This is a genomic window from Pantanalinema rosaneae CENA516, assembly GCF_050753385.1.
GTDB lineage: Bacteria > Cyanobacteriota > Cyanobacteriia > Leptolyngbyales > Leptolyngbyaceae > Pantanalinema > Pantanalinema rosaneae.
The window spans coordinates 1-57,671 of sequence record NZ_JBLZFZ010000007.1 but is presented as its reverse complement, the minus strand read 5'-3'; the positions used below and the strand labels follow the sequence as shown (position 1 = coordinate 57,671).

The 57,671-nt window shown below is 47.7% G+C and carries 51 protein-coding genes and 2 pseudogenes (1 of these 53 running past the window's edge); 39 read left to right on the top strand and 14 right to left on the bottom strand.

Going from position 1 to position 57,671, the window contains the following annotated elements; translation table 11 throughout:
• The 3 genes in view from ACN4EK_RS05575 to ACN4EK_RS05565 are tightly spaced (each overlapping or abutting the next) and all read right to left on the bottom strand, a layout consistent with a single transcriptional unit that may run on beyond the window.
• A protein-coding gene (locus ACN4EK_RS05575) for a hypothetical protein (protein WP_431656507.1) crosses the window boundary here: on the bottom strand, positions 1-498 show its 5' portion. Its footprint begins 447 nt before the window's first position; 498 of the gene's 945 nt are visible here — the first part of the coding sequence; its start codon is at positions 496-498; its stop codon lies beyond the left edge, outside the window.
• Positions 434-1,327 carry an HlyD family secretion protein gene (locus ACN4EK_RS05570; protein ID WP_431656506.1) on the bottom strand — a complete coding sequence of 298 codons (894 nt, stop codon included), beginning with the start codon at positions 1,325-1,327 and terminating at the stop codon, positions 434-436. Before ACN4EK_RS05570 ends, ACN4EK_RS05575 begins: the two co-directional genes overlap by 65 nt.
• Positions 1,324-1,719 carry an ATP-binding protein gene (locus tag ACN4EK_RS05565; protein ID WP_431656505.1) on the bottom strand — a complete coding sequence of 132 codons (396 nt, stop codon included), beginning with the start codon at positions 1,717-1,719 and terminating at the stop codon, positions 1,324-1,326. Before ACN4EK_RS05565 ends, ACN4EK_RS05570 begins: the two co-directional genes overlap by 4 nt.
• A gap of 633 nt (positions 1,720-2,352) precedes the next feature.
• Between ACN4EK_RS05565 and ACN4EK_RS05560 the strand changes: the two genes are divergently transcribed.
• On the top strand, positions 2,353-5,622 hold the full coding sequence (locus tag ACN4EK_RS05560) for a recombinase family protein (protein ID WP_431656504.1): 3,270 nt from the start codon (positions 2,353-2,355) through the stop codon (positions 5,620-5,622).
• A gap of 122 nt (positions 5,623-5,744) precedes the next feature.
• Here the strand turns inward: ACN4EK_RS05560 and ACN4EK_RS05555 are convergent.
• Both ACN4EK_RS05555 and ACN4EK_RS05550 read right to left on the bottom strand, forming a co-directional pair.
• A pseudogene (locus ACN4EK_RS05555) lies at positions 5,745-6,122 on the bottom strand (transposase); the annotation flags it as partial.
• 97 nt (positions 6,123-6,219) lie between these two features.
• Positions 6,220-6,462 carry a hypothetical protein gene (locus ACN4EK_RS05550; RefSeq protein WP_431656503.1) on the bottom strand — a complete coding sequence of 81 codons (243 nt, stop codon included), beginning with the start codon at positions 6,460-6,462 and terminating at the stop codon, positions 6,220-6,222.
• A gap of 133 nt (positions 6,463-6,595) precedes the next feature.
• Between ACN4EK_RS05550 and ACN4EK_RS05545 the strand changes: the two genes are divergently transcribed.
• The 7 genes from ACN4EK_RS05545 to ACN4EK_RS05515 all read left to right on the top strand — a co-directional run bounded on the left by ACN4EK_RS05545 (position 6,596) and on the right by ACN4EK_RS05515 (position 9,935).
• Positions 6,596-6,895, top strand: coding sequence for a hypothetical protein (locus tag ACN4EK_RS05545; RefSeq protein ID WP_431656502.1), 300 nt, complete (start codon positions 6,596-6,598; stop codon positions 6,893-6,895).
• On the top strand, positions 6,882-7,151 hold the full coding sequence (locus tag ACN4EK_RS05540) for a hypothetical protein (protein ID WP_431656501.1): 270 nt from the start codon (positions 6,882-6,884) through the stop codon (positions 7,149-7,151). The genes ACN4EK_RS05545 and ACN4EK_RS05540 overlap by 14 nt, the downstream gene beginning before the upstream one ends.
• 131 nt (positions 7,152-7,282) lie before the next feature.
• Entirely contained in the window at positions 7,283-7,630 is a 348-nt protein-coding gene (locus tag ACN4EK_RS05535) for a hypothetical protein (RefSeq protein ID WP_431656500.1), read from the top strand.
• A 10-nt stretch (positions 7,631-7,640) separates the two neighbouring features.
• Positions 7,641-7,940: a hypothetical protein gene (locus ACN4EK_RS05530; RefSeq protein WP_431656499.1), complete on the top strand. Its 300-nt coding sequence runs from the start codon at positions 7,641-7,643 to the stop codon at positions 7,938-7,940.
• Positions 7,941-8,218: 278 nt separating this feature from the next.
• Positions 8,219-8,434, top strand: coding sequence for a hypothetical protein (locus tag ACN4EK_RS05525; RefSeq protein ID WP_431656498.1), 216 nt, complete (start codon positions 8,219-8,221; stop codon positions 8,432-8,434).
• 192 nt (positions 8,435-8,626) lie between these two features.
• Positions 8,627-9,517 (top strand): hypothetical protein, encoded by an 891-nt coding sequence (locus tag ACN4EK_RS05520; RefSeq protein WP_431656497.1) that lies wholly within the window; start codon positions 8,627-8,629, stop codon positions 9,515-9,517.
• Positions 9,518-9,572: 55 nt separating this feature from the next.
• Entirely contained in the window at positions 9,573-9,935 is a 363-nt protein-coding gene (locus ACN4EK_RS05515; protein WP_431656496.1) for a hypothetical protein, read from the top strand.
• Positions 9,936-10,457: 522 nt separating this feature from the next.
• Here the strand turns inward: ACN4EK_RS05515 and ACN4EK_RS05510 are convergent.
• Positions 10,458-10,772, bottom strand: a complete 315-nt coding sequence (locus ACN4EK_RS05510; protein ID WP_431656495.1) for a hypothetical protein — start codon at positions 10,770-10,772, stop codon at positions 10,458-10,460.
• 679 nt (positions 10,773-11,451) lie between these two features.
• Here ACN4EK_RS05510 and ACN4EK_RS05505 point away from each other — a divergent pair.
• Entirely contained in the window at positions 11,452-12,054 is a 603-nt protein-coding gene (locus ACN4EK_RS05505) for an IS630 family transposase (protein ID WP_431656617.1), read from the top strand.
• 16 nt (positions 12,055-12,070) lie between these two features.
• Here the strand turns inward: ACN4EK_RS05505 and ACN4EK_RS05500 are convergent, their stop codons facing one another.
• The 7 genes from ACN4EK_RS05500 to ACN4EK_RS05470 form a co-directional block, all read right to left on the bottom strand.
• Entirely contained in the window at positions 12,071-12,418 is a 348-nt protein-coding gene (locus tag ACN4EK_RS05500; RefSeq protein WP_431656494.1) for a transposase, read from the bottom strand.
• Between the two features lie 413 nt (positions 12,419-12,831).
• Positions 12,832-13,596, bottom strand: a complete 765-nt coding sequence (gene istB, locus ACN4EK_RS05495) for an IS21-like element helper ATPase IstB (RefSeq protein WP_431656493.1) — start codon at positions 13,594-13,596, stop codon at positions 12,832-12,834.
• Positions 13,597-13,620: 24 nt separating this feature from the next.
• A complete protein-coding gene (gene istA / locus ACN4EK_RS05490) occupies positions 13,621-15,168 on the bottom strand; it encodes an IS21 family transposase (protein WP_431656492.1) in 1,548 nt (515 codons plus the stop codon).
• Positions 15,169-15,302: 134 nt separating this feature from the next.
• Positions 15,303-16,580, bottom strand: coding sequence for a DUF4158 domain-containing protein (locus ACN4EK_RS05485; protein WP_431656491.1), 1,278 nt, complete (start codon positions 16,578-16,580; stop codon positions 15,303-15,305).
• 353 nt (positions 16,581-16,933) lie between these two features.
• Positions 16,934-17,476 carry a TniQ family protein gene (locus tag ACN4EK_RS05480; protein WP_431656490.1) on the bottom strand — a complete coding sequence of 181 codons (543 nt, stop codon included), beginning with the start codon at positions 17,474-17,476 and terminating at the stop codon, positions 16,934-16,936.
• The gene (locus ACN4EK_RS05475; RefSeq protein ID WP_431656489.1) at positions 17,466-18,602 is read right to left on the bottom strand and encodes an AAA family ATPase; all 1,137 of its coding nucleotides are present in this window, start codon (positions 18,600-18,602) and stop codon (positions 17,466-17,468) included. Before ACN4EK_RS05475 ends, ACN4EK_RS05480 begins: the two co-directional genes overlap by 11 nt.
• A complete protein-coding gene (locus tag ACN4EK_RS05470) occupies positions 18,596-21,310 on the bottom strand; it encodes a TnsA endonuclease N-terminal domain-containing protein (protein ID WP_431656488.1) in 2,715 nt (904 codons plus the stop codon). The genes ACN4EK_RS05475 and ACN4EK_RS05470 overlap by 7 nt, the downstream gene beginning before the upstream one ends.
• 315 nt (positions 21,311-21,625) lie before the next feature.
• On the opposite strand from ACN4EK_RS05470, the gene ACN4EK_RS05465 reads away from it, so the two are divergent.
• A complete protein-coding gene (locus tag ACN4EK_RS05465) occupies positions 21,626-22,156 on the top strand; it encodes a hypothetical protein (RefSeq protein WP_431656487.1) in 531 nt (176 codons plus the stop codon).
• Positions 22,157-22,165: 9 nt separating this feature from the next.
• Positions 22,166-22,864 (top strand): hypothetical protein, encoded by a 699-nt coding sequence (locus ACN4EK_RS05460; RefSeq protein WP_431656486.1) that lies wholly within the window; start codon positions 22,166-22,168, stop codon positions 22,862-22,864.
• A 9-nt stretch (positions 22,865-22,873) separates the two neighbouring features.
• Here ACN4EK_RS05460 and ACN4EK_RS05455 read toward each other — a convergent pair whose 3' ends face one another.
• Entirely contained in the window at positions 22,874-24,097 is a 1,224-nt protein-coding gene (locus tag ACN4EK_RS05455; protein ID WP_431656485.1) for an ISAzo13 family transposase, read from the bottom strand.
• 458 nt (positions 24,098-24,555) lie between these two features.
• Between ACN4EK_RS05455 and ACN4EK_RS05450 the strand changes: the two genes are divergently transcribed.
• From ACN4EK_RS05450 to ACN4EK_RS05315, 28 genes and pseudogenes are all read left to right on the top strand, one after another.
• Positions 24,556-24,918, top strand: a complete 363-nt coding sequence (locus tag ACN4EK_RS05450; protein ID WP_431656484.1) for a TnsD family Tn7-like transposition protein — start codon at positions 24,556-24,558, stop codon at positions 24,916-24,918.
• A 507-nt stretch (positions 24,919-25,425) separates the two neighbouring features.
• Complete coding sequence (locus tag ACN4EK_RS05445; RefSeq protein WP_431656482.1) at positions 25,426-26,463, top strand: CHAT domain-containing protein; 1,038 nt, start codon at positions 25,426-25,428, stop codon at positions 26,461-26,463.
• Between the two features lie 10 nt (positions 26,464-26,473).
• A complete protein-coding gene (locus ACN4EK_RS05440) occupies positions 26,474-30,205 on the top strand; it encodes a WD40 repeat domain-containing protein (RefSeq protein WP_431656481.1) in 3,732 nt (1,243 codons plus the stop codon).
• 48 nt (positions 30,206-30,253) lie between these two features.
• Entirely contained in the window at positions 30,254-32,533 is a 2,280-nt protein-coding gene (locus ACN4EK_RS05435; RefSeq protein ID WP_431656480.1) for a tetratricopeptide repeat protein, read from the top strand.
• Between the two features lie 101 nt (positions 32,534-32,634).
• Positions 32,635-33,141 (top strand): tetratricopeptide repeat protein, encoded by a 507-nt coding sequence (locus ACN4EK_RS05430; RefSeq protein WP_431656478.1) that lies wholly within the window; start codon positions 32,635-32,637, stop codon positions 33,139-33,141.
• A 514-nt stretch (positions 33,142-33,655) separates the two neighbouring features.
• Positions 33,656-33,883, top strand: coding sequence for a hypothetical protein (locus ACN4EK_RS05425; RefSeq protein WP_431656476.1), 228 nt, complete (start codon positions 33,656-33,658; stop codon positions 33,881-33,883).
• Positions 33,852-36,080, top strand: a complete 2,229-nt coding sequence (locus ACN4EK_RS05420; protein ID WP_431656475.1) for an AAA family ATPase — start codon at positions 33,852-33,854, stop codon at positions 36,078-36,080. The genes ACN4EK_RS05425 and ACN4EK_RS05420 overlap by 32 nt, the downstream gene beginning before the upstream one ends.
• Positions 36,081-36,106: 26 nt before the next feature.
• Positions 36,107-36,781, top strand: coding sequence for a YkgJ family cysteine cluster protein (locus tag ACN4EK_RS05415; RefSeq protein ID WP_431656473.1), 675 nt, complete (start codon positions 36,107-36,109; stop codon positions 36,779-36,781).
• On the top strand, positions 36,765-37,355 hold the full coding sequence (locus tag ACN4EK_RS05410; protein WP_431656472.1) for a DUF4255 domain-containing protein: 591 nt from the start codon (positions 36,765-36,767) through the stop codon (positions 37,353-37,355). The genes ACN4EK_RS05415 and ACN4EK_RS05410 overlap by 17 nt, the downstream gene beginning before the upstream one ends.
• A gap of 103 nt (positions 37,356-37,458) precedes the next feature.
• Positions 37,459-39,126 (top strand): eCIS core domain-containing protein, encoded by a 1,668-nt coding sequence (locus tag ACN4EK_RS05405; protein ID WP_431656471.1) that lies wholly within the window; start codon positions 37,459-37,461, stop codon positions 39,124-39,126.
• A gap of 136 nt (positions 39,127-39,262) precedes the next feature.
• Positions 39,263-39,529: a hypothetical protein gene (locus tag ACN4EK_RS05400; RefSeq protein WP_431656470.1), complete on the top strand. Its 267-nt coding sequence runs from the start codon at positions 39,263-39,265 to the stop codon at positions 39,527-39,529.
• 588 nt (positions 39,530-40,117) lie between these two features.
• The gene (locus tag ACN4EK_RS05395; RefSeq protein ID WP_431656469.1) at positions 40,118-40,714 is read left to right on the top strand and encodes a carboxypeptidase regulatory-like domain-containing protein; all 597 of its coding nucleotides are present in this window, start codon (positions 40,118-40,120) and stop codon (positions 40,712-40,714) included.
• 73 nt (positions 40,715-40,787) lie between these two features.
• Positions 40,788-42,470: a phage tail sheath family protein gene (locus tag ACN4EK_RS05390; protein ID WP_431656468.1), complete on the top strand. Its 1,683-nt coding sequence runs from the start codon at positions 40,788-40,790 to the stop codon at positions 42,468-42,470.
• 77 nt (positions 42,471-42,547) lie between these two features.
• Entirely contained in the window at positions 42,548-43,747 is a 1,200-nt protein-coding gene (locus ACN4EK_RS05385) for a phage tail sheath family protein (RefSeq protein WP_431656467.1), read from the top strand.
• A 32-nt stretch (positions 43,748-43,779) separates the two neighbouring features.
• Complete coding sequence (locus ACN4EK_RS05380) at positions 43,780-44,205, top strand: phage tail protein (protein ID WP_431656466.1); 426 nt, start codon at positions 43,780-43,782, stop codon at positions 44,203-44,205.
• Positions 44,206-44,211: 6 nt separating this feature from the next.
• The gene (locus tag ACN4EK_RS05375; RefSeq protein WP_431656465.1) at positions 44,212-44,589 is read left to right on the top strand and encodes a phage tail assembly protein; all 378 of its coding nucleotides are present in this window, start codon (positions 44,212-44,214) and stop codon (positions 44,587-44,589) included.
• A 56-nt stretch (positions 44,590-44,645) separates the two neighbouring features.
• Positions 44,646-44,744: pseudogene (locus ACN4EK_RS05370) on the top strand (hypothetical protein); the annotation flags it as partial.
• A gap of 9 nt (positions 44,745-44,753) precedes the next feature.
• Positions 44,754-45,335: a phage tail protein gene (locus ACN4EK_RS05365; RefSeq protein WP_431656464.1), complete on the top strand. Its 582-nt coding sequence runs from the start codon at positions 44,754-44,756 to the stop codon at positions 45,333-45,335.
• A 13-nt stretch (positions 45,336-45,348) separates the two neighbouring features.
• Positions 45,349-48,414, top strand: coding sequence for a hypothetical protein (locus tag ACN4EK_RS05360; protein ID WP_431656463.1), 3,066 nt, complete (start codon positions 45,349-45,351; stop codon positions 48,412-48,414).
• A gap of 5 nt (positions 48,415-48,419) precedes the next feature.
• Positions 48,420-49,139: a CIS tube protein gene (locus tag ACN4EK_RS05355; protein WP_431656462.1), complete on the top strand. Its 720-nt coding sequence runs from the start codon at positions 48,420-48,422 to the stop codon at positions 49,137-49,139.
• A gap of 12 nt (positions 49,140-49,151) precedes the next feature.
• Entirely contained in the window at positions 49,152-50,225 is a 1,074-nt protein-coding gene (locus tag ACN4EK_RS05350) for a phage late control D family protein (RefSeq protein WP_431656461.1), read from the top strand.
• Positions 50,222-50,851: a phage baseplate assembly protein V gene (locus tag ACN4EK_RS05345; RefSeq protein WP_431656460.1), complete on the top strand. Its 630-nt coding sequence runs from the start codon at positions 50,222-50,224 to the stop codon at positions 50,849-50,851. The genes ACN4EK_RS05350 and ACN4EK_RS05345 overlap by 4 nt, the downstream gene beginning before the upstream one ends.
• A gap of 10 nt (positions 50,852-50,861) precedes the next feature.
• Entirely contained in the window at positions 50,862-51,263 is a 402-nt protein-coding gene (locus tag ACN4EK_RS05340; protein ID WP_431656459.1) for a PAAR domain-containing protein, read from the top strand.
• A 14-nt stretch (positions 51,264-51,277) separates the two neighbouring features.
• Positions 51,278-51,679, top strand: coding sequence for a GPW/gp25 family protein (locus ACN4EK_RS05335; RefSeq protein ID WP_431656458.1), 402 nt, complete (start codon positions 51,278-51,280; stop codon positions 51,677-51,679).
• Positions 51,679-55,188: a putative baseplate assembly protein gene (locus ACN4EK_RS05330; RefSeq protein WP_431656457.1), complete on the top strand. Its 3,510-nt coding sequence runs from the start codon at positions 51,679-51,681 to the stop codon at positions 55,186-55,188. Before ACN4EK_RS05335 ends, ACN4EK_RS05330 begins: the two co-directional genes overlap by 1 nt.
• Before the next feature lie 2 nt (positions 55,189-55,190).
• Positions 55,191-56,240 carry a baseplate J/gp47 family protein gene (locus ACN4EK_RS05325; protein WP_431656456.1) on the top strand — a complete coding sequence of 350 codons (1,050 nt, stop codon included), beginning with the start codon at positions 55,191-55,193 and terminating at the stop codon, positions 56,238-56,240.
• Positions 56,237-56,950, top strand: a complete 714-nt coding sequence (locus ACN4EK_RS05320) for a phage tail protein (protein ID WP_431656455.1) — start codon at positions 56,237-56,239, stop codon at positions 56,948-56,950. Before ACN4EK_RS05325 ends, ACN4EK_RS05320 begins: the two co-directional genes overlap by 4 nt.
• Positions 56,951-56,974: 24 nt before the next feature.
• Positions 56,975-57,671, top strand: a 697-nt coding sequence (locus ACN4EK_RS05315; protein ID WP_431656454.1) for a hypothetical protein, incomplete at its 3' end; no start/stop codon positions are given.

Here is a 57,671-nt window from a genome sequence, read left to right as displayed (position 1 = left end):
AACCAGTTTCTCAAAAAATCCCCGCTGCTCGGTTTTGGCTGGTTGTCCTGCCGCTGCCGCCCGAGTGATGGTATCTTCCTGCACGTAATACTGCACGATCGGCTTGAGAACACCCAGTTTCACCGATTGCTCATTCCGACTGCGAGCCGCTTCAATCTTCTGGTTAATGTCCTCTACCCGTTCTGTGATTTGCTTCAAGGTCAGGTTGTTGGCGATCGCTCGGGCTTGCAACTGCTGAATACAGGCGACCGAAGTATCCAAACACGGTAATCCTGCCTGCATCCCTTCCCACAAGTCATCATGCAGTTTCAATTCAATCAACCGATCGAGCGAATTCCCGGCGGGTGTCAGGGGGTTGGCATTGTCCTCGATCGGGGTCGGTGCTTCACTACCATCTGATTCCAGTTCCCCAGAATCGATCGCTTCAGTAGTATCAATTTCTTCCTGGGCTGGCGGATTGGCGGGAGGCGGGACGGGAATGGGCGGTTGGGCTAGCACCGGAGGACTCAGCCACAACCAAAATAAGCTCCACAGTAAGAGTTTGGTCGGTCTGCCCAATAATCTTAAGACGTTGAATGCTGCCACTGTAGGGACTCCTAACGGCGGAAAGGGTGGATAGTTGAACTTGGAGTTGCGATCGCTGGGCTTCGAGTTCTGCTAATTGCCCCTGCTGCTGGAGTTCTTGCTGGCGTAACGCGATCGCTCGTTTAGACAGTTCCAGGGAGTGTAAATATTCGTCGTGTTGGCGTTCCTGTTGCGCCTGCCCTACCGTTGCCCGTGCTAGTTCCAGGTCGGCTTGGGCTTGTTGCCATTGCCGCTGGCGATCGTTGAGGAGTTCCTGTTCATGGGGAATCGTCGCTTCCGGCAGGTCAGCACTGGGCATGGATTGTAGTAAATCCAGCTTGCGTTGTTGTTGCTGAAGATTGCGCTCGGCTTCACTTACCTTCAGTTTGCTCCGCTCCACATCCGCCACTTCAGTTAGAAATGCCGCTGGGGGTAAGCCTGCTATCTCCGGCACGGGTTGGGTTTGCAGAGCAATAATCTGCTCAATCCGGCGTTGCACCTCTCGCTGTTGCCACTCCAACCGGGTACGATCGCGAACTCGATCGGCAAGAATCTGACCAGCGGTAACGGTGTCGCCTTCCTTTACCTTCAGATCCTCGGGAGCCGATAGCGTTAACTTGATCTGAAACCGTCGCACCGATGGACTGACAGGAACAGGTAACGGAGTCTCTGCCACGGCTGGACTGGGCAAAGAAGAAACTGCCGGAGTGCTACAACTGGCGATCGGGAATAACAGCACACTAATCAACACCCATCGCTTCATGCCTGCACCCGCTCGTAGTAGGGCACAATTTCCACCACCTTCGCCTCTGTACCAAACCGACAGAGCGCCTGTAACGGTTGCAATCCTGCCACCTTACCCTCGGCAAATCGAAACTTCTTCGCCACCTTGCCCACTTCCGTTTGATCCACAGGCAGCACAATCTTGGTACTGGAATTGCCAATCACATCCGCTGACAAATGCCGTTCCGATTGCGATGCCAGCAGTAATGCCAAGCCATACTTCCGCCCATCGGCAATGATGCGATCGCAGGTAGACTCTTTCCCATTCGGCATTTCCTTCGCTTCATCAATTCCCAAGAACGTGCGGGGAATCTTCCCAGTGATCTCGCCCAGCAATCGGTGGTTGTCCATTAGTTGCTTCGCAAAGGTCACGAGAAGATACCCCACAAGGGTACTTCAACAACATAACGATTACCAATCCAATCCATCCTCTCTATGGTCAATCATTGTCTGTTCGCCATGTCCGGCGTTTACAAGGCTCTGATGAGTTTCTACAGATCATTGTGAATCACCCGGATGGGGGCTATTTCTCCGTCTCACTTGCCGACATCAATTTGCCGTGCGAGAGATTGAATTCCAATCCCATAAGCCTTTTTGACATAGAAAAGCTATTGCAATTAGCTCAAATTATATCTGTCGCGTCGACAGGTTTTAATTAAGAGGCGGTACTACTGGTTACTGAACGCTCAAAATTGAGAGATTGCCAGTAAAAAGTAGTACCATGCTCCCCCCCAAAAACAATAGTTATTTCCCCTCCAAATCAGATGGGCATTTTGAAAGATTAGTCAATCTGGTTACACATCTGATCAGCAAGATGCTCGACCCCTCAGACTGTCTGCAAGCACCCACTGGGACAAGTGGCGAAGAAACTCCACACAGCACTCATGAATCAGTGGAAGCAGGAAATCTTGATGAATCATCAAGCTAACACTACTCCCTCTCATGCTGCTCCGCTACACATCATATGTGCTCAAAACAAATCCTTGAAACGGAAGTTAGTAAGCTATGGAATCTCATTCTAAAATTCATCCTGAGCATCTAGACCGTATTGCGATTGTTTATTTGAGGCAGTCTACTCCACAGCAAGTCAAGAACAACCGCGAAAGTACAGCGCTGCAGTACTCACTGGCAAAACTTGCTGAAAGATACGGTTGGCAGCCATCAAAGGTCTTGGTGCTCGATGAAGACCTCGGTAAGAGTGGCCGATTCTCTTATAACCTAGAGGCTTTTCAAAAAATGCAACACATGATTGCTCAAGGGCAAGCGGGTGCCATCTTTGTTACAGAAGCATCTCGAGCTACTCGTTCTCAAGCGTCATGGCTATTTATTCTTGAAATTGCTGCTTACACCAACACTTTAGTCATTGATACAGAGGCGGTCTACGATCCAAGGGATATAAATGATCAGCTTGTTCTAGGGATGAAAGGTACTTTCAGCCAAATAGAACATCACCAGATCACTCAACGAACACTCCAAGCTAGGCAAAGTATGGCGGCAAGGGGTGAATTGCGGCACTATGTTGCTACTGGCTATAAATATAATGCACTGGGAAAACTAGAGTTTGATCCAGATGTGAAAGTTCAAGAAATGATCCTGTTCATTCATAAAAAATTCCGCGAACTTGGTTCTTCTTGGAAAGTTCTGAAGTTTTTTAATGAGCAAAAAATTTTAGTTCCAGTGAAGAAAACATCAAGTGAACATATTATAGAATGGAAGCCCATGACTGCAAGCTACCTGTCGGGAATGCTAAAAAACCCCATTTATGCGGGTACCTATGTTCATGGTCGAACTAAAGTTGATGTAGTGTTTGAATTAGGCAAGCCTCGTAAAACGAGGAAACGCTTACCTCGTAAAGAATGGAAACATATATTTCTTGATGCTCACCCAGCCTATATTAGTTGGGAAGAATTTCTACAAAACGAACAACTGCTAGCTCAAAACACTACCAAGTTCACTCCCAATGGTCATAGCGGTCCTGCTAGGGAAGGGGCAGCTTTGTTACAAGGCATTGTCTTATGTGGTAGCTGCGGGCGTAGAATGTTTACTCGCTACAAGGAAGGAAAGAAAAAAAATCTTACTTCTTATATTTGTAGTTTACGCCAAATCACAGAAGGTTGCCAATATTGTGCCAGAATTCCAGCAGATGCGATTGATCAGGCAATAACAAACCATGTTTTAGAACTTGTTAATGAAGAAGAGCTAGATTTCTCTTTAGCAATTCTTGATAAATTTGAACAGGAATTCAACCAGGAGGAACGCTTGTGGCAGATTAAGTTACAGAAAGCTGAGGAAGCGGTAGAGCAGGCAGAATGGTATTACAAAATGGCAAATCGTGAGCATACTCATGTTTGTTCCATCTTGAGCCAGGAATGGGATGATGCCGCTCAGCAACTTAAGGATCTTGAACAGAGTTATGAACAAGCCAAATCGAAGGAAAAACTTAAATTGTCTGCCGAGCAGAAGCAACACATTCTGCGCTTAGCTCAAGACCTACCGAGCTACTGGAATAGCCCGACAACAACAATTCAAGAACGAAAAGAGCTTCTGCGGTTACTCATTAAGCAAGTTCTACTTGAGTCTATTCAGGAGCCTGAGCGAAAAACACACATCAAGGTTCTTTGGCATACTGGAGCAGTAACTGAGTTTACGATTGCTCGTACAAAAAAGCCGCGTCTAGATAAAACTCCTGATTTTCTTATTGAGCAGATTCGGTTCTTAAGTAGTGAAAGAACTGATGCCGAAATTGCAAATGAATTGAATCAGCAGGGTTTTGTCACGGGGGTAAGGAAACCCTTTACAAAGACAGCTGTATATTTCATAAGACAGAAATATAATATACCGAAAGGTAATGTACGCAAAACCTCTCCTCAAATTATTGAGGAAGTTCGGTCTCTAGTGATAGTCGGTAAATCTGATGCCGAAATTGCGAATGAATTGAATCAGCGGGGCTTTGTCACTGGAGCTAAGAATCCCTTTACAGAAGCAGCTGTGTTTCGTATTCGCCATCAAAATAACCTGCCTAAATATTCACATAGAACTCCCGATTTTCTCATTGAACAGATTCGTTCCTTGATCGATGAAAAAACTAACGCTGAAATTGCACATGAATTGAATCAGCGGGGTTTTGTCACTGGAACCAGGAAACCCTTTACAGCAGAAGCTGTACGTCTTATTCGGCAGAGATATAATCTACCTAAAGGGAATGCACGTAAACCCTCTCTTCAGACTATTGATGAAATTCGGTCTTTAGCAATAGCCGGTAAATCTGATGTCGAAATTGCGCATGAATTGAATCGGCGGGGTTTTGTCACTGGAACCAGGAAGCCCTTTACAGCAAGGATAGTTTCTGAAGCCCGTCGTACCTACAATATATGTAGAGTGAATCCCCGAAAAACCTCCGATTCTATCATTGAGGAGATTCGGTCTTTAGTTAATGAAAAAACGGATGCCGAAATTGCTGATCAATTAAATCAACGGGGGTTTGTAAGTGGAGCAAGGAAGCCATTTACGGAAAAGACAGTCTATCAACTTCGGCAAACCTACAATTTACCTAAATCTTCGAGCCAATTCTCCGATGCTGTCATTGAAGAAATTCGCGCCTTAATGAATGAGAAAACAGATACTGAGATTGCGAATGAACTCAATCAACGAGGCTTTTTGAATCAAAGAAATAAACCATTCACAAAATCAGCGATCAATAAAATCCGACACCACCATAATTTAATCAGAGAAAACTCATCCCAGATCTCACCGCATGTGGTTGAGAAAATTCGGTTCTTAATCAAGGATAAAACGGATGCTGAAATTGCTGATGAGTTGAATCAAGGAGGCTTTGCAAATGGAGCTAAGAAGCGGTTCACAGAAGGTGGAGTACGTTGGATTCGCCACGTTTATGACCTGCCTAAATATTCCGGGCAATCTCTCACTTCTCTTAGTAAACAAATTCAAGAGCTAATGAATGAGAAAACGGATGCTGAAATTGCTGATCAATTAAATCAACAGGGCTTTGTGAATCGAGCCAAGAACCCCTTTACAAAAGACAATATCCGAAGAATTCGACTTAAATATAATTTATTGAGGGATCATGAATGCAACTCTAACCACGTCGTTGAAGAGATCCGTTCTTTGATGGATGGAAAAACGGATGCTGAGATCGCTGCCGAATTAAATCAGCAGGGCTTTGTGAATCGCAGAAATAAACCGTTTAATGCAGCATCAGTAGCTACGGTTCGTTATAGACATAACTTACTTAAAGCAAGACTCCGAACCGGATGAAGCGGCTATGATACCGTAGGAATGTCGGCTTTCGTAATTGGGATGAGATTTAATCAACATTGGATTCAGGTCTAACGGGTCAATCAATTGCGGTTGTGTCAGGTGCTCAGCCCCCGCGCCTATAGCACCAGAATCTTCTCATCAAGCCCAGCCAATCGGCGCTGGTGCTTGGGCACCAGAACGGGTTCAAACTCGCCGTTCCGATCTCGTGGGATTGCCAAGTCCATCTCCCTGTGGTCTGACTGGATGGTCTTTTTCGAGTAGCCGTTGCGGCTATGGCCACGGGGTAAGCTCTCTGAGTTTAGGGCGTCAAGCTCAATCTCCTGTTCACCCTTGAGATGGTGGTTCAACTCCCCAGCCAACGCTTGTTCAATCAGCCGTTTGCTCAGTTGTTTGAGCAAACCCAATTCACCCAAACTATCTTCTGGGGTCTGGCAATCTGCCAACAACTCATCGAGTATCTCATTCACGCGGTTGGGCTCTTTTTTCTTCCGTGCCATGATGCGGTCTCCTGAATTACGGGGATTTTAGACCGCTTACACAAAATCTTGAACAGTCTCTTTGAATCCTCAGTTCTGACAATTTTATCAGTGCTGCCTAGTGATGTTTCTCTAGCCACGAGGCTACAGCTTGCTGTAAAGCGGTTTCTGGGTCAATTCCCATCGATTCACATTTCTCGATTAGCACCTCAACCTGATCTTGAATTCCTAGCCAAAATTCGATCGCCTCCTCAACCCCTTGCTGCTGACTCATTTCGCGTTTGGCACAAGCGACATCCAACGCGATCTTCTTTGAGCGCGGTAGTCTACCACGAATATCCCTTTTCTCTTCACTATCCATAGTCAACCAAAACCCTTGAGTAGGCCAATTTTCGCATGGCAATTTGACGAAATTGCTAAATGCGGCAAAAATATTTTTGCCGCATTAGGACATTTGTACCATAATGAGTAGAACCTTCATTTTGTGCAAACTTATGCAGCAAGGATTAGACTCTGCCTTAAATGATGTGGCAGCCCAGAGAATTTCTGCCTCCCTGCCAATCCCCAAGTTTGATTTGGGCGATCGCGTCTATTGGTTCCGCGTCACTACCCAAGACTTCGGAGTGGTGGTTAAGCGATTCTATGGAACGGAAGGTAGTGTGGAAGGACTGGGATGGCACTATACTGTCCGCCTTGACCCCGATAGTCCTTCCTTTGAATACTGCAAGACTGATGACGGGTTTGAAGCGGATTTAGCATTAGTGGAATCTGGAGAAGCTAATGCGATTGAGTGATGCCCAAATTCAACTAATGGAGCAGTTTTTAGCTCTACCGTTGCTCTCTCCGGATGATTTTGCGGCTCGATGGACAGTCAGTTATCACCAGATCGCCCAAATCTGCTGTTGTTCAATCTCAACTGTTGAGCATTGGTTTAGTACAGGAACTGGGCGGCGATCGCCTGCTGCCAGTTATCAGAAATTGTTGGCGATCGCCGACTTCCTCTTAAGGAATACTGACTCCGTCCACATCTGGAGGCAGCTTTGGCAATAAGTTGAAGAACGATTGCGATAAAAGTTGTCAGATCGACAAGTAGCTTGTTGCTCCGACAGGAATTTGGCGGGTATCCACTCTAGGGTAGCAAGTGCAGGCTTTAATAGCAAACAGTTTTGTTGCGACTATTTATGAGCCAGAACCACTTCAATCAAACCGTTCCTACCTCCCGATCGACTCACTCAGATTCACGATTAATTCTCACCCCCATCCAGCTAGCTGTGTCTCTACCCAAACCGGTTGCTATTCCTAAATTCCAGATTGGGCAAACAGTCGTGTGGACACAAGTTCCCAGTCATGGCTATGGCACGATCGTTGGGCTCAGCTATGCCCACAGTGTCAGCGTAGTTGCTCATGGTTACCACTATTTAATTGCCCTGGATGACAATAGCCCCTCTCGGTTAGACTGTGCAGCAGACTGGGCCTTTGAGGAGGATTTGGAACTGCTTGCGACCCATACCCATTTACTGCAAGGGTAGAGGAGAAGGCATGATGTATCCCGACGATCGCCAGTGGCAGCTATTCGAGCGGTATAAAGATTGCCCACCATCTATGACTCCATCCACATTCCTTCAAAGGTGGGATCTTGATTACCCGGCTATTGCTCGGCTTACAGGTGTGAGTCGAGATACCGTAGCTCATTGGTTCAGTCGTGGGGCAGGTAGCCGTCCTGCTCCTGAGCCGTATCAGCGACGATTAGCAACGATCGACTTCTTTTGGCGTAACAGCGATCGCATTCCACGGGAGTTGTTAGATGAGTGGTGCGGACTTCAGGAGAATTCGGAATAGATGGTGAATGATCTGCAGTATCTGGCTCACAAAGACCTGATCAGTAAACACGCATGTCGTGCCGACAGAGATTAATTGCAAAAAATGGCAGATTGCTCCAATGTTAACAACAGTCATCTTTCTGGATTAAGAATGAAACGATGAGGTCATTAGCATTCCCTTGTAAGCGGTATAAGTGGGTAGTCCGATTGCTTGCACAAGGATTAGGCATCAATAAATGGATCCTATTGCACCAATGGATATCATTGAATCGAGCCGTCAAGGTACAGAGTTGTTTGATGAATTGGATTACCGCAGAGCAGAAACGACTCTGTGAAGCGCATATGCAAGTCCTGACTAAATGCTTGGAAATCGGTGAATTAGACTCAACTCCGGAGAATTTAGAGTACTTTCAGGATTTGCAAGCCCTTCAGGATGAAGGCCGGTACGAAACTGTACTGATTCAGATTTATCAACTTGACAAGAAAACAAACAGCTCCTTTGAAGACAATTAAGACCTAATCACTTATGGAGTGAGATTAGCAGCAAGGCTCAATGAGAAGGCGTTGTGCGAAATGAATGGACTATAAAGTTGGTTTTTCAAACACCAACTTTACAAAAAGATGTCGCTGCGACAGGGATGGCTTGATCAGACCGTAAAAGTCCCTTTGAATATTTGTGGCATCTCGATGAACGACTAATTCTGCATGCTTCCTTTCCAAAAGATCTCCCTCACCGAGTTACAGCTCAACGGCATTACAAGTTTTGATGTACCGCTTGGCAGTTGCTCTGCTCAGGAAATCATTGCGACATTAATGCTGCATCACTCAGCACCACTGATCATACAGCGAGTATTGAACGACCTTACTACCCATTTGAACTGCTGGAACAGTTTTCTGCTGGGCCCTGGATTGCCATCAACAAATCAGGGGGCTGATCTTGGCACCTTAGTTTGCTTACGGGACTTATGGACAGGCTGGAACGCAAATACTCTGTATATTTTAGTGCCCAATGCCCCTGCCGCGAGATCGCTTGTGAAAGCGCGGCAGGGGTGGGGCTGTTCAGATGTTGTTTACTATCCAATTCATTTCAGAAATCATTCCAGTCAAATAAAAGGGCAGTATTTGGTCATGGCCCGCTGGCAACAAACTGTTTTCCTGACCGAAGAAATGAACTTCGCAACGACCTATAACCTTAGTTCTCCGCAATTCGACCCCTTGCTGCCACTGGGAGAATGCTCACCTCAAGCCTTGGTAGCCGGATTGTTTCTCCAACATGGCTCCCAGCGACTTCACGCTCCAACCATTCTGGACGACCTGCAGGCTAATTCTGAGTTATGGTACAGCTTTGTTGCTGGTCCTCGCCTGCCAAGCACAAATATGGAGATAGAAGACTGCTTGAGCAGTTTGTGTGGTTTACCGGACTACTTCTGGATCGACAGTCTATACGTCTGGTCCCGCAGCCGTGCTGCTGCTGAAGAACTTCAGATTCTCAGTCACCAGTGGAAGTGTAGATCAGCAACAATCCTTGATAGCCCGGAGACTGCTCGTTTATTGGCGATTCCAAAGGGGCCACCGATTATTGTCATTTCATGGTGACTGCTTTGAACATGCAAAACGACAACACTCAAGCCTGCGGGAGAAGTAGGTAGCCATGCCACTTTTTGCAATTCTTCACGCTGATTCCGAAGGGATCCATGCTTATAGCTGTACCATTGTTGCTGCAAGTTCGGAAGTTGCGATCGCTCAACATATTCTGGAAAATCCTGATCGCTGGCAGTCCTTACTGCAATACGCTCACTTAGATGATGGAGACTCACGTAGTATTTGGTACCGGATTCAGGCAGATGTCGTCACTCCCCAAGATCTTCTTACGTTGATCAACAAGACGACACTCGATGTTGATTTTGGGGAGATGCTGCGAATTCAGCCGATTGAAATTCAGTGTCTTGATAACCTTGTTGTAAGTACCCGATGGAGTGTTCAGAAGTTCGGTACTGATGTTGTTGGCGAATAGATTTGAGGAGGCTGAAAACCTATTCGCCAACAACATCAGTTGCTAAAACTAAGCCAAATAGAAAAGTTCTATTCTTTACAAAAAAACTGGGGATTTTTCATTCAAAAGTTGGAGCAGCCATCTAGAGATCGTCATGCAAAATGCGGCAAACTTAGGTCAGATTACGTAGGTAGGATAGTTGTTTTGCGTAGTTCAAAAATAATCAGATTCTTTGTATCCGCCCAAATGCTTATTTAGATTCAAACAAATTACTTAATTAAACCTATATAGATAGCTACTTTTATTAAATTTATATTCTTATTTTAGGTTAAGGCTAGTTTATAGATTCTGTAAAACCAGGTTCTACACAGCTATCTTATTGGATGAAAGCATGGATGATATAAGTACCTTTTAGCAGAGCTTTCACGTAGAATCTGCCAGTTATGAACATTAAGAAAGTCGCTACCATTACAAGTAGTATTGCCACGGGACTAATCCTTTCTGGAATGCCCGCTGATGCCTTTTCCTTTTCTACTAATTTTTCTAGTTCTGACGGAGTTTGTGTCCAGTCCCACTAGCGTTTAGAGACGAGGCAATGAGGAAATTGCGAAGCCAGTTATCGTGATAACGAAACCCATTGAGGTCTTCAAAGGGGGACATCGAATGAGGCTCCATTGCCTGAACTTTTCGTGTGTAGGGATGAAAGTTCCACAGCAGTGCCATCGCTCGTAATCCCTGTTTGGCAGATTCTAGGGTGCCGTGGAAGTACTGCATGGCATAAAGGATACGGTCTTGATAGTTCATCAAACGGTCTACCTGATTGCTGGTACGATACGCCTGGAGTTGGTCGAACGTCACGTTGAACTGAGAGACTTTGGTGGGTAGAGCCAGCAGTTTTTGTCGGGCTTTGTCCGGCAGGTTGTTGTCTGCCCGTTGGGTCCACTCCAGCAGTCGGCGTAATCTCTGAGCAAACTGCCGTCGATTGATACAGCAATTTCCGGTCTGGTGAGGCGTATTTGATATACTAATTCAATATGTTTACTTCATTCTCAATCAGGTGCAACCATACTCACTCGATCTTAGACAAAAAATTGTTGATGCTTATGTTGAAGGTCATACGTCACAACGTCAAATCGCTCAGCAATTTTGAGTTGCTTATAGTTTCGTACGAAAGTTGGTCAAACAATATCGGGAAACCGGTCAGATTGCCCCTAAACAGCGAACTGAGCAAACACCGACCAAATTAAGTGTTGAGCAACTCGAGATCCTAGAAACGATTGTTGAATCGAATAATGACGCGACGTTGGCCGAGTTATGTGACTTGTTAGACCAGCGGGTCGGTGTCCGAATTGGTGTCTCGACGATGTTTCGCATGTTAGAGAAACTGAACTTAACGCTTAAAAAAAACTAGGACGGCAAAGGTAACTGGAGAGGATAGCAAAAGCCAGTAAACTCGTTGGCTATTTTCTCTTCCGCCTACGAAATTGCGCCCTTTGAAGGCATAGTCCAGTCAGCTTTGCCGTTCTAGAAAAAAACGCTGCACCCCGAGGAAAAAGAAACTGAGCGAGTCCAAACCGAACGCGTCAAATTTTGGCAACTGGTTCGAGGATTTCTGGCTCAAGACTTGATCTTTATTGACGAATCAGGCGTGGACTTAGCGTTGACCCGACTCCGCGCCCGGTCACCGAAAGGCAGACGAGCACACGGCAGGCGTCCCAACAAACGCGGGAAACGAGTCTCAATTCTAAGTGTGATTAGTCTTGGAGAGGTTATGACTTACGCCAATCTTATCGGTTCAATCGATGGTCTCACCTTTGAAGCTTTCATTTCCCAGAAACTCGTTCCGAAGTTGTGGAAGGGGACCTGTGTCATCCTGGATAACTGCTCAATTCATCTCGGTGAAGAAGTCAGAAAGTTGATTGAAGAGGCAGGAGCCAAGCTGATTTTCCTACCACCTTACTCGCCAGACTTTTCGCCTATCGAGAATTGCTTTTCAAAGCTTAAGAGCATTCTACGTTCGATTGGCGCACGCAGTTATCCAGAACTTGCCAAAGCCATTGATGAAGCGTTCTCTCAAGTGTCACTAAGCGATCTAAGGAATTGGTTCGCTCATTGCTGTTACTGTGCCTCACCAGAATGAAAAACGCTGTACCAAATCAAAAAATGCCTGCGACAGATAGCGCATCTACAATAAAGCTAAAGCTAGTCAGAGAAGCAACAGATTCGGTTGTTAAATCGGCAATTAAATTGTCCACTTTTGTTTGTAGTTGAGTCAGGTTCTTGAACAGCGCCCAGCGTAAATCCTTCTTCAAGTGCTGCCACAATCGCTCAATTGGATTCAACTCAGGGCAATAAGGCGGTTGAAACAGCAGAACAATGTTGTCTGGAATCACCCAGTCTTTCGCTTTGTGAAAGGCTCCGTTATTGAGTTGGAGGATGTTGAGGCTATCTGGATAAGCTTGAGAAAACTGGTCGAGAAAGAACTTATTAAATGTCAAGCTCATAGCGGTGTCGCGACAATCAAGTTGGCAGGCTAGCAAATTAAGCCAGTAGCGCTATCAGCGTTGAGATCGCCCCTGACAGAAGCTCAACTGGCTCAGGTTAAGTGATTCGATAACTGAGCAGAGCAAGCTGAAACCATGCTGTAAGGGGAGAGCCAGCACGACAGTCAGGATAAAAATGTCAGGTTGACAACGAAATGACAATCAGGATCGAAATGTCAACCTCAGCACGAAATGACAACTAGTGCATATTCTCATCACTTCGGCAGGGTCAACTCAGTGACTTCGGCACTGGATTCTCACCCAACTTCGGCAGGGTTAATTTCGTCTGCTTCGGCCGGTCAATTTGTTGTAGATCAGATCGCATGTGAGATCACCTTTGCTCCAAACGATAACATGATCCCTCTCTGGCTGAATTAGGCGATGGCATATTCAGCCGTATCGGGTTGAACCGAACTGGTTAACTTTCGCATCGACTCTCCTTTGAGAGACAGTCTCAGCGCATCGTGAACAATGCGGTCGAGCATAGCATCAGCCAGGGTGGGGTCTTGGATTTGTTGATGCCACTGAGAAACGGGGAGTTGGGTCGCAAACAAACAAGCCGCTTTGCGATAGCGTTCGTCCAACAGATCGAGTAGATCGCGTGCCTGTTCCTGGGAGAGAGGATCGCGCAACCAGTCATCGAGGATGAGCAGGTTGAAGGTGGCTAATTGTCGTTTCCACTTAGGCAATGATCCATCTGCTTTGGCAAGTTTTAATTCCAACAAGAGGTCTGCGGTTCTGAAGTAGCGCACACTGTGTCCCTGCTGACAGAAGGCGTCTGCCAACACCGAAGCCAGGAAGGTTTTGCCCACACCTGTGGGTCCGACAAGGATCAATTGAAGGTGTTGGTGTAACCATTGTCCCTGTGCCAACTCCAGAAACTTCACCTTGCTCAAGCCACGAGCGACGTTAAAGTCAATGTCATTCAAACTGGCAGTGGTCGTCAGTTGAGCTTGCTTGATGCGGCGTTGCAACCGTTGCTGGGCACGTCGCCAGTGCTCACGTTCCACCAACAGTGCTAGTCGTTCATCGAAACTGAGATCGTGATAAGTGCTGCTGGTCTGTTGCTCACTCCAGGCTTCGAGCATCCCGACCAGGCGCAAGGCTTTGAGTTGTTCAATCGTAGACGGATTCATCATGAGAATTGATCCAATGAGAAATAGTTAGGAATAGTACTGAGCACCCCGGACGTTTGCATGTTCAACAACCGGAACGACTGGATTGTCATCCGCCAAGGGTTCTTTGTCCAACTGGGTTTGCAGCATGGAGCGGATGCGACGCAAACTGACAATGCCAAACACATTCGCCCGATGACAAGCCGCTTCCAGCCGCGCCGTGCCATACTGCGTTGCTAGAGACTGCAAACCTCGCACGGTACGAAACGCCTGCTCTTCATGGTCTTTGCGTTCAAACATTGCCTCCACCTGGCTTGTCGTGTGGCGTCCGACCTGTTGCGCCCAGGCTAAAAAGCGTTCTTTCGACTGGCGTTTGTAGGCCCAATGTTCAGGCGGCATATGGTCGGGTAGCGTCGTGTGGCGATGGGGCAGGCGGCAGCGTTCGTGGGCAGCAATCCGCTTGCCATCGTGAAAGATTTCGACCATTTGCTCAGACACCTTGACTCGCACTTCGTGCTGCACAAACCAATAGGGGACGGAGTAATAGTGCTTTTCGACCTCAATGTGATAGTCCAGGTTGACCTTCGCTGTCTTCCAGTGGGCAAACGTGAAGGGTTGAACCGGTAAAGGAGAGAGGGCAGGTTGGTCTACTTGCTCAAACAATACCCGTCGCGACACCCCATAACCGGGCATCGTCCGCTCATTTAACGCCTTCAGCCTCTGGGCAATAGCAGCATTAAGGTCGCTCAGTGTGCTGAATTGCTCGTGCCGCAACGGTGCCAGCACTTGTCGTTCTACCTCCTGCACTGCCTTTTCGACCTTGGCTTTGTCACGCGGTTTGTACGGTCGAGCCGGAATAATGGCGACCCCATAGTGCTCGGCGAACTCCTGGTAACTCGGATTAATGCCCGGTTCATACCGACAAGGGTCGGTGACCCCGGACTTGAGGTTATCCGGCACAATGCACTGCGGCACACCACCGAAAAACGCTAGTGCCCGCTGGTGCGACCCAATCCAGTGCGGTAATTCCTGCGTAGGTGTAGCTTCGGCGTAGGTGTAGTTGCTCGCTCCCAAACAGGCGACAAAGATTTGGGCTGCCATCACTTGTCCGGTTTCCTTGTCCTGCATGGGCACCGTCAGCCCGCAGTAGTCCACAAATAGCTTGTCACCTCCCTTGTACACCTGCCGCATCGACAACTGGTGCCGCACCCGCCACTGGTTGTACCAGCGGCAAAAAGTGGCGTAGCTACAGTTCCATTGTCCTTTGTCCAGTCCCTCCTGCCACAGCAGAGCTAGCGTCACGCCTTTATGCTGTAATTGGGCATCTACCGCACTAAAGTCAATCGGTTCCGCCCGCTGTTCGGGGTTCTGTCTTCCTTTGCCCAGCGCCGCTTGCGCCTCACTGTCACTCAACTGGGTCAACTCGGTATAACTCAGGTTCTTGGCAGTGGCGCGACGAATGTAATCTTGCACGGTTGAGCGTGCCACCGCACAGCTTTGGGCGATCTGGCACTGGCTATAGCCCAGATCGTGAAGTCGCAAGATCTCTCGAAATTTTGCCACAGGCAGTAATCCTCCTTGTTGCTTCCGTTTCATATCCCCGCTACCTCCGCTTGTCGTTGACAGCGAGTGTAAAGGGGGTGCCGAAGTTTGTGAGAATTACCTGCCGAAGTTCGTTGGGAATGGGGTGCCGAGGTTTGTGAGAATCACCCGCCGAAGTTCAGTGAGAATCACCTGCCGAACTTTGTGCGATTTTGCAGCTGGGACTGGATAAAGGCAACGGCTTCTACCAACCTGGAATCTTGTGTACTGGAACGCAGCGGCAAGATCTCCAGCAACCGAAACAGCGTGGCTCGATGGCTCTTGTAGAATTTTTGGAATAAGGGTAGGTGGTTATTCCCTTCATACGTTAAATGAGCTTCACATTGTTCCAACAGGGTTTGGCTCTGGTCTCCAACGACGGTGGTAATCGCGGCGAAGCGCTGCGCAATATCGCCTTCACTGTGATAAGCCAGCACCAGATCGCGCAAGGTGGCAATCAGTTCATCGGTGTTTGATTGCTGTTCAACTCGATATTGAGCTAGGGCGGCTTTACTGCGATGGTGCAGTTGTTGCATCTGCTTGATAAACATCTCCGTCAAATCGTCCAGTACTCGGGCATACTGTTGGTTGAGCAGGGCGATCGCGAGGGTGTAGCGTTTAGCCACTGGCAATTCTTTCATCCCGCTGGCATCTAAGGTTTGGGCTTCCGCCGCAAAATGTCGCCGTTTACTATCGGGGATATTCTGGAGCACGGTTGTTCCTAGGCGCAAGGAAGATAACCACTTGAGGCGATCAATCAACACCTGTAAATGCGTCAGGGTGGGTCTACCGGAATCTTGTTTGAGCTGCTGCCAGGGCGTTGTATGCGTGGTGGCTTCCGCTTCCAATAACTGATGAATTTGGCGGCTTTCCTCTTGGGTGAGGTGGCTTACCACTTGCTGGTATAGTGCCTGAGTCACCTCATGGCGAGCTTGGCGAGCGGCTTTCAGCAGAGTACTGAAGGCGGGTAACTCAAATCGTTGACGAACTAATTCTTCGATTGCCACATTGATTAAGTCCACCAAATCGTGTTTAGTCCGTGCGGCATCCGCCATGACTTCGTTCATTTGTTGTCGGGCCGCCTGACCAAAAACTTGCAGGTTCAAATATTGGCGAATAATGGTCAGATGCCGCTTGCGGCTAGTCGAAGCATCATAGGCAGATAAAGCGTCGGGACGGAGTTTTAGCTCGGCAACGGTGGCAATATGGCGGGTAATATTGAGCGGTACATCCGCCACAGAAACGGCATATCCCAAGCGCTGAAAGGTTTTTAGCAGTATCAGAAACCCTAACTGCGATTGCTGGTTTTTCGTGACTCGACTCGACAGCAACAACTCCTCTGATCTGGGTGTGTAGATAGACGTCAACTCTTTGGCACTCAAGCTACTTTTTAAGCGTGGGTAGGCCGTATCTTGGGGACTGGGCATGCATACTCCTCACAACCTGGCAAACGAAACGAAGCAAGTTGGAAGGTAGCAGACAACTATTGATAAGTTCTACTAAAGCTGGAAAAACCATACTACAGATGAGTTGGACTATTTCTGGACTTTTTTATCTCCAGAACCTAATACTACAAGCGTAATCTTGCAGGATTTAAGGACTCCAAAGTCCGATCTCATCGTTGACTAATTGCCGCACCAGCAATGAGTGATGACCAAAAACAAGATGAGCAGAAATTATCAATCAAGCACCGCCACGATTCCCTCGCAGTGGCTTCTGTTCATCAATGGTGTCTAAAATAGGCAAGATCACAGTCTGAAACTTCCACTGAGAAAAGGTTTCAGCCGATGTGGTACTTAATTGCCAGGAACGGTGTCATACCCCTAGAAAGCAGCAACCAGAGCAGTGGGGCATAGATGACTCGGTTATCGTTACGCCATTCCTGGTAACAGACAGGACACCACGCTTGATAAGGATGTGACAGGCTAAAGGCAAAAATTTCGCTAGCCCATTGCAGCACACTCAACTGCAATAAGTCCTGCCGCCCCGTCAGTTCCTCAAGGGCTTGTAACAGAGCCTTAAGCAGATCGCCTCTGGTCTCGTCCTCTTGGGGCAACGACCTACAACTGCCAAATAATCGATAGATCGTCCGACTATCAACCTGAAACCCTCTGTCATTCATGAGAGGCATTATTTCGTACGACAGCAACTCCTCGGTTGTTAAGCAATGGGCCTGCGCCAAACGAGCAATATACCCGGTCAAACTCTCTACGTGTAGAGTCCCAATGCCAATTGGCTTGAGGGGAAGGAGACGACTTCGACCAGGTAAAAAAGGCTTATCCAAGTTCCAAAATGTGTCGGCAGAGTAGCTTTTAACTGGCATGAGGGGTTGCTCCTACCGGATCTCGCTTGGCTTGTCGCTGTCCTGGACGAAGCGAAGCAGGAGGGTGTGCAAGATTTGCACTATCAGCCAATTCAGGCTTGGTAACTCTCCCTTGAGTCATTTGTTTCTGCCAGCGCTTTTCGCCTGATTCTGCTTCCTGCCGAATTTGTTTTCGCCTTGCAGAAGAGTATTCATTCTGTTGCAAATGCTGAAGATGCAATGTTTTGGCATCCTCTGCTAATGCCATTCGCAACGCTTTCGTTAACCAAGTGTTCAAAATGCCAACACAGCCGATGGAATATTCCAACAAATAGTCCTGGTACTGCATCAAGTTCGGTTCTTCTAACAGTGGTAAATGCTCTTGAAATGTCTGAATTACTCGCCTAAACTCTTCTAAATCCTCAGATTGCTCAGGCAGGTAACGTGCCAGATGAATGTCATCGCTGCGCCGACTCACCTGCCCACTTAGAGTGCAGCAATTGAGCAAATCGTAAGTGCCAAACAACACGTGAATGGTTTCACTCAGGTTGGCAATGGATTTGAGCCAGTCCATTTGGTGTAGCATCTGTTTACCCCCTGCCACCAGTACCAGATGCTGAGCCTCATCTATCATGAAGGCTTTGAGCTGATAGCGCTTCATGGCTTGTTCCAAAATGCGTCGGAGAGTCTCCGGCTGCTTTCCCTGAAACCCTGGATAATAGTAGGGTGCTTTATTGACTTGAGATTCCATGTCATCGCCCACCATCTTGGCTTGAGACTGGAGTGGATTCAATGCTTCTAAAACCCTCAGGTAGTAATCTTTGTAGCTGAATGTCCCTTTCTCCGCTGGAACTGCCTCAATGCCAGCAACAGGAAGCTGACTAGGAGAGTGAAGCATTGTCGGTAGAACACTTTCCAGAAGCAGTCTTTCAGCCCGTCGTCGTAACGTTGTTTTTCCGACTCCTGCCGGACCGACCACAAAGAAAACGGATAAATCAATCGGTGACTCAATATTCATCAGCAGGGTTGCTAGAGCCACCCGCAGCTTTTGATGGGGAACAGTAATGCGTTGGAAGTACGACAATCGCTCGACAGGTGTCTGTTCCAGCAGTGTTGTAGGAAAGGGGCGTGAATCAGCACTTACCATAGCTCCTCCTGGTGGTATGCCTGAATTCGTTGGGAATTTTGGGGTTCTATCGGGTGCTTTGATGGAAGTGTGATGCCTACTGGAGCAGTGGGGTGAGGGGTTGGTACAACCAGATGATTGGCGGGAGTTTCTGGATGCAAAGCTTTATGAATATCTGAGACAGCCAGGTCATGTAAGCGTTGCAGTTGCAATGTCTCCTGAGCCTCTGCCGATTCTAAATACACTGCAATTTCTTTTGCCCGCACAGTAGCATGGTTAGCATACTGTTGCTTCTGTCGACGAAGTTCCAGACTGGCATAGCGTACTTCCTGCTCGGAACGTCCCTGCAACAAAGCATAGTGCTCAGAAATACACCGGACCCATTGCCCATCCACATAAGCATAGGCAGTGCCCATATCAAACGGGTCATACCGCACAGGCACTCGCGTACCCTCTACACTGGGTTGAAGAAACGAGTCATCGATTGACCAGTAGTTCAGGTAGTTAATTTTAACCCCGCTACCGGCTTGTACTTTGGCAGTTCCCTTAGGGGTTGAGGGCAACGTGAAAATTCGAAAATTCTCATCGTAGACAATCTGCCGCTGGCTTCGGCTACCGCTTTGAGCGATTCCACCTAAAAATGCTTCGCGAGGACTCTGCCCCAACGCTGGATGTTCCTTTTGGTCATAAACTTCATAGGCATACCCGCAGAACTGCTCGTATAGCTCTGCTAATGTCCAGACAGCCAGTCGTTTTGGATCATTCGATTTTGTGACCTGTCGGATACACTTGGTCATTTGTGTATTCCCTCTCAGGTTGTAGAAAAACTCAGTGTGGGTTGTCCCAAACAAGCGTTCAATCAATGAACCAAATCGTGGGCTGGCAGCTGGTCGTTGCTTCTTGATGCATTCAAAAGCAGCCAGGAGAGTTTCAAAGTAAATACTGCCAAACTCAGCACCATTATCTACGACAAGGGTTTCGGGAAATTGACCGAATCGTTGAACGCACAGGCGTAACACCATCATGCAAGAACGATAGGACGGAGAATCGAAACTCAAGTAAATTGCCAAAATCCTTCGGGAAAATGCGTCTAACAGTACGGTCGCCCAGGGTCTACCCAGGGAACGTCCAGTTCGAATGCAGACCAACTCAATGTCCAACTCGGTATGGTCAACATGGCAAATTTCAAAGGGACGCCCCCCGTGACAAGGCGTTGTCAACGCTAGCTCATGGTAAACCGCAGCGTGTGGATAAGCGGCTCGTTTGCCCTGCCGCTGTCGTGTTTGCTGGTAGCCTGCTCGTTGTTGAATTCGATGACAGAAGGTTGTGCGGCTGGGGCAAGGACTCTCAAATCCTGCCTTTTCCCACTCTCGTAGAAGAATGCCATAGACGGCGAGTTTGCCCTGCTGCTTGAGTGTTTCATAGTGCTGTTCAATAATATGGTCGATGAATTCCCAACTCTCAGGCAGCAATCGAGACTGGCGATTGCCTTTAGCAGATTGGTGGGGGAGCAACCCGATATACCCCCAGCCATAAGTTTCTTGAGCGCTACGAAACTTTGCCTTCCAATGGCGAATGGTACGTTCAGAAACGATACTGCCACCGGGAGATTGTCCCTGTAAGTAAGGCTCTATCGTTCTGTATCGCTGGTTGGCAGTCTCCAAATCTGTAGGGCTGGCTCGACTAATCTGTTCCCAAATAGCGGCTTTTCTCAACGAGGGTTCGGGTAATGTTAGACCTGTGATACTCCCCTGTTGCACTAGACGGTTGAATTCGGCGTAGCTCAATTGAATTAAATCACTTTCACCTCGCAGCACGATTTGAGTTGCACCCCTTTGCAGGATCATCAAACTCTTGCCGTCCCAACTTAACTCCATACCAACTGTGATATCTAAGATCTGAAGATTGCGGGTTGAGGTAGTGCTAAAGCATGGCACGACAACCGCGTACGCCTCTGCAATGCGAGAGTCTTGAAATAAATGCACACGTTCTGGTTCGGCTAAAGGCTCTTGCTTGAGCTTGGCATACAGTTGATGAGTTGCAATCAACGCATGGATATCATCCACACTGCTGTTGCTAACCGTTTGAATCAATTCGGTGAGGGTGATTCCTGGATGGGTAACGACGGTTGCCTGAAGTGCCTTGCTGACTTCTTCATCCACACTGTAACCCTGCTTCAGATAGCTCCTCAAAAATTGACGATTCCGGTAGAGCGTCCAGTTGATCTCACGGTCAGTTCGAAGCCGATAGTAAACGCCGAATGCCTCAACACACTGTTCCCCAGGTGGACTGTACCAATCTCCATCTGAATTCTGGCAGTAGCGATTAGGCTGGCTTTGGGTCAATATCTTGAGCCGTGCTTCCGGTTTCCACTCTTCAAACCCAACAGATGATTGTCGAATAACAAAGAAATCAGGGACATGCGAGCAAACAACCCGCCGACCATTCTTTGACGCATACGACAAAGTCAGTTTCAGCGGTTGGTCATAATATTCCAGCACATCGTCATCTGCCTCATAGTCCTCAATTGCTGGCAATTCAACTTTGTGAGATTCAAATTGAATGGTTCTACCCATTTTCTGGCTAGGGTAACGACCACTCACGTTGTTTGCTCCCCCACCCACCCGGCGGATTGGCTCGGAGGAACGAATCTGCCCAACAAGCTCACAACTGCGGCTTGAGAGACCCAAGCGATGACACCATTCCTGGAATTGCTCGTTCCTTAACATGGGAACACCTGCCAGTGAATGCAAGAACTAGCGGTTTTGCTCAAGGCAATCAGGCTTAGGAATTTCAACGAAAAGGGCTATGTCTGACTGTGCTATGCCTAAAGTAAAGATGCAGCGACTTTCGGCAAGCTTATGCTTGAGAAAACAACTTTCGGCAAGTTTATCATGTCAATAACGGAACCCACTCCGATGCCTACCAAACGTAATAATCAGGCTTTCAGCTATCATTCTGGCAAGCTTATGCTTGCACTGGCGGTAAGCTTATGATTTCAGTCACATGGATCTCCACTGTTAAAGGATTTGGTGAGTTACCCGATGCCCAGACCTGTCCACCCTGATCCCAGTCGCACCCCCAAGCGGCGATCGCTACCTGAGAAGTGTCGTAAGTGTGCCATGCTGTCGGCAGAGCAAGCGCAAGCCTTACATGGAGCCGAAGGGGATGGTTGCTGGATTCCAGCGGTCTGCTACAGTCGCCGCTCTTATGCCAGAAACCGCGATCGCATTAATCAAACACGGAGTCGCAGACGGAAAGAGGGCGAACTGGAGCAAATTCCAGTTGAGTTTGAACCACTCAGTCAAACCGTGTTTGGGGTGCTGGTGGTGTATCGCAAGGCAGGAGCAGATACACCCGTCCATGCGATCGCCGCTGAGATCTGGCAGGGCCAAGAGAAGATTGCGATCGTGCCCCCTGTGCATTGCCTGGGAATGGTACCCAGCCAGGTGCATCAGTACGTGGGGAAGTTGCTGAATGTTTTGGAAGACCGCTATGGGATGAAAAAGTTTGCTAGCCAAACTCGACTCGATCCAGAGCTATGTGGTTTGCGACCCTGTCCACTGCATCATTGAGGCGAGGGCATGAGGCAAGTAGAGCAATTAGAGCTACCACTATGGGAGGTATTGCAGGAAGCGACGATCGCTCCAGATGATGCCGATGTCAGACAGCTCCTGGATGTGTTGGAGGATTCATTAACTGACCTCGATACCGTAGGACAACTGCAAGTCGCGGCTGAGGCGATCGCCCAAATTGTTCAGGTGTTTCAGGCGCGATCAGTACTAGCATTTGAGGAACTGGAAGCAACCACCAGTTCTGAAGGCCCAGTCATGCCCAGCGATGCCTTCGATCGGTATGTGCGGCAGACGATGGAGGTAGATTTAGATCAGTTTATTGAGCCCCTAGAGAGCTTGCCCAGAAAGTCACCGGAGCGTTCCATGTCACCAAGTTCAGTCGTGGGGGAACTTGACCAGTCGGCTTTACTGCAAGCATTAGACGAGCAGATGAGTCAGCATCCAGGCTTGACGGAGGCGGAAGCGTTTAATGCCGCCCTCAGTTTGGCCCATGATGAAGATGTGTCAGCGTGGGGGCAGACAATTGCCCGCTGGATGACAGAGCAACGCATTTCAACGATACCGTTAATGCAGTTGCAGCGGTCTGTAGAAATGCCCTTGGTGCAATTATGGCTAGCTCTACTGCTGGGTAAGTATGCGATCGAGCAGCGGGGTGAGTTCTATGACGCTCAGCAGATTTGGGTCTCCGTAGGATGCTTACAAAAATAAGTTGCTTAACTAAGCAGTCTTTCGCGGCACAATCCGGTAGTTCCATTCTCCATGAAATCGACACCGCTCTATGGCAATCGCATTGAACTGTTCATCCGTCACTTGAATTCCTGTGGGATAGAGATTGTTATCCAGTTGAGCGTGAACTTCTAAACCAGTTTTAGTCGTAGTGTTGCTAATCAAGTTAATCACGGTTTCCAAACTGGTTAATGGCTGTCCTCGCCAATTTGTCGTGATGTGACAAAACAAGCGATGTTCAATCTTGTTCCACTTGCTGGTACCCGGTGGAAAATGGCAAACATGCAATGTCAAGCCCGTTTCATCTGCAAACTCCTGCAGTTTGAGCTTCCACAACCGATTGCGATAACCATTACTTCCCCCACAGTCTGCCGTAATTAACAGATGCTTGCTGCGGCGATATTGGGCTTGTCCGAGGTGCTGCCACCAGCAGCGAATCGATTCAACCGCAAACTCTGCAGTGTCATGGTCAATGCCAACATTCACCCACCCTTGGTTATGAGTCAGGTCATAAATGCCATAGGGAATGGCTTTACCCTGGGCTTTGTCAGGAAAATCATGGGTCTTGACAGCAGTTGGTTCACCTTTCGGTTGCCATTCCTGTCCCCCATTTTTGAATTGACCCAGGTTCTCCTTCTTCTTGGTATTAATCGAGATCACCGGACGGTGCTGCCGTTGAAACACTTCCACCTGCCGAGCAATGTGGTTAAACTGGCTATCTCGGTCCGGATGTTGCTTGCCTTCCTGGGTCTTGCGGTTGCTCTGCAACGAGTAGCCCATTTCTACCAACAGCGTGTACACCGTCATGGCACAAATGGTATACCCTTGCTCCTGCAAAGCATCTGCCAATTGATTGACACTCTTGCACGTCCAGCGCAAAGGACATTCGGGTTCTCCTCGAGTGGTGGGTTCGACTAAACGGTCCAACGCTTCTAAAATCAGAGGGTCTCGCGCTTCGACTCGTTTGCGTCCACCTCCCGCTTGGCGAATGTGTTCAGACGTAAGCAACTCTGTTGATTCACCACCCAATTCTTTGAGTCCTGCACGAATCGTATTTTGGCTCAGTCCAGTGGCACGATGGAGGGCAACGATGCCACCGTACCCCAACGCTTCTGCTTCCGTTGCAGCCCATAACCGACGGCTACGCTCATTCAAGAAGGGGCTAAGGTGTTGATATTTATGTTCAATTTGCTTGACTACTGAATCAGGAACCATGGTGCAACTAGAACGCCACTCTATCTAGCCTAACGATTTCACCCAGGGGAAAAGGGGAAAGTTACGCAACTTATTTTTATAAGAGTCCGTAGGAGGGTTCAAACTGGCGAAGCTGTCATTTGCCGCCACCCAAGCGCCATAATCGTTGTTCCTAAAGGCTTTCAGAAACAAAAACGCGAATTTTGTCTGAAAACTCCATATCTAGTGCTCACCTACTGTACCAAATAACCTCTAGATTATTTGGTACAGCTTTGGACAACGTTATCATGCGGGTTTCAAGGCACCAATTATCGAAGGGTTTAATTGGTACACATCAAAATGGTTTCATTACCCTTTCCGGCGTAAGAACTGACATGCAAATCAGAAAATTCTTCTGAACCCTTTACCCAGTCTGAATTTTCAGGATTGTATGGCGGCATCTGATACCTTCGCCAGTTTGAACCTATGAACACAATCGTGTGGACTGGCAGACGCGAGATGAGCAAATTCTGGCTCAGGTGCGAGCAATTGTACAGGAATTACTGGCTACCGAGAAACCAATCCGAATTACGGTGAGCCGAGTGGCAAAAGAGATCGGTCAATTGGCGCTGATCGAACAACACCTTAATCAGATGCTACTTACGAAGGCTTATCTGGATTCAGTGGTAGAAAGCGTTGAGGATTACCAGATTCGACGAGTGCGGTGGGCAGCGGAAATCCTCGATCGACGGGGAGAGAGGGTCGAGTCTTGGAAAGTGGTTAGGTTGGCAGGGTTGAGACCAGATTATTCAGAGAAGGTGGAGCAGGCGATCGATCAAGCAGTTTATGCCAGTCCTTTGTAGGCTCTCAGTTAGTTAGCGAGTGTCCTAGCTCATCAACCTGCTATTTCACATCAACTCGCTTTCACTAAACCTTATCTAATAACTCGGCTTGCCTGTTGCTCAAGTCGAATCAGGATATTTTCACGACAGGCAAACCAGACTTGGCGAGTCATCTACTCTGAAGATGTGATGCTTTGGTATCTACGCCGTGGAAAAAGAGCAAAGAATTGGTGATCAGTCATTGTCCCATCCTTGCAGCAATTCTCATTTTGCGAAAAGCTGTTCAAGTCCTAGAAATACCAGTATTGTAAGGATATCTGAGAGAGCCAAGACGCTCAAGACGGGATGACGGACGACCAAGACCCGTGCTGAACTTTGCCCAGATTCCCAATCATAAAGAAGCATTTCAATAAGGCGAATAATGGTATCTTTTTTTGACTGCCAGAGCAAATTTGGTTGGTAGTTAAGTATAGTTATGTAAGAACTACTTGCTTCACGCGATCGCCCTTAACTAAGGGAGGGGTTGTCATGCATAAAATCCTGGTTCTAGCCGCAAATCCTACGGATATGAATCGGCTACGATTGGATGAAGAAGTTCGAGAAATTCAGCTTTCACTAGAACAGTCGAGGAATCGTGACTGGTTTGAAGTTATCACTCGTTGGGCAGTCCGCGTTGATGACTTACAAAAAGTACTGCTCGATTACACTCCTCAAATTATTCACTTCTCGGGGCATGGAACTGGCAGTCAGGGGCTAGTATTGGAGAATGATGTAGGTCAATCTGAGTTAATTAGTACTACGGCCTTATCTGGTTTGTTTCGATTAGTTCAAAATGAAGTTGAATGTGTCTTTCTAAATGCTTGTTACTCTGATGTCCAAGCAGAGGCAATTCATCAACATATTGATTGTGTTTTAGGGATGAATTCGGCAGTTGGGGATAAAACTGCTATTCATTTTGCTCGTGGATTTTATCAGGCTATAGGGTCTGGTAAACCTTATGACCAAGCGTTTGAGTGGGGCTGTAATGCGATCGACCTGAAAGGAATTCCTGAATCGTCTATACCTGTTCTGAAATATCGCAAGCGCTCTCAATCGTTTTCCTCTGCTCAATCCACTTCCCTGTCAACCGCAGCAATACAACCAGCGTCCACTCCAATACCTCAGAATCGATCAATTGCGATTGGTGGTAATGTGATGGGAAGTGCCGTAATTGCTGGAGATGCCAACGCAACAACTATCCACTATCAACAGGCAGCTTTGCCTTCACAATCAAGTGTAGATATTCATGCAGAATTCAATGCTTTAAGAGATGTGTTAGCTATGCTGGAAACACCCGATCGCCGCAAAATTGACAATGCGATCGCGGATGCCGAGGAGGAACTGAAAAAGCCACAACCGGATAAAGATGAAGTGGGTCAGGCACTGGGGCGAGCACTGAGTTATGCCCAAAAAGCTCAGGGGTTTGCGGAAAGCATGGATAAACTGCGTCCCCATGTTGAAAAGGCAGCAGGGTGGTTAGGGGAGAATTGGTACAAACTACTTCCCTTGGTTGGATTAGCGATTTGAGGCTCAGGATATGGCAGACACGAGTGTTTCTGCCGGCGATCGCCACATTGCGATTGAGCGGGATGTGATCAGCAGTGCCATTATTTCCGGCAATGGCAACAAGGTCGTGATTTACCAGTATCAGCAGGAGCTACAGGCTCCAGTTGAACTATCGGCAGACGCGATCGCGATTGGTCTTAATCCTTACAAAGGGTTGCTGGCATTTCATGAGGAGGACAGCGATCACTATTTTGGGCGAGAAGTTCAGATCGAACGACTCTGGACACTATTACGGAACTTGTACGAACAGGGAACGTTAGCAACGCCTGCATTAAGGGTTTTGCCTGTTTTAGGACCGTCTGGTTGTGGTAAATCATCGCTGGTGCGGGCGGGGCTAATTCCCGATCTGGCTAGACATCCCTTACCTGGACGTAAGCAGGCGATCGTTGCAGTATTAGTACCTGGATCGCATCCGGTGGAAGCTCTGGCAGGAGTGTTGGCGCGAATCGCTACGCAGGACTCAACCCCCGTTGCCAAAACACGGGAATTTGTAGCAGAACTGAAGCAAGTGACGGAGACCGGACAATACGATGGACTGCGACGAATTGCTGACCTGTTACCAGAGATTGCTGACTCGCCATTGGTCATATTGGTGGATCAGTTTGAAGAAGTCTATTCCCTATGCAGGGAGGCAACAGAGCGCACAACTTTTATTGAAAATTTGCTGGATGCAGCGGCAGATACGTCGAGACGAGTTTCTGTCATCTTGACCTTGCGAAGTGATTTTCTGGGTGAGACCCAACGGCATCCTGTGTTAAATCAGGTGATTGCCAATCAGGGGGTGATCATTCCAGCAATGGATCAGTCAGAATTACGGCGAGCCATTGCCGAACCTGCCCGGTTAGCAGGACACCCTCTAGACGAAGCGACGATCGATTTATTGATTCAGGAGACGGAAGGGAGAGAGGGTGCGTTGCCCTTGCTGGAGTTTACCCTGACCCGGATTTGGGAAGGGTTGGCAGTAGGGAAAGCACCCGCAGAAACGCTGAAAGAAATTGGTGGGGTGGGCGGTGCACTGGCAGGGGAAGCCCAGCGGATTTATGACAGTCTGAACCCGGATGAGCAGGAAATTGCCCGACGAGTGTTTCTGGGATTGGTGCAATTGGGAGAAGGCACCAAAGATACACGGCGACGCACCGAGATTCAGAATTTGACATCTTACCGAGATCAACCGGATCAGGTGAAGCAAGTGATCGCCCGTTTTGCAGATCCAGGGGTACGGTTGATTACGCTGGCATCGGGAGCAAGAGCCGATACGGCAGAAGTGACCCACGAGGCGCTGTTTGAGCATTGGCAGAAGATGAAAGATTGGCTCGATGGTAGTCGTAATGATTTGCGCTTTCAACGACGCTTGGATGAAGCGGCGGTGCATTGGCAGGAGACGGGACGGGCAGAGGGAAGTCTGTGGCGTCCACCGGATTTAGACTTGCTCCGACGATATCATCACCGAACAGGTAATGATATGACTCCATTGCAGGTGGAGTTTTGCAAAGCATCAGAAAAAACTGAGAATAATCGTAAACGCCTACAAAGGCTTGGAATTGGTGGACTTGCAGCAGCATTAATCCTAACAACAAGTTCAACGATTTTTGCTGGATATCAGCTTCAAACAGCAGAGTGGCAACGGATGGAACAACTTGCTGTTACAGCGAAAACTCTACTTCCGAATCGACCAGTTGAAGCGACTATCCATGCTATTGCAGCAGAGGGGTTGAACCGCTCCATCTTAATTCGCCTGTCGCATGATTCAAAGCCTGTCTCGTTATTGAGCAGTTTAATGGATGCAGTACAAGTCGAACAGGAACTCAATCTCATCCCCCTAAAAGTTTACTCTGTAGCGTTCAGCCCTGATGGCACCCGTCTTGTCTCCGGTGGTTTTGACAAAACAGTGCGGCTGTGGGATGTCAAAACTGGCGCTCCTATTGGTAAACCTCTACAAGGACACGAGAAAACAGTTCAATTTGTGGCATTTAGCCCCGATGGTACCCGCATTGTCTCATCTGGCGACAAGACGGTACGGATATGGGATGCCAAAACTGCTACTCCTATTGGTCACCCTCTACAAGGACATAAAAACGTTGTTCGATCTGTAGCGTTCAGCTCAGACAGTACACGCATCGCCTCTGGTAGCTATGACAAGACGGTACGGATATGGGATGCCAAAACTGGTGCATCGATCGGGCAACCGTTGATTGGACATAAGGGCGAAATTTTATCTGTAGCATTTAGTCCTGATGGCACACGCATTGCTTCTGGCAGTGCTGACAAAACAATACGGTTATGGAATGCCAAAACTGGTGCTCCTATCGGGCAACCTCTGTATGGACATAAGCATGTAATTACATCTGTAGCATTTAGTTCTGATGGTAAGCGAATTGCCTCCGGTAGTATTGACAAAACAATACGGGTGTGGGACGCCAAAACTGGTGTTCCTATTGGGCAACCTTTAATTGGGCATGAGAAAGCAGTGTGGTCTATTGCATTCAGTCCCAATAGCACCCAACTTGTTTCTAGTAGTGAAGACAAAACAGTGCGATTATGGGACACCCAAATTGGTCAACCGATTGGACAACCTTTACGAGGACATGAGGATATAGTTATGTCGGTCGCATTTAGTCCTGATGGCACTCATATTGCTTCTGGTTCTCTTGATGCGACAGTACGAATATGGAATGTCAAGGCTCCCTCGCTCATTGACCAATTCTTGCGAGGACATGAGGATACAGTTATGTCTGTCACATTGACTCCTGATGGTGGTCGTATTGCTTCGGGTAGTGCGGACAAAACAGTGCGGATATGGGATACCAAAACTGGTACACCGATCGGGCAACCTTTGATTGGACATAAGAAAACAGTTTGGTCTGTTGCCTTTAGTCCTGATGGTGGTCGTATTGCTTCGGGTAGTGCGGACAAAACAGTGCGGATATGGGATACCAAAACTGGTACACAGATCGAGCAACCTTTGATTGCACATAAAGGTGGAATTACATCCGTAGCTTTTAGTCCTGATGGTACTCGTATTGTTTCTGGCAGTGCGGACAAAACAATACGAATATGGGATGCTAAAACTGGTACACCAATCGGGCAACCTTTGATTGGACACGAGGATATCGTTCGATCCGTAACCTTCAGCCCTGATAGTACTCGTATTGTTTCTGGTAGTGCGGACAAAACAGTACGAATATGGGATGCCAAAACTGGTACACCAATCGGGCAACCTTTGATTGGACATGAGGATATTGTTCGATCTGTAGCCTTCAGCCCTGATGGTAGCCGTATTATTTCTGGTGGTGCTGATACGACGGTGCGTCAGTGGGATGCTAAAACTGGTGTTCCTATTGGACAATCTTTAGTTGGACATGGGGAAGAAGTATGGTCTGTTGCATTCAGCCCAAATGGTTCTCAAATTGCTTTTACTCAAAAAACAGCAATACAGTTGTGGAATACCATAACAAGTGCAGCAGTTAGTCAACTCGTACAAGATTCTGAGGCTGAAATTGTATCCATTGCATTTAGCCCTGATGGTAAGCATATTGTCTCGAGCAGTGGTGCAACAATTCAAATCTGGAATATTGATCCCAGTACGATGCTTCAAATTGCCTGTAATCGCTTGCACGATCACTCCAATTTGATTACTCCAAAAACTGATGTTGCTAAATTAGCAAAACAAACTTGTGAGAAATATGTTTGGTCAAAACACTAGTTAAGGAGGTGACTCAGACTTAGAAAAAGGAATGCTTGAGGAGGTTTTATGGTTGACTCAGAGGTTTCTAGCAAAGATCGCAGCATCGCCGTGGGGCATAATGTGATTGGTAGCGCGATCGTTTCAGGCGATCAAAACCACATCACAGTTACTTACAATGAAATCATTCAAATCTCCACATCCGTTATCCAAAACCGTAAACCGAATTGGTCATCGCCCTACAAAGGACTGAAAGGATTTGGATTGAAAGATAAAGAACTGTTCTTCGGGCGCGATCAACTGATTGCCAGTTTGCTGACAGCAGTCAACAACAGTAACTTTTTGCTGGTCTTAGGTGCTTCGGGGAGTGGTAAATCATCCGTAGTACGCGCCGGATTGATCCCTCAACTTTATGACAAAGGGGGAACTCAATTTCAACATTTCCTCTTCACCCCCGATCGCGATCCCTTTGATTCCCTCTACCGCAGTCTGCGAAACCCAGAGAATGACCACCGCTTGAGTGACGCAGATGCCCAGATTGTCCTGAAAGCCCAGTCCCATAGCTGGGTGCAGGTTGTGCAAACCCTGCAACAGAAACAGTGGCAGTGCTTATTCTTCATTGATCAATTCGAGGAACTGTTTACCCTTTGCCAGGATGTAAACCAGCGCAAAGCATTTATCGATGGTATGGTTCAGGTTGCCAATTCAGGGATTGCATCCGTCAAGTTGGTGCTTGCCATGCGATCGGACTTTCTGGATCAGATTCATCCCTATCCCCAGTTTGCCAAACTCATCCAGCCCAATATCCACTTCATCACCGATATGTACCTTGATGAACTGCGGTTAGCCATTGAACAACCTGCTGCCCATCATGGCGTAATCTTTGAACCAGGATTAGTGGAGGAAATCATCAAAGACGTGCAGGGCGAAGCGGGCTATCTGCCACTCCTGCAATACACCCTAGATTTACTCTGGAATGAAGAACTCAAAGTTGATGGACTGCACGATCGCACTCTCAACATCCAAACCTATCGCAATCTGGGCGGAGTCAGAGGTGCTCTGCAACAGCATGTAGAATCCATTTACAAACACTTCTCCAATTCCGAGAAACCGGCAACAGAACGGATCTTTCTCAAGTTGATAAATATTGGCGGTGATGAAGAATCAGGCACAGAATGGAAACCTGTACGCCGACGAGCGAATCGATCAGAGTTCCAAGATGAATTAGAAAAAACTGTCCTGGCACAATTGATTGATGAAAAGCTGGTAGTCAGCGATGCCCCCAAAGAGACAACGACCGATCGCCCTTCACCTTCCCAGGCATCCACTGTCGAAATCGCCCATGAGGTATTGCTCACGTCCTGGACACTACTGCACACTTGGATTAAAGAAAATCGACAGGCGATCGCCCTGCGAAACCGACTCAATGATGATGTTGCGCTGTGGGAAAGTCGCAAGCGATCGGAGAAAGAACTGTGGGGTGGATCACGCTTGGAAAAAGCTCTGGAGTTACAAAAAGATTCCACCTTTAATCAGGTACTGGGTGGGTTCAGTCCTTCTGCCAACCAGTTTATTGATGCAAGTGAGAGAAAGCGGAATTATCAGCGCTATCGTACAGTTGCTTTATGGACTGGCTTCTCGACTCTCACACTTCTATCTGTAATTTTGTTTATTTCCCTGGCAACTCCTTTTGTGTCCACCGTCTTAAGCTATTTGGGCTATAGGGACTTTAAAGAAAAGCGGTTCTCAAGTGCGATACAAAAGTATGATTTAGCGATTATGCTTCAGACGGATAAAATTAAGGGGGTTATATATTACGATCAAGGTCTTGCCAATGAAGGTTTATCCAATTTCAACAGCGTTACCTCTGACTATCACTTCAACAGCGCTATCTCTGACTATCAAGCTGCCATTTCAGCAATACCAAGCTTTACTCCATCCTATAACAACCTAGCACGTTTATATATCCTTAGGAAAGATTATAAAGTAGCTATTAAGATCCTTAATAAAGGCTTACGGCTACCTGAAGATCAAAAACTAGATCGAGAGGATCTAGATGCATACAAAAATGTGAAGTCTGCTCTGCTCAAAAACTTGGGCTGGGCACAATTTGAACTAAAAGATCCAGCAGCCAAAGTCACTCTCATGCAAGCCATTGATATAGATAAACAAAATGGTTCAGCGCACTGTTTATTGGCACAAGTGCTAGAGGAGAATTCCAAAACTGGTTTGATTGTAAATGTAAGGAAGGAATACAAACAATGTATTGATTTGGGAGATCCTGATCTGCCGGAAGTCAAAAAATGGCAAGAGTTAGCTCATTTAAAGACAGCTCGTTTAAAGTCGTGATTAACTCTCATCTTTCCTTAGTGATGCAGAAAGTTTGAATAAGTCTCATTACAAGAATCTAATTAACTTAGAGACACCTTACAATTTCAAGGAGATTAGTTATGGATTTTAAAGCATCTGCTCTATTTGGTCTATTTGGTCTGGGATTAACCTTAACTCCCGCTTTAATTGCAACTGATCTTCATGTTGTCCAAGCACAACCTTGCCCGTGGTGGCAGTGTTTCTTTTGGTACAATGGAACCCAGTACGGGTCGGGTCACATTCCAGGTCCAGAAGTAATTGCCCAACTGGAAAACTTAGTAAGATTAGGGAAGGCTACAACTGATAATCAGCTTCTACTAGCCTATACTTACAATACACAAGGAAAGTATGACCTCGCCAAAAAAACTTACTCTACAGCGTTGAAATCAGCTAAAAAGGCTCGAGATACGGGAAGACAAGCAATAGCACTTCAGGGATTAGGGCAAGTCTCTGTAGCAACTAGCAGACGGCAGGAAGCGATTTCTCAACTTACAGCAGCAAAAGCTCTGTACACCAATTTGAGGTATCAAAAGGGTGTTGATGAAGTAAACCGAATACTTACAAGTCTATCCAAACCAAAGCACTGAACAATCCCAAGCAACCGAAAACCGACAAAGGCGATCGGTATCTATGAAGAGGCGAAAGCTGGTTGCAATAGCGCTGCTTCTAGTCAACAGTGGTGCTCTGGTTTAGGGATTGCAACAGGCGGCGTTGCACAGTTATTGAATGAATGCTTACAGCATCTCTTATTGGCTTGGAGTAGCAGAAGGTCTTGCGATGTAATTGGGCAAGATAATTCCGCAAGGCTCTTGACTGGTTGGTTGGATTGACAGTGGGAGCATTGCATCATACTTCTATTGTGCAACGCCGTTTCGGAGATATTACACTCCCTCTAGTTAGAGACACAACCATTATGTATAAAGATTTTAGTGCTCATGTTGAAGGCAACACCGTAACCTTTCGCTCTTCTTTCCCGATCGCGCTAAAGATCCCTTGCAATATGGCAGAGGAGGGCTTCCCAGAATTCAAAAGCTCTAGGTCATAGACACCTTTCAACATCATTTAGGACAAACCGATTGGGATAATCTGAATGCCCCAGAGATGCAACTCAACAATCATTCCCAGGGCAAAGAAAAGTTCATCGTTGCGCTGAATTTCTCTGCGGCTGATCAGTTTGTTGATGTACCCTTCTCCTTCAATATAACCTGGACTGATCTACTGAATAATGAATCGTTCACGGTGTCTAACTACCGCCTGACCAACCAGAAAATCAACTTTAACTGGGGACGAATTTTTTATGCCAAGGTCAATGTTTTTGCAAGCAGGTAAGCAAAGTTCTAGTGATCTTTTATTAGCGTTTCAGAGACTTGACCAGCGCCTTGAGCAAGTGATTGCTGCGGCACAGAGTGTTTATGGAGCAGAGGCAGCAGATGATCTTTACCGGGGACTATATGTTCATTGGGAACAGGTTGAGCGGGAACTAGGACGGGAGCCTGGAGCGCCTGCATTGCAATTTTCACAGTCATCCTCATCAGGTAACTTTTCATCTGATTGGGATGATTTAGAGTCAAGTAAAGGGATGAATATTTTATCTAAATCAACGGATTGCCCTCCCCAGTTCAACTGGCTGGCAAAAACCTTTGATTTAACCCCCTTTGATCTAGACCTGATTTTAATTGCGCTGGCTCCAGAAGTGGATCTACGTTATGAGCGAATTTATGCTTATTTGCAAGATGATGTTACACGCAAACGCCCTACAGTAGATCTGGTATTAAATCTGTTGTGTGCTTCCGCAGAAGAGAAGTTGAACCGGCGGGTTCGTTTGATGCCGTCTGCGCCTTTACTTCAGCACCAAGTGTTGCATGTGGTTGGAGATATCCATCAGAGCCTACCTCCGCTTCTGTCTCACTATTTGAAGCTGGATGAACCGATCATCCACTGGTTGTTGGGGCAGGCAATGCTGGATCCGCGTTTGAGTGGATTGGCTCAACTGGTTCAGGGAAAAGCATCCTGGGAGGAAATCCCACTGGAGCCATCGACCATCGGGGCGCTGCTCAGTTTAACCAGGCAATCGATGCAATCGAACCAGCCGTTGTACCTGTATTTCCAGGGGGCTTGGGGGGCTGGGAAGCAGGGGACAGCCGCCGCGATCGCTCACCAACTAAACCGACCACTGCTGGTTGCCGACTTGTCTCGTCTGCCGTTTCTCAAATCAGATGTTGAGCAAACTCTGTCTCTCCTGTTTCGTGAGGCCCGCTTACAGGGAGCGGTATTGTACCTGGACAGGTTGGATGAGTTGCACCATCCTGACCAGATGCCGTTGTATCAACAATTGCTGATTCAGCTTGCCAGCGCGATCGGGATCACGATTCTGGCAGGACAGCAACCCTGGGCAACCCCATTCACCCAGCGGATCAGCCCCCTATCCATCCCCTTTCCCACGCCCAAATTTACCCAACGGCGGGAGAGTTGGAGAACGCACCTGGGAAACATCGACACGCTGTTAGAGCCTGACAGTCTGGATATATTGGCAAACCGGTTTCGACTCACGTCTGGTCAAATTGCCAGTGCGGTTGACATGGCCCATCAAAGTGCTCGTTGGCAAGCTGCAACAGCGGGGAATGGTCAGCCTACATCGCCCAGTCTGGAGAATTTGTTTATTGCCGCCCGTGCCCAATCGGGGGGACAGGAACTGTCAGCGCTGGCACGCAAAATTCAACCTCATTACACCTGGGAAGATCTGGTGTTGCCAGCTGATCCACTGGCTCAAATTCGGGGCATTTGCCAGCAGGTCAAATATCAGCATATTGTCTACGGGCAATGGGGGTTTGAACGTAAGCTATCCCTGGGGAAAGGGCTGAATGCCTTGTTTACTGGCCCACCGGGAACAGGCAAAACCATGACGGCGGAAGTGATTGCTGGTGACTTGGGGCTGGATCTCTACAAAATTGATTTGTCCCAGGTTGTGAGCAAATATATTGGAGAAACGGAAAAGAACCTGAATCGCATTTTCACGGCAGCCGAACAGACGAACGCCATCCTGTTTTTTGATGAAGCGGATGCTCTGTTTGGTAAACGATCGGAAGTGAAGGATGCCCACGATCGCTATGCCAATATTGAAATTGCCTACCTATTGCAAAAAATGGAAGAGTACGAAGGCATTACTATTCTGACGACCAACCTGGTGCAAAATTTGGATGAGGCGTTTACCCGCCGCATTCGCTTTATTGTCGAATTTCCCTTCCCGGATGGGGAACATCGACTAAAAATCTGGCAACAGGTGTTTCCCCAAGAAACTCCGATCAGTCCCGACGTAGATTTTGCGGCGATCTCGGAGCAGTTCAAACTAGCAGGGGGGAATATCCGCAATATTGCCCTGTCTGCTGCTTTTTTAGCCGCAGAAGCAGGAGAACCTGTTGGCATGACCCATTTATTGCAGTCCACCCGACGGGAGTTACAGAAAATGGGTCGGTTGATCAATGAGGAGGAGTTTTTGCGGGTCAGGGACAAGGGGGAAAGGAAATGATTGACCCATATCGGGAGTGAAGTTCTATGAATTCTAAACCGGAACAAGCCCCACGCCCAGCGTGGCAAGATGCATCGGTCGTATACAGCGAAGTTGCTCAGGGGTTGGCTTATTTGCATACTCGTGCGAATGCGATCACAGGGCGATCGCTGGAATCCGCGTCCTTTGTATATGCCCTGATTGAATTGCTGATTGAAAAAGGTGTGATCACGGTCGAGGAGATCGACGATCGCAAAAAGATGGTCAGCGAGCGGTTACTGAAGCGATTTTTACAACACGATGCGGGGGTGTCGATTCAGGAGCCAGATCAGGATAAGTACCAATTCTCACAGACGGCGGCGATTGATTGTGGAAACCAGGTGTCTCTGTGCAAAGCGGCATGCTGCAAGATGGTTTTTCCCCTATCCCGTCAAGATATTGAAGAAGGTGTGATTCAATGGGAATTAGGTCAACCCTACATTATTGCCAAAAATACGGATGGCTACTGCTGCCACCTCAATCGGCAGTGCCTGACCTGTACCGTTCATGCTTACCGTCCCGTTCCCTGCCGAGCTTACGATTGCCGCCACGATCCTCTCATTTGGCTGGACTTTGAAAACCGCCAGATTAATCCTAAACTCAATAGTCCAGACTGGCCCCACAATTTAACTGCTGGTGAAATGGAACTTCCAGAGGGTTCAGACTATGTTTCAAGATCTTGATGACACCCTGAAAGAACTGCTGATTCAAAAGGTGCCGATCGACCCACAAGCGATCGACATCAAATTTGATATGCCTGATAAGGATTGGGAAGGAAAAGTCACCAGGCCAACCATCAATCTTTTTCTCTACGACATTCGTGAGAATCACGAACTACGAAGTAACGAGTCAATGCTCTCCCGCAATGGGACAACGGGTACGGAAACCAAAGCCCCTATCCGGATGGATCTGTCCTACATGATTACGGTTTGGACTAAAAAAGATGTAGCGGATGAACACACTGAACACTTCCTCCTGGGTACGGTTCTCAAAGCTTTGTTGCGCTATCCAATTTTGCCAACGGAAGTGTTTAAGGGGGACATCATTCATCAACCGCTGCCAGTACGAGCCTGGGTGACACAACCCGATCGCACTCCCAATGCCTGGGATTTTTGGAGTGCGATCGATGGGCGGTTGAAAGCGGGGATTAGCTATGTGGTGACGATTGCGATCGAACCTTTCTCTGCTGTTGAAGTGGGATTGGTCACAGAGAAAGTTCTCAGTGTGGAGCTAATCCCGGAGCATTCCAGTAACTAACTGTTGAGTGAATTAAAGATCCATGATCAAATCGGTCTTCTATTTTACTATTGCCGTAGGATAAAGTTATCCCAATTCACGCTGCGTAGGCAGGAGGGATCTGATGCATGAACCCAAGCAAGAGACTGCCGCTACAAAGTCTCATACCCCCACCAGGGAAGTAAATCGGCAACCTGATTCTTACGAGCTTCAAGAGGGGTTAGAACGGCAACTAGAGCCTCTCCAAGTGCAGATGCCTCAACTGAGTACTGCTCCTTCTCTGGGGACTCATGCAACCCTGCTTCGTCGCATTGCTGAGTCGCAGCGGGGGACTACTTTGTTACAGATGCAGCGGCAGTATGGCAATCAGTATGTGCAGCGAGTAGTGGCGTTGTCTCAAGCGGAGGAGGGAAAACCAGCCCTGACACCTGCCCATTCCCCTCGTTTGCCGATTCAAGCCAAACTGACGGTCAGCCATCCCAATGATCCCTATGAGCAGGAAGCCGATCACGTGGCGGATGCCGTCATGCACCAGCCTGAACTGACGGTAGAACGGCAACCACTCAAGCCAGAAGACGAGGAGCCATTACAGCGGGCAGGACCAGTCGCTGATACGCGACAACCGATCAACCCCGAAGAAGAAGAACAGTTGCAGCGGGCAGGAGGGATAACTGATTCGATTGAAGTCATGCCAGAAACGGAAACCCAGATTAATGCTCTGCGGGGACAGGGACAGCCTTTGCCTGATAATGTGCGATCTTTTATGGAACCCCGTTTTGGAGCCGACTTTAGCCAGGTGCGAGTGCATACCGATCCCAGTGCGGGAGAACTAGCCCAACGAATTCAGGCTCAAGCCTTCACGGTTGGTCAGGATGTGGTGTTTGCCCCTGGACAGTATGCTCCCCACTCGGATACTGGAAAACACCTGCTAGCTCATGAGTTGACTCATGTCGTGCAGCAGGGGTATTCTGGCATTCACCCCAAGACACAATTTATACCTAAGACTACGATGGGAGGGGATCCAATAACGCATGAGTTAACACACACCATTTGGCAAACAGGAAAATATCAACCCAATGTACAAAGGAAACTGGAGGTTGGCTCTGGGCTTAAGCTGGATACCATGGGGTTTACAACAACAAAAGTTGGCGACGCTTATACCTGTCCCGCTATTGTCAAGAAGTCGGGAGTATGGAATGAAATTTTTACTTCCTTATTATTTTCACCCCGTGTCTTCAAGATTGATGGAACAAGCAACGCTCAGATCAACTCCAATTTGAAAAAACACATGAATGCTAGGCATGGCATTGTGGTTTTTGCCTCCCAAAAACGATATACTTTCGGTGCAGGCTCTGCTTTTAGAATGAATCCTGATTACTGGCTTGTAGGATCTAGCGGTTGGCAACCAAAACCAGGTGTAGACCGAGATAAAGCTATCAAAGATTTAAATGTACATCCCGAGAAGTACTCCATTGCATGCCTAGCGGCGACTCAGTTAACTATGGAAGGTGGTAGTAAGTCCTCGCTAATAGGAGATGCTGGAGGTGGCACTGAGGACTGGATACCAGGAGACTGGGGGTACATTACAAACACGGCTTTTCCTGCGACAGGCGGAATAGTTGGTCAAGAGGGCGAAAACATTATCTACACTGGGAATGACAAGTTTTGGGGGCATTATGGTCCTGGAAACACATATCAAACCCTAACTGAATGGTTCGATCAGGTTAAGGGTTGGAATGGTAGTGCAAATATAGAAGATCAAAGAACTCGACCAACTATAGGATTAGTATAGGGATCTAGTTTATCCCCTTTAAAGCTGGACAGAATAGTTCTCCTCCATTTTCCCTTGCTAAGAAGGACAGCAACAATCGGGGGTGAGTTATATGCAGATGATAAAGAATTGGTATTACTAGCAAGCAGGTAACATTATGATTATAAGTTGGGAATATAACCGTGAAGAGCCTCCCCATATTCTCTATTATGTCGATGATTTTTTCACGGGAGAGGATAATGCTGGTTTTGATAAAATACTTGAGATGGTTCGATTAAGCAAAGATACTCAGGCGACTTTAAAGATAAATTACATAAATTCGCTAGGCGGAGATAGCCTGATAAATTCATTCCCTTTTAGGGATAGATTTGATGAGTTAAGAGATGCGCTTGGTCAGAAAAAACTAATTTATGAATTTAAGTGAAGCATTATGTGCTGTTTTGAATATAGCCATCCACGGTGGATTAATTCTTATCCCTTCAGCTTAGCAGCCTCATAAGAAGTTCGATCGCTTACGTGTAGTGCGATCGCTATTTTGTAGTGCGTTCCTTTCCATAACCCCATGACCCACTCAATTTCTGGCGGGTGTTCTCCCAACTTAGCCAATGTAACCGTTTCGCTATGTTCTGGGTCGATAACAGTCTGCGATCTCCCCCACTCCAATGTGCTTAACCACACATCGATATCTCTAAAAATCAATTTGGGCATTTGAGTGTCAGATTTATAGTGGGGATTATATTGCGGTTAATGAATTTTATAATTCTTTTTTTACAAACCCAGCATTAATATTGGAAAGTCATTTATAAGTAGACTGTAGGTATTTTTATGTTTCAAGCAAAATTTGTTTGCAAAGTTCGGAATAACAAAAAAATGGATGAGATTTGAATCTTGGGTTCAGTTTCATAACAAGATTTATTAGTCAATTCAACAAACGCTGATTTTGAGTAACCTAAGATTCCTTCAACGATAGATTTCATCCATCTGATTCATTTCCAATCGAGGAGAAGGGAAGATGGTGGAAATAATTCATCATCGAGTTGCGATCGCAGGTCAAGTTCTAGATCTGGCGACTCAACAACCGATTTCGGGAGCGGGAGTGAAAATTCCTGATCTTCAATCACCAGGTCATCTATTATTCACTTATACACAGGAGGATGGTTCGTTCTATTTCCTTGACTTGCCGAATGGGAGCTATACCTTACAAATTTCTGTCCCTGATTTAGCAGGAATTTATGGAGTGGTGGAAGTTACGGGTGTCAAAGTTGACACTCAAGAGCTAACGGATGTGGGTTTAAAACATCTGACCGTCATCAAGCCAATTCTTGACTTTAAAAAGGTTGAACTGACGGCTACTCAACTCAGCGGCACCGTAATCGATCAAACTACGAACCATGCGATCACTGGAGCAATGGTGCAACTATTGGGCAGTGGTCTTTCTACCCGCACCGACAAAAACGGAGGCTACCAGTTCCTGCATCTGCAAGCTAGTATTCCTACACTCCAAGGCTCCGCGATCGGATACCAACCCACTGCTCAGAAAGTCACACTCACTGCTGGGCAGAAGACCGTAGCTAACTTCAGCCTGACAAAATTGGCGACTCCTGCCTGAGCCCCCTCCAGAGGCAACAGGAGTCGCAACAGAGTCGGTGACTATCATTTCATCATTACTTAAGGAGAAGGCTATGCCAAATTATCAGTCTCCAGGCGTTTATGTGGAAGAAATCCCCTCTGCGGTGAAAGCGATCGCTGGGGTCAGCACCAGTGTGGTTGGTTTTATTGGGATTGTACCTGATTCATTAACTATCCCTACCAGCCCAGTGATTGAAGTTTCAGAGGATGTCCAAGAAATAGATAACACAAATACTAAGGATACCTTTCCGCTAAAACAGTACCCTGTGAACAAAAGCCCTGGTACTTATCGGGTACGAGTGGGTGCTGAGGAGGCTGCAGCCTCTTTAATCGACGGTCAAGATGCTCAGGGCAAAACGATTGCTCAGGTGAAATTTGATAAAGCGCCTACCCCTGCTACCAAAGTCAAAATCACCATTGACTACATCGTTTTAGCGAATCAAGTAACCAATGAAGTGTTAGACAAAGGAGATGGCTCAAAAACTCGATTTAAACTGCAACGTTACCCTGTTAACGATCGCGATCATTATCAGGTTCGGGTCAATGGAACAGCAGTCGATGCCAGTAAGGTAAAGTTACAGAATGTTGACGATGGCTCGGCTTATGTTGTTTTTCAGGCAGCAGGTGATGCTCCCAAAGCTGGCGATCAGGTTGCGGTTGATTATCAAGCCAGCTTCCCCACCTTTAAACCTGTGGATGTTGAAGTAGTCAAGTTCTGCACCAACTTCAGCGAGTTTAAGCGTTCCTTTGGCGACTTTTCCGTCGATGAACAGCAACGCTACCTGGCTCATGCTGTTTATGGCTTTTTCAGCAATGGTGGTTCCCAATGCTACGTAACGCGCGTGAAACAGGAAAGCGACATTAGCGTTGATTTGTTGGCACGCACCTTTGAACCTTACGATGACATTTCCATTGTGGCCGCGCCTGGTGTCACAAACACTGCCGCTGTAGATGCAATCAAGATCCATTGCCAGGTGAACACGAAGGATCGGTTTGCTATTTTTGATAGTGCAAAAACTATGGATGATGCTCAGCATGCTGGTTTCCTGGATGTTCCTGGACTGAAAACGGCGAAGCCTCCCAATTCCGACTACGCTGCCTTTTACACCCCCTGGCTGCAGGTACTAGATCCAGCTCTAAAAACCATGTTCCCTAAAGGAGACGGGCTGTTCTATGTGCCACCCAGCGGTCATGTGGCTGGGATTTATGCGCGGGTGGACAACAGTGCAGGCGTTCACAAAGCTCCGGCAAATGAAGTCGTCCTGGGTGCCTTGGGGCTGAAATACAACATCAGTAAATCGCAACAGGATAGCCTAAACCCGGATGGGATTAACTGTATCCGCAACTTGAACGGCAATATTACGGTGTGGGGTGCCCGCACGATCGGAGGTAATAGCAATCAGGACTTGAAATACATTAATGTTCGTCGCACCTTGCTATACCTGCGGGATTCGATCGACAAGGGCACCCAATGGGTTGTGTTTGAACCCAATACACCGGCCTTGTGGGAAAAAATTAAGCGCAACGTTTCGGCATTTTTGACCACCGTTTGGCGATCCGGCGCACTCTTTGGCAACACCCCGCAGGAAGCCTTTTATGTCAAGTGTGATGCGGAAACTAATCCCCCTGAATTACGGGAAGTAGGACAGGTGGTGACTGAAATCGGCGTGGCGATCGTCCGTCCGGCGGAGTTTGTCATCTTCCGGATCAGTCAGTGGCAACCTCCTAGTAAATAAGCAACGGCAGGGGGGCTACGAGATAGATTCACCCCTGTTCTACCCATTCTCGCCCCAGATGGAATCCGCAGAGTGATATGGTTTATCAGAAGTATCAAACCCCAGGAGTTTACTTAGAAAAGGTTCCCCAACCCCAGGGAACCCAGCTTCCAACTGGCATTCCAGGCTTTGTTGGCTTTGCTCCTGAAAGCATTGAAGGTGGGATACAAAACCTGGATGCAAATACGCCGAGGGTTCTATCGCGTAAGCAGGAGTTTAATCCAAACGGCATGGATCAACTAGACGCTACAGGCAATCCGATCAGTTATCTGTCTGCCGCCATTAGCGGGTTCTTTGATAACGGTGGTACACGATGTTATGTTGTGCAAGCGGCTATGCCCGATCCGGATTCTCCTACCACTCGTCAAACGGCTCTGCAAACGTCGGTGGATGCCCTGGCTCCGATCGACGATATAGATCTGATTGCAGTCCCCGATGCGGCCTTATTGCCTGCCTCAGAGATGATTTCGGTGCAGCAGTATGTGCTGAATCACTGTGCCACTCAAGGCGATCGCATAGCCATCCTTGATAGTATATCGAGTCAGCATTCCTTCTCGATTCAGGATCAACGAAAGCTTCTGAAAAGAGCAATAGAGCCAATCAATGGTGCCCTCTACTATCCCTGGATCAAAGTTCCTAACCCCGATCTTAGCAGTCAGGAGAAAACGGTCTGGGTTCCGCCTTCTGGTCATGTTGCCGGGATTTTTGCCCGCAGCGATCGCAATCGGGGAGTCTTTAAAGCGCCAGCAAATGAGGAAATCCTGGGTGTTCTTGATCTGGAGGTACTGCTGAATCACACCACTCAGGGAGCATTAAACGAGGTTGGGATTAATGGGCTGCGATCGTTTCCAGGCAGAGGCATTCGGGTTTGGGGGGCACGTACTCTCAGTAGCGAGCCCACCTGGCGCTACATCAATGTCCGCCGTTTGGTGCTGACGATCGAGCGGTGGATTCACCGCAATATGCTGTGGGCTACTTTTCAGCTTAACTCGCTACAACTGTGGTTGCAGATCCAACGGGAACTCTCCACCTATCTAGAAAGCTTGTGGCGAGCGGGCGCATTCCAGGGGCAAACTCCAGCCCAGGCATTTTATGTCAAATGTGATGCGGAGACGAATCCCCCTGAAGTCCGGGAAATTGGCTCCGTAATCACCGAAATTGGTCTAGCAGTCAGTGCCCCAGCAGAGTTTTTAATCATTCGTATCATGCAACGAGACGGTGGTCTTGTGATGGTCTGACTGAAATGTCTTAAACAACAAGGAGACGATTTATGGCTAATAAAGATCCCTACCGTGGATTTAACTTTCTGGTAGAAATTGATGGCATTACCGAAGCAGGCTTTCGAGAATGTAGTGGTCTGGATGCGACTACAGACCCAGTAGATTATCGGGAGGGAAATGATCCAATGCATGTCCGTAAACTAACGGGCTTAAACAAATACTCTCCTATTACCCTGAAACGGGGCATCACCGATTCCAATGATCTCTGGACGTGGCGACAGAAAGTGATTGATGGCCAAACGGAGCGGAAAGATTGTTCGATCATCTTACGTGACGAAACCGGAGCGGAAAAACATCGTTGGAATCTGCGCCGTGCTTGGCCTTCCAAGTGGACTGGTCCCAGCTTCAATGCCACCAGCAATGATGTCGCTGTTGAAACGCTAGAAATCGTTCACGAAGAAATGAAGAAAGCGTAACGAGGTATGCTGCAAACTGAATTCTTGTTTACTTTACCGCTGGGATATGTGGATGGAGATGGCAACCTCCATAAGGAGGGGGTGATGCGTTTGGCCACAGCCTTTGATGAAATTGCTCCCCTCAAAGATCCACGCGTGCAGAGCAATCCAGGTTATTTACTAATCATTCTGCTCTCGCGGGTAATCACCAGACTGGGCAGTGTAGAGTCCATCAACCCCAAAGTAATTGAAGGACTCTACGCTGGGGATCTGGCTTATTTGCAAGATCTCTACTGCCGGGTCAATCAAAACGGGAGCAACCGGGTACGGACTCGCTGTCCCCACTGTGAGAAAGAGTTTGAACTGGAGTTGAGCACGATGGGGGAGTCAGTGGCTACCCCCTAGAACGGCTCTATGAGGAGGTAGCCTATCTTGCTTACCACTTTCACTGGCCTTATGAGCAGATTCTCTCCCTGGAGCATCCAGAACGATTGCAGTGGGTAGCTGAAGTCGCCAGGATTAACCAGCGCCTTAATGAGCAAACGACTGAGCAATTCTAGTGGGGTTTTATGTTTTCTTTCAGTGGTTCTCTCTCTTTAGATGCCAGTGCCTCAGTTAGTCTTGCAGTTAATCCCTCTGTAGGTCCACCGGGTCAGCGTATTGATCCCTATCAGGTGTTTAACTTCTGGATCGATATAGAAGGTATTCGGGCTGGAGGTTTTTCTGAATGCAGTGGCTTACAGGTCGAGACTGAGTTAGGGCGCTATTTGGAAGGAGGTTTAAATGATTATGAACATACATTTATTGGCAGAACTAAATATCCCCCTCTGATCTTGAAACATGGACTGAGTGACATTGATGGATTGTGGCGATGGCATCAAGAAGTTGTGCAAGGAATTGAGGGTAAGATGCAGCGGCACAATGGCACCATTTGGTTACTGGATAAAGATACGAAAACTCCCGTCATGGGATGGAACTTTAAACAAGCTTTTCCCTATAAATGGATTGGTCCTGAGTTGAAAGCAGAATCAAACACGATCGCCTTTGAAAGTGTTGAACTGGTGCATCAGGGATTGAGTCGAGCCGATTTAGGGGGAGCAACGGCAGGCGCAGGAATTGAATTCAGTGCCTCGCTGGGCTTATCGATTTGAGGAGAATGGTTTCATGGAGCGCAACCTTCCAGCCAATCCCCATAACTCTGCAAACCTGGTTAAAGACGATCTGGGCTTGCAGATGGCTCCATTCGTCCAGCGGCTGGCGCAGCGAGGAAGTGGATTTGTTGGTGTTGTGCAGTTGCAATCGTTTCAGGCTCAATATGCGCGAATTCCTGGCTGGATGGTGCAGCGATCGCTCTTACTGGAGCAACTCCGAACTCGTTATGGTCGTCGTTCCGATGCAGCAACCGGGGTCGTGGGACTTGTATTGACCAGCGTCATTCCTTCACCATCCCCAACACCGTCTTCTACAACTACCCCCTCCCCCTCCCCTGATCCAGTTTCCCGAGCTGCGGATACGAGGGTTAGTAGCAATGCAAAAGACAGTCCTATTTCAAGCGCTTCTACAGAGTCTGTCCAATCCTTGCACATCAGCCGTCATCCCCACCCTCCGTTAGAGAACCAGGAAACTGACACGAGTTTCAGGGATATTGCTGCCTCATCTACGACAAGTCCACCAGTGAGCCTGAGGTCGGGCAAGACTATAGCTGGGTCGTCTACCCCAAATCCACAACTGCATCCCAATTCTGACAAGCCTGTTGCTGCATTATCTACGACAACTACACCAGTGAATGTCAGTTCTGACGAGAATGCGTCTACATCATCTACCCCAAATTCACCACCGGGTTCTAGTTCTGATAGCATGAGTCACTCGGGGTTACTCCCTTCGACATTTTCTGCATCTTCAGTGACGATGGGTGTGTCATCGGAGATAGCCTCTGCTCCCTGGTTGGCTCCTGCCTTTAAACCAGGATATTTCCCAACCATCTCGCCTCTGCCGCTGGCTGCATTGCACCGCTCTGCTCAACCCCCCTTTTCTCTTGCTGCCAGCCCTCAAACCAGAGTTGAACCTCTCGCCCATCTGCCTGCTCAAGTCTCAGCCAGCCCATCAGCTTCCTTACCCCTCCTCTCACCCTCCACTCAGCCCCCACAAACCCTTCCTCTCTCTCTGATTCTGCCTCAGCTCATCCAAAAGGATACTACTCACATGGGGCAATCCTCACCCTCGACCGACCTTTCAACGCAGCCCCCAAGTAACAAGGATGTCATTCACCTAGGGCAATCCTCTCCCTCATCCCACCCTCCAACATCTCCCCCAGTCAACTCTATTTCCCAGGACACCTCATTGCCCCTGGTTCATCGGCAGAGTACCTCTGAATCGGAAGATCGAGTTGCTGACCGTCAACAGATCCCATTAATCCGGGTCAAAGCTCAAGACCAGTCCATTCCCGCCCCATCCCCCCCAACTCTCTCGACTCGCATCAGCAAGTGGTTCCGGCAATTGCTCCCATTCCGGCGCAGCACACCGACTAGCCATACTTCTACCCCGTCTGAGAGCGCCTCCTCTCCTGCCACAGCTTTCCCGACCGCCCGTTTGCACGTCCCCGCTTCTGAGTTGATTTCTGCCTCAAAGTCTCCTGAAGCCCTACCCAGATCCAGCCTGACCTTATCCTCCAGTTCCTTCACATCCAGAAACAGTGAAAGAGCAAATTCCACAACCGATACTCAGAACCTTCAGGGTGCTTCTGTGTCGGTTCAGTCTGCTTTTACTCCATCGATCTCATTGACCAAGCCAGCCATGCCTCTGGTTTTGCTTCGTCCTGTTAGCCATACTAGTCTGGCTGCTGTTCCTTCAGTAACAGAGCCAGCCATCCCCCCGGTTTTGCCAGGTTCCGGCAGCCATGCCAGCCTGATTAATTTCCCTTCCCTGACAGAGACTGCCACATCCCTGGTACCATCTCCAGAGAGTGCCCAGGTTGAAACCATACTCCACAGCACGGAACTGGCTTCCGCGTCCCTTGAAAAAAACGTTTCATCCGGGATTTTCTCAACAGCCGAACCTGCCTCCTCAAAGGTTCAGCGAATGCCCAATCAGAATACGCCTACTCCGGAAAACCCAATTCCCGTCGGCAAAAATCTCGATACTTACTCCTTCTTCACACCCAGTACACTACACACTGCACCTTTAAGCCAACCGGATGCCTTAATCTTTCGTCAATTTTCCACTGCTTCATCTTTAGCGGGGCACATGCCTCCTGTTCCACGATCGAGGCAATCAGACGCTTTGCTCTTGCGTCAAATCCTTGCGACATTTAGCTATCCATCCATTACTTCACTTTCACCTGCATCGTTCCCTGCTTCTGCCTTTTCTCTCCAGCGATCGCAGCCTCTGGAAATGGCGCGATCGACGAATTCTAAATTAACCACACACACATCCGCTGCGATTGAAGCAGTCAGCCAACCACCACTTACTGCCTCAGATGCCAGTGTTGTTGCTACAGAAGTTTTAGGATCTCGCCATGCTACCAGCCTGCCAACTTTGACATGGCAAAATAACCCGATCGCAACACCGTCCAGCCCAGCCAAATCCCTTACCAGCAAATCTGGTCAGTCAGTGGTAACTCCGTCCATCCTGTCGAGAACGCCTGCTTTTCAGTCTGCTCCATCGATCGCAACTCCGCTCATCCTGACCAAATTCCCTATGTCTCAACCTGTTGAATCGATCACAACTCAGCCCATCCTGCCCAGATCCCTTACTTCTGAAGCTATTCAGTCAGTCAGAACTCCGCTCATTCTTGCTAAGTCTCCTGCCTCCCAGCCTGAGGAGTCGGTTGAAACACCTTCCAGATCGTCTGAATCTCTTGTCTCCCAATCTGATCAGTCAGTTACAACACGTCCCATTCTATCTAGACCGCTTGCCTCCCGGTCTGTTCGTCGGGAAATCCAATCGCCTTTGCCGTTAGCGAACAAAGCAGGACAGGTACAAGGTGGAACCGGAAAGAAAGGAGCGATCGCCCGTTCTCCGGCCTCCTCACAGGCCACGTCTGGATTCGTGATGGCGGCTCCTGATCAGTCCCCTCCAACCCTCTCGAATCTCAATGAATCGATGCCAGCCTCATCACCTCCAGCTGCCACTCCACCTGCGCCAACCGTCAATATTGAACAGATCGCAGAGCAGGTTCGCCGCCTTCTCTTACGACAGTTGTGGGTAGAACGAGAACGTCGAGGAGGATAAGCCATATGACCCTAGCGAAACTTACCATTACTCCTATGGCTCCTGATTTACAATCCAAAGCAGGTGCAATGATTGAAGTTCCATTCAATCCAACTTCCTACAGAATCGAAAAAGGTGTCAGTTGGACTGCCCCATCAGAAAGCACTGGAAGCGCTACCAGAAAATCGAATGGAAGCATTAAGTATCTGAATGCACCTCCTGTAGACTTCAATGGTGGTAACACTCGAACCTTAACACTAGACTTGTTCTTTGATGTGACTGAACCTATTTTAATAAATGGTCAAAAGACATCATTTAAGGACGTTCGCGAAATTACAAATCTAATCGCTAAGTTGACTCAAAAGATTGAAATTAACAAATCTCCACCCGTCTGTATTGTCTCATGGGGAAACAATCCCCCTCCCAATTCTGATTTTCCGTTTCAAGGCGTAATTACCAATCTGACGCAAAATTTTACGCTCTTTAAGAACGATGGTAGTCCTGTTCGAGCTAATTTGACAGTTTCATTCCGGGAATTTCTACTTGAATCCCAGGATTGTAAAAAAACCGATCCGGAATTGACTACGCGTCTGGTCAAGCGAGGAGATACCTTAAGCCGGATTGCAGCAGAGGTTTATCGCGACCCTACTCGGTGGCGGACTATTGCTGAGGCAAATCATTTAGATGATCCCCGGCAGATTGAAACGGAAACCGGCAAGACCCTTGTCATTCCCAAGTTAGATTGAGGAACAGTCACGATGCCAGACGTTATTTCTCAAAATCTTTTATCAATCTCCAACTTTGCAGTGATCATCAATGGCACTCTATTGCCAATGGATGGTTCAACGCTGATCCATGAGATCGTGGTCGATGAGGATCTGGATCTACCAGGGATGTTTACGCTGGAACTGGTTAATTTGGATGTTCAAGGTGGCAAAATCGCGCATTTAGATGATGCCAACACCTTTGCAATTGGGAATGTGATTGAAATCAAGTTGGGGTACCTCAATGCTTTAAAGACCCTCATCGTTGGTGAAATTACGGGACTGGAACCTACCTTTCTTTGCAATGCTGCACCCAGTTTGGTAGTTCGTGGATACGATCGCCGCCATCGATTACAACGAGGCCGTCACACCTGCTCGTTTGTGCAAAAAAAGGACAGCGATATTGCCGCTCAAATTGCCAGTAATGCTGGACTCACTGCCCAGGTAGAAAATAGCCAGGTGATCCACGATTACGTCTTGCAAGCCAATCAAACGGATCTGGAGTTTTTACAACAGCGAGCGCAGCAAATCCAGTATGAGGTTGTTGTAGAAGACAAAACCCTTTTCTTCCGACCGATCGGATTAACTCGCAGTGAGAATGTCACCTTAAATTTGATGAGTGGACTATTGGAGTTTTATCCCCGGCTCTCTACTGTAGGGCAGGTGAATGAAGTGCAGGTGCGGGGTTGGGATCCCAAGGAACAAAAGGAAATTCTGGGAAAAGCTCAAACGGGAGATGAAATGGCGGCAATGGCAGGACAGGAAAGCGGATCCACTCTCAGCAAACGGGTGTTTGGGGCGGCGGTGGGTGTGGTCAGCAATCGCCCGGTGATGTCTCAGGCTGAGGCCGATCAGGTTGCTAAAGCCAGGTTTAATCAAGCAGTTCTGATGTTGATCACGGGTGAAGGGGTGTGTCAGGGTCGCCCCGATGTGCGGGCAGGCCAAATCATTACGCTGGAGGGTCTTGGTCAACGTTTCAGCGGTCAGTATTACGTCACTGCCACCAGCCACCGCTATAGCGCAGAGGGCTATTTCACCCACTTTACCGTGAGGAGGAATGCATTATGAATTTTCTGGACATATTACTCAGTTCCGATGAACGGTCGGCGATCGCCCATCGGGTTTCAGGAGTCGCCATTGGAGTGGTCACAAACAACCAGGATCCGGATCAACTGGGGCGGGTAAAAGTTAAATTTCCCTGGTTATGCGACGATGATGAGAGTTATTGGGCCAGGGTATTAGTCTGCGGCACCTATTATCTACCCGATGTGGATGATGAGGTACTGGTAGCTTTTAATCAGGATGACATTCAATTTCCTTACGTTCTGGGGACGCTATGGAATGGGAAAAAAGCTCCTCCAGATACGAATGCAGATGGAAAAAATAATCTACGCATGATGCGATCTCGAAGTGGTCATGTGATTCAGTTAAGTGATGAAAGTGGCAAAGAAACGATCAAGATCATCGATAAAAGTGGTAAGAATAGCCTGGTTATAGACACTGCTCAAAATACCATTACCATCACATCGGAAAAAGACCTAACGTTATCTGCACCGAAAGGAACGCTGAAACTAGAAGCGCAGAAATTGGAATTTGAATCATCTGCCAGTACTCAAATTCAGGCTGGAGCCGGAATGGATCTGAAAGCCAGTGCCAACTTGAATGTGAAAGGCTCCATGATTAATTTGAACTAGGGAGGATGTTATGGGTCAACCTGCTGCTAAACAAGGCGATCGCATTACCGCCACCGATATTCACATTGTGCTGGTTCCCACTCCCCCAGGGTCGCCTGTACCTACACCGCTGTCCCATCCTTTTATAGGATTGATCACGGGTGGATTGAGCAGCGATGTCAAGATTATGGGAATGCCCGCCGCTACAGTAGATAGTACGGCTGACAATGTGCCGCCGCATCTGCCCACTCCACCAGGGACAGTCTTCCAAAAGCCACCCACGAATAAAGCCACGATCAAGCTGGGTAGCCCGACGGTCAAAATCAACGGCAAAATGGCGGCTCGGAATGGAGATATAGCTCTGACCTGTAATGATCCGTCGGATCTGCCCGTGGGTCAGGTTGTGGCCGTTGGAACAGTATTCATCGGATAGTCAGGAGGTGGCTCATGGCTAAGGAATTTTTGGGAAAAGGTGCGGGATTTCCGGTGCGACTGGATCAAGACAATCATCTCCAGAGGGCGGACTATGAGGAGAGTGTACAGCAAGCCGTCTGGATCATTTTAGGCACCGCCAAAGGTGAACGAGTCATGCGTCCTGAGTTTGGCTGTGACATTCATGAGCAAGTGTTTGAGATGCGAACCGCAGCAACCGCAGGCACAATTGCTCACATGGTACGGCTTGATTTATTGCAGTTTGAGCCGCGCATTGATGTTTTAGACGTGCAGGTAGAACCCGTCTCTGACTTTGAAGGAGAAAAGTTGCTGATCTCGATCGACTACCGGGTGAGATCGACCAATAACGTGTTCAATCTGGTCTATCCGTTCTATCTCGAAAGGAGGCTGGGCTAATGGCTGCCAATTCTCCTCCTCCCATTGATTCCCGAACTACCAAAAAGATTACAGATCAGGTAACGGGTAGTATACAACAGCACACTGATTGGCAACCGGATCCATTGGATTCGATTACACAGCAGCCACAGGGAATCAGCACAGCCATCATTGGTGTCTTTGCCCGCTTTACGGAACTGATTATTCAACGTCTAAATCAGGTTCCTAACAAAAACTTTCTGGCATTTCTAGATTTGCTGGGAGCATCCCGCTTGCCACCCCAGGCAGCTAGGGTTCCCCTCACGTTTTCCCTAGCCACTGGCAGCACTGTGGATGCAATAGTACCTGCTGGAACTCAAGCGGCAGCTCCTCCTCCAGAGGGGAAAAAGGATCCAGTAATTTTTGAGACTGAGCGGAATCTGACAGTTACTCCAGCTCAACTCAAGGCTGTCTGTGTAAGGAATCAAGATAAGTATGGGGACTATACCGAGATTGCGACGGGAAGAGAATCAAGCAGCTTTATGACATTTGAAGGGAATCAAGCGATCGAGCATAGTCTTTATTTAGCCTGTGATCCATTGTTTACAATGCCTGCACCTAAAGCAGTTACAGTAACTATTGACGCCGACAGGGATAATATTAAGGCTTTAGCGAGTTTGAGTTTAAACTGGACATACTGTAATGGACACGATCAACTACTTCAACCCCAACTAAATATTCGCAACGGGTTGGAAGTAACACTAGGTCAAGATAAAAGAAGTATAGAAATTTCTTCTGGTGAAGCAATCGATGTTAATAATAAATTAATCCACCTAGAAAGTTCTAATTATCCTTTTGTATCAGAATACCTAGAAAAAACTAAAGGAAAAACAGTTCTATTAACCATTTTTGACAACAAAAATGACCGCAACAAACTCCTTTGTCATTTTCTAGAAGATGAGGCAAATCAATACCCATCTGGTACCTACATCCGGCTTGCTCGACTCGGAATCAAGACTGATGGCACGATTGAAATTAAATCATTGAGTTGGTCAGGGTCGATCGCAAACTTTCCAGTTCCAACAAAGAGATCGGTGAATAACCAGGAAGCGGCATGGTTGAAAATTCAACTCAAAGATTCCTTATCACTCAGTTCATCCTTACCCAAAATTCAAAGAATTATAGCCTCTGCCCATGTCGATCACCAGGGTATTCAACCGGAACTGGGGTTTACAAATGGTGTGCCGTTGGATCTGAGCAAAGATTTTCTGCCCTTCGGTGTCCAGCCCACTATTGGAGATACCTTCTATCTCGCCAGCTCTGAAGTTTTTGCCCACAAGGGAACAAGAGTTAAAATCCACGTTGTTCTGAATCCAGAATCGATGAATTCTAATAGTTCGCTGCAAGTGTTTTGGGAAGTGAACAACGGTTACACCTGGAATCCTCTGAATGTTCAGGGAAATCCTGAGCAAGTTGTTCATCTCCAGATGACAGGAGATATAACGTTTACGTTATCTGAGGCGATCTCGTCCAGTGAAGTAAATGGTAAAACCAACTACTGGATTCGTGCTCGGATTAGCCAGATCAGCTACGGCAGTAGTTCAGCCTATGCTCAAGCCCCAACTTTCACAACTCTGACTCAGCCTAGCAGCAATACTGATAATAGGGGAAAATTATTTGTTCAAAGTGTTCGAGGTTTTATGCCAGGGGATCTAATCCAGATTGCTTTAGGTACTGATAAACAAGAAGCCGATAACATTTCTGAAGTTAATTCAGTTGATATAAATAATCAATTTATTACACTAAGGAATTCACTCAAGAAAATACCTCATCCTATTGGTACTACTATTTGGTATATTCCACTATCAACGAACACCATTCCCATAATTGAAAAACTTATTCTGGACTATACCTATGATGCAGAACAGCCTTTATCGGGGTGTTTAACCTGTAATGACTTTAACTATCAAAATTACACCGAAGCCGCTAATACGGGAAATGCTCCCTTTCAGCCTTTTGAAAGACCTAACTTAGATGAACATACTCTATACCTGGGCTTCGATCGCCCATTTACACCCCATCGCTCGATTACCCTTTATGCTCAGGTAGAACCTCCTGCCTATAATCCCCTCGCTGCGACTCCTACAACGGACACGGTAACGGCATCTTTGCGCTTGAAATGGGAATATCGATCGCCCCAGGGATGGCTTCCACTCAGTGTGCAGGATGAAACCAGGGGATTGACGGAACGGGGATTGATTACCTTCATCAGTCCAGAGGACTTTGCTCAGGAGGCTCAATTTGGCTACGAGCCGCTTTACTGGCTGCGGGTGATTCAGCAGGACGGCAGCAATCCACCTTTCCCCAAACTACGGCGACTGCTGACGAATACCACCTGGGCGAATCAGCATACGACGTTACGCAATGAAATTCTGGGATCCAGCAACGGTACGGAAAGTCAGCAATTCCGCACCACCCAAACTCCCGTATTACAAGGGCAACAGTTAGAAGTGCGAGAAGCTGAAAAACCCTCGGATGCCGAACGACAAGTAATTGAACAAGAGGAAGGAAATGACGCGATCGTGCCGGTCAATCCTGATACTCCAGCGGCGAAAGAGGTCTGGGTACGTTGGCACGCCGTGGCTGATTTTTATGCCTCCGGTGCCCGAGATCGCCATTATCGCATTGAACCTTTGACTGGGGAAATTCAATTTGGCAATGGCATCAATGGCATGATTCCCCCCCTGGGAGCCAGCAATATTCGCCTCAGCCGCTATCAAACTGGAGGTGGTACTCAAGGAAATCGACCTGCTGGCAGCATTACCCAACTAAAAACGACGGTTCCCTATGTGGCGGCTGTCACCAACTTGGAAGCTGCTGCTGGAGGGGCAGAGGCAGAGAGTCTGAAAAGCCTACGCGATCGCATGCCCAGAACTGTTCGTCACTACAATCGAGCCGTCACGGTCGAGGATTATGAAGACCTGGCTAAACTGGCTTCACCGGAAGTCGCTCGTGCCAAATGTATACCGCTTTATAACCTGCAGACCGATCCCCTTAACTTAGTACAGAAGCCTGGAGCCGTCAGCGTGATTATTGTGCCTCAGTCTACCGATCCCCCGTCCCTCCCTAGTCTGGAACTGATACGCCGGGTGCAAGATTATCTGGTTGCCCATAGTTTACCGGGTATCAACATTTCAGTAGTTGGACCGCTTTACCTTGAGGTCAGCCTGACGGTAAAAATTGCCCTTACCACTCCAGAGTCTGCCAGTACTGTAGAACAGGCTGTCAATCAAACGCTGACCCGCTTTTTGCATCCCCTGATGGGGGGATTTGAGCGCCAAGGTTGGACGTTTGGTCGGGAACCGCATGATTCAGACTTTTACCGCTTGATTGAGGGTGTTCCTGGGGTAGACCATGTCATCAGCTTAACAGTCGATGATGGCACTGGCGCTTCTGATTCAAACAATATAGCCATCAAAAATACGGGACGATTTCTAGTGTATTCCGGTCAGCATCACATTACCCCATCATTTGGAGGTGCAGGAGGATAATTATGCCACTTCAATTACCCAAACTAGACGATCGCACCTACAAGGATCTGGTGGAAGAGGCGTTGAGACTGATTCCTACCTATGCTCCGGACTGGACGAATCACAATCCTTCTGATCCGGGAATTACCATCATCGAACTCTTTGCCTACCTGACGGAGATGTTGATTTATCGTCTCGATCGTATTCCCGATGCCAATCGAGCGACTTTTCTAAAATTGATCTTAGGAACCGATGAATGGCGTTTATTTAGAAACCAGACTCTACACAAACATCAATTAGATGAAAAGATACCCAAGCAACAGATTAGCCAAGTAGAGGAAAACAAACTTGATCAATGGTTTATTCAGAATGTTTTAGATCGGTCAACACTGGATCAAAAGATTCAAAGTGCCATTCGAGAACTGCGGCAGAGCGATCGAGCCATCACCCCAGATGATTTTGAACAACTGGCTCTTCAGTCTGATAAGTCAGAACACCCCAATAATCCCAAAATTGCTCGTGTCCACTGTATTCCTCGTCATGATTTAGAGACAGAAAGCTCATTGTTGCCACCGCAACAGCAAGAGCGTCCTAATCATGTGAGTGTGGTTGTAGTTCCCGAATCCAATGTTTCAGGTTCTGATTTAAATCAGACCATTAGCACCGTTAAGAAGGATTTGGATTTTCGCCGCCTGCTGACCACACAAATTCATGTGGTTCCCCCACGCTATGTTGCTGTTGGGATAAAGGCTAACCTCACGCTACTGCCCGATGCAGTGGAGACCAATGTGCAGGGACAAGCGATCTCAGATTTGCAAACGTTCTTGGATCCCTTGAAGGGTGGTGCAGATGGGAAGGGATGGCCATTTGGTCGCAGTGTTTACCCATCAGAACTCTACGAACTGCTGGATCGGCTTCCGGGAGTAGATTATGTTGGTAAAATTAACCTTTTCAGAACATCAAATCCGCAAGAAGAGTTGCCAGAAGTACCCTTACGCCCAGAGGAACTGGTGGAGGCACATATCTCTCCATCTGACATTACCGTCATTCGACCTGGAGGTAGTTTCCCATGAATGCCCCATCCCCAGATGACGAACTGAGTAGCCTCCTGAACTACTTACCCGCTATTTATCAGACGGAGGATCCCGGTAATTTTTTAGGGAAATTCTTGCTGGTGTTTGAGGACGTATTATTGGGACGGCAGGACACCTCGCCACCTGGTTTAGAACAAACCATTGCAAGTATCTTTACCCTGCTGGATCCAGAATCTACTCGTGAAGAGTTTTTACCGTGGCTCGCTGGTTGGGTTGCACTTACTCTACGATCGGATTGGGATATTGATCGCAAACGTCGGTTAATTGCCAATGTGATTCCTCTCTATCGTCACCGGGGAACCGCAGACAATCTTAAGACACTGCTAACCATCTATACTGGCGGCTTGTCTCCAGACATTCAAGAGCCAGAAGACGAACCATTCCAGATCCGTCCGATTGATGAGAATCCCCTACAGCTTGGTGTGAGTACTCGCATTGGTGGCAGTATTCCCTACTATTTCCGGGTCATCCTGAATCTACCCATTCCAGATAAGGCAGAGCAACAGCGACAGTACGATATTGTCTCTGCCTTAGTTGATTTACAAAAACCTGCTCACACCTTTTATGACCTGGAGATCCGATTGAATACGATGCGGATTGACGGAGACCCACCAGGTACAACACCTCACAGCAATGACCCCATTCAGGTGGGAGTGAACACACTGCTAGGACAAATTCCAAACCTTTGATGAGTACGCATTGGGAGACCTGCAATGGCTGACAATGTTAACAAACGACTGAACTATTTCAAGTATCAGTTTCTCGATGAAAAAGACTTTCAAGATGAGCAAACCTATCATCGGGAAATGCGACGGCTCCACAATCAAGAGTGCCATACTCCTGGTGTCACTTCAGGGTTAGAGGTAACCAAAACTGGCGATCGCTCTATTAGTGTGAGCGGAGGTCATGCGATCGACAAACAGGGCCGAGAAATCTGGCTAGAACAAGATATATCCCCAACAATTGATCCCGCCATCTTATCTAACGCAGATATTTACGTCGCAATCTCTTACGGTGATGATCAACTAGTTGCCCCCCAAACTATAAGTGGCAAGGATCAAGGCTTTACCCGCACCCAGGAAACTGCCAAGCTTGAGGTAGTAACCAACATTGCAGATCCCAAAGTTCTCCTGACCCGTATTAAACCACAAGGTGGAAAGATTCCCGGCAATCCAGGCGATAAATTCGAGGATCAGCGGCAAGTTTCCAGCGCTAAGGGGCCCCTCAGTGCCACTCAAATTCCTGATAGCTCCATTAGCGAGGGCAAGATTGCAACCAATGCTGTGACAGAAGATAAGATCGTAGCCAATGCAGTCACTGTGACCAAGATTGCGACCAATGCTGTGACAGAAGGCAAGATCGTAGCCAATGCAGTCACTGTGACCAAGATTGCGACCAATGCTGTGACAG

Excerpts from the sequence above, each read along its gene's own strand:
- ACN4EK_RS05570 (WP_431656506.1), bottom strand. The coding sequence starts at position 1,327 with ATGAAGCGATGGGTGTTGATTAGTGTGCTGTTATTCCCGATCGCCAGT.
- ACN4EK_RS05560 (WP_431656504.1), top strand. The coding sequence starts at position 2,353 with ATGGAATCTCATTCTAAAATTCATCCTGAGCATCTAGACCGTATTGCG.
- ACN4EK_RS05550 (WP_431656503.1), bottom strand. The coding sequence starts at position 6,462 with ATGGATAGTGAAGAGAAAAGGGATATTCGTGGTAGACTACCGCGCTCA.
- ACN4EK_RS05545 (WP_431656502.1), top strand. The coding sequence starts at position 6,596 with ATGCAGCAAGGATTAGACTCTGCCTTAAATGATGTGGCAGCCCAGAGA.
- ACN4EK_RS05540 (WP_431656501.1), top strand. The coding sequence starts at position 6,882 with ATGCGATTGAGTGATGCCCAAATTCAACTAATGGAGCAGTTTTTAGCT.
- ACN4EK_RS05535 (WP_431656500.1), top strand. The coding sequence starts at position 7,283 with ATGAGCCAGAACCACTTCAATCAAACCGTTCCTACCTCCCGATCGACT.
- ACN4EK_RS05530 (WP_431656499.1), top strand. The coding sequence starts at position 7,641 with ATGATGTATCCCGACGATCGCCAGTGGCAGCTATTCGAGCGGTATAAA.
- ACN4EK_RS05525 (WP_431656498.1), top strand. The coding sequence starts at position 8,219 with ATGAATTGGATTACCGCAGAGCAGAAACGACTCTGTGAAGCGCATATG.
- ACN4EK_RS05520 (WP_431656497.1), top strand. The coding sequence starts at position 8,627 with ATGCTTCCTTTCCAAAAGATCTCCCTCACCGAGTTACAGCTCAACGGC.
- ACN4EK_RS05515 (WP_431656496.1), top strand. The coding sequence starts at position 9,573 with ATGCCACTTTTTGCAATTCTTCACGCTGATTCCGAAGGGATCCATGCT.
- ACN4EK_RS05500 (WP_431656494.1), bottom strand. The coding sequence starts at position 12,418 with ATGAGCTTGACATTTAATAAGTTCTTTCTCGACCAGTTTTCTCAAGCT.
- istB (WP_431656493.1), bottom strand. The coding sequence starts at position 13,596 with ATGATGAATCCGTCTACGATTGAACAACTCAAAGCCTTGCGCCTGGTC.
- istA (WP_431656492.1), bottom strand. The coding sequence starts at position 15,168 with ATGAAACGGAAGCAACAAGGAGGATTACTGCCTGTGGCAAAATTTCGA.
- ACN4EK_RS05485 (WP_431656491.1), bottom strand. The coding sequence starts at position 16,580 with ATGCCCAGTCCCCAAGATACGGCCTACCCACGCTTAAAAAGTAGCTTG.
- ACN4EK_RS05480 (WP_431656490.1), bottom strand. The coding sequence starts at position 17,476 with ATGCCAGTTAAAAGCTACTCTGCCGACACATTTTGGAACTTGGATAAG.
- ACN4EK_RS05475 (WP_431656489.1), bottom strand. The coding sequence starts at position 18,602 with ATGGTAAGTGCTGATTCACGCCCCTTTCCTACAACACTGCTGGAACAG.
- ACN4EK_RS05470 (WP_431656488.1), bottom strand. The coding sequence starts at position 21,310 with ATGTTAAGGAACGAGCAATTCCAGGAATGGTGTCATCGCTTGGGTCTC.
- ACN4EK_RS05465 (WP_431656487.1), top strand. The coding sequence starts at position 21,626 with ATGCCCAGACCTGTCCACCCTGATCCCAGTCGCACCCCCAAGCGGCGA.
- ACN4EK_RS05460 (WP_431656486.1), top strand. The coding sequence starts at position 22,166 with ATGAGGCAAGTAGAGCAATTAGAGCTACCACTATGGGAGGTATTGCAG.
- ACN4EK_RS05455 (WP_431656485.1), bottom strand. The coding sequence starts at position 24,097 with ATGGTTCCTGATTCAGTAGTCAAGCAAATTGAACATAAATATCAACAC.
- ACN4EK_RS05445 (WP_431656482.1), top strand. The coding sequence starts at position 25,426 with ATGCATAAAATCCTGGTTCTAGCCGCAAATCCTACGGATATGAATCGG.
- ACN4EK_RS05440 (WP_431656481.1), top strand. The coding sequence starts at position 26,474 with ATGGCAGACACGAGTGTTTCTGCCGGCGATCGCCACATTGCGATTGAG.
- ACN4EK_RS05435 (WP_431656480.1), top strand. The coding sequence starts at position 30,254 with ATGGTTGACTCAGAGGTTTCTAGCAAAGATCGCAGCATCGCCGTGGGG.
- ACN4EK_RS05430 (WP_431656478.1), top strand. The coding sequence starts at position 32,635 with ATGGATTTTAAAGCATCTGCTCTATTTGGTCTATTTGGTCTGGGATTA.
- ACN4EK_RS05425 (WP_431656476.1), top strand. The coding sequence starts at position 33,656 with ATGCAACTCAACAATCATTCCCAGGGCAAAGAAAAGTTCATCGTTGCG.
- ACN4EK_RS05420 (WP_431656475.1), top strand. The coding sequence starts at position 33,852 with ATGCCAAGGTCAATGTTTTTGCAAGCAGGTAAGCAAAGTTCTAGTGAT.
- ACN4EK_RS05415 (WP_431656473.1), top strand. The coding sequence starts at position 36,107 with ATGAATTCTAAACCGGAACAAGCCCCACGCCCAGCGTGGCAAGATGCA.
- ACN4EK_RS05410 (WP_431656472.1), top strand. The coding sequence starts at position 36,765 with ATGTTTCAAGATCTTGATGACACCCTGAAAGAACTGCTGATTCAAAAG.
- ACN4EK_RS05405 (WP_431656471.1), top strand. The coding sequence starts at position 37,459 with ATGCATGAACCCAAGCAAGAGACTGCCGCTACAAAGTCTCATACCCCC.
- ACN4EK_RS05400 (WP_431656470.1), top strand. The coding sequence starts at position 39,263 with ATGATTATAAGTTGGGAATATAACCGTGAAGAGCCTCCCCATATTCTC.
- ACN4EK_RS05395 (WP_431656469.1), top strand. The coding sequence starts at position 40,118 with ATGGTGGAAATAATTCATCATCGAGTTGCGATCGCAGGTCAAGTTCTA.
- ACN4EK_RS05390 (WP_431656468.1), top strand. The coding sequence starts at position 40,788 with ATGCCAAATTATCAGTCTCCAGGCGTTTATGTGGAAGAAATCCCCTCT.
- ACN4EK_RS05385 (WP_431656467.1), top strand. The coding sequence starts at position 42,548 with ATGGTTTATCAGAAGTATCAAACCCCAGGAGTTTACTTAGAAAAGGTT.
- ACN4EK_RS05380 (WP_431656466.1), top strand. The coding sequence starts at position 43,780 with ATGGCTAATAAAGATCCCTACCGTGGATTTAACTTTCTGGTAGAAATT.
- ACN4EK_RS05375 (WP_431656465.1), top strand. The coding sequence starts at position 44,212 with ATGCTGCAAACTGAATTCTTGTTTACTTTACCGCTGGGATATGTGGAT.
- ACN4EK_RS05365 (WP_431656464.1), top strand. The coding sequence starts at position 44,754 with ATGTTTTCTTTCAGTGGTTCTCTCTCTTTAGATGCCAGTGCCTCAGTT.
- ACN4EK_RS05360 (WP_431656463.1), top strand. The coding sequence starts at position 45,349 with ATGGAGCGCAACCTTCCAGCCAATCCCCATAACTCTGCAAACCTGGTT.
- ACN4EK_RS05355 (WP_431656462.1), top strand. The coding sequence starts at position 48,420 with ATGACCCTAGCGAAACTTACCATTACTCCTATGGCTCCTGATTTACAA.
- ACN4EK_RS05350 (WP_431656461.1), top strand. The coding sequence starts at position 49,152 with ATGCCAGACGTTATTTCTCAAAATCTTTTATCAATCTCCAACTTTGCA.
- ACN4EK_RS05345 (WP_431656460.1), top strand. The coding sequence starts at position 50,222 with ATGAATTTTCTGGACATATTACTCAGTTCCGATGAACGGTCGGCGATC.
- ACN4EK_RS05340 (WP_431656459.1), top strand. The coding sequence starts at position 50,862 with ATGGGTCAACCTGCTGCTAAACAAGGCGATCGCATTACCGCCACCGAT.
- ACN4EK_RS05335 (WP_431656458.1), top strand. The coding sequence starts at position 51,278 with ATGGCTAAGGAATTTTTGGGAAAAGGTGCGGGATTTCCGGTGCGACTG.
- ACN4EK_RS05330 (WP_431656457.1), top strand. The coding sequence starts at position 51,679 with ATGGCTGCCAATTCTCCTCCTCCCATTGATTCCCGAACTACCAAAAAG.
- ACN4EK_RS05325 (WP_431656456.1), top strand. The coding sequence starts at position 55,191 with ATGCCACTTCAATTACCCAAACTAGACGATCGCACCTACAAGGATCTG.
- ACN4EK_RS05320 (WP_431656455.1), top strand. The coding sequence starts at position 56,237 with ATGAATGCCCCATCCCCAGATGACGAACTGAGTAGCCTCCTGAACTAC.